Below are 57,429 nucleotides of genomic sequence, written 5' to 3' on the forward strand. Positions count from 1 at the left end.
AAGTTAAGCTCTTTAGCGCCGATGGTAGTTGGGGGTTTCCCCCTGTTAGAGTAGGACGTCGCTAGGCAATGAGGAAGATGGATGAGAATCCATCTTCTTTTTTTGTGTTTTAAAAAAGAAATAAGGTGGTTTGGCAGCCGCCAAACTTTCTATAAGGGGTCATTGGGGGATGAAGAGCTCGGGGTATGGAGCTTAGATCGGGCAGGGAGTACTTGTCGAGATTTAGCGAATGGCCTTTATTTTTGATTTTCGACTTAATTGAGGCTCGTTTCGACTTAATTACTCTCATTTTGACTTAATTTTGTGCATTCCGACTTAATTAGACCACGTAGATACCCCAATCCGTATGTTTTGAAGATCAGTTTCAGCCGCGAAACTCACCTACACCTCTCAAAATAGGAAGAAGATGGCCACAGCCATCTTCCAACACGCGATATTCTTCAGCAAAAGCTTCAAAATCCATCCCACAAGCACCTCAAGCAGCTCTTACACCCAACACATAAGACAAAAATCACAAAAACAACCCTGATCTCCCCTCCAAAACTACAACTCAGCTTTCCCCATCAACACAACCCCCACACAATTACGAGGTAATCTTCTTTTTATACAAGGTAACCCTGAATATATCCGTAAAACTTCGTCATAATTCCGTAGATAAAGATTTTTATCCGATTTTCAACAAAGTTACTTTACCTTACCAGTTAGTACGGCTACCACACATTAAAACATCCTAAAAGCCCACTAAAACCCTCAAATCATCCAAAAATGCAACTAATTTGCCTATCCAGCACATCAATTGGTTTTAAACCCCGTTACAGCGGGGATTATGGACCATGAAGACGCGAACTTGGTTTATTTTCATGAATTGAATGAAGACAAACACAACAAAGCCTTGAGATTCATACATTTTATAGAGTATCCAAAATAATCTGAATTAACGTATATGAATATATTAATCTGGCAACAATGGCAATTATGGAGGTGGAAGAATGAAAGCGACACGACAGTACGGGGAAATTTGTATGGTATGTGAAGAGAAGAAAGATCGAGGGTTACACATTCTTCATCAGTTTATTTGCCAAGAATGTGAACATAAAATCCTAACTGCGAAAACCAATGACGAATATTATAAACATTATTTATCCCAACTAAGAAAATTAAAGTTAGTAAACGCGTCTTCCTAAGAAAACAGGCTATTCAACAGCCTGTTTTTTTGTTGCTGTAAATTCGTAGGATGGGAATCTGTGATAGAATAAAGATAGTAATTGAAGTAAAAAAACGTTTGAAAAACAAAGGGTTTTTGTAATGAAAAAAGCACCGCTATATGAAGCGTTAATCAATCATAGTCGTACAAATAAATGGTCATTTCATGTGCCGGGACATAAGAATGGACATATTTTTGAAGAGAAGGCTAGAGCCTATTTTCAATCTGTATTACCGTTAGATGTTACGGAGCTTTCAGGACTAGATGACCTGCATCACCCAGAAGGTGTGATCTCAGAATCGCAGCAGCTTTTGGCTGACTACTACAAAGTTAAACAAAGCTTTTTTTTAGTAAATGGAAGCACTTGTGGAAATCACGCCATGATCCTTTCATCATTTAACGATGATGATATTGTACTCGTACAACGGAATTGTCATAAATCCGTGTTGAATGGATTAGAGTTGGCTGGTGTTACTCCAGTTTTTCTTCATACCGAAATGGATAAAGAGGGCGGATATCCATTAGGTGTGGATCTGCAAACCATCAAACAAACGGTTGAGGATCATCCCAATGTAAAAGGGATTATACTAACTAACCCTACGTATTATGGAATGCAGCAAGACATTCAAGCAATTGCTGATTTTATTCATAGTGTTGGTGGTGTTGTCTTAGTTGATGAAGCCCATGGAGCACATTTCGGATTAAAGAATATGCCAACCAGCTCGATACATAAAGGGGCAGACATGGTTGTGCAATCTGCGCATAAGACTCTACCGGCTCTAACGATGGGCGCTTATTTACATGTGAACAGTGAACGAGTAGATATCCACCGTCTAAAGCATGCTCTGCAGTTGGTACAGTCTAGCTCTCCATCCTATCTGATCATGGCTTCACTTGATCTTAGCCGACTATACCTTGAAAATTTGCGCAACGATGAAATCAATCTTATCTTGTCTCAAAGTGAAGATATGAGAAAGTATATAGATTCACTTCCTCATCTCAAAGTAATGAAAGCTCCAGATCGATATGAGGTTGATCCATTAAAGATTACTGTTCAGTCTGATAGGGAATTATCCGGGTATGAGCTTCAGGAGCTGTTTGAAAAAGAAGGGCTTTTTACAGAGTTAGCAGACGACCGAAATGTTTTGTTCGTATTGCCGCTCGGTCAATTGAACAATACGAAGGATTTACAAAAGGTGCTTAAAAAAGTAGCCGATCAACTTCCTCGTTATAATAAAAGAGAACGAACAGAACAATCTCTAACGGATGTTATGCAAGTGAGCAGTTTATCACTATCGTATAGAGAAATGAGAGGTTTACAAGCTAAACCTCAGTCGATGATGGATTCAGAAGGACAGATAGCAGCAGAAGCCGTTATTCCTTATCCTCCAGGAATTCCGCTCGTCGCAAAAGGAGAACAAATTACTTCGAAACATATAGATGAGTATTCTTCCTTAAAAAAGAAGGGTGCTCGGTTCCAAGGAATTACCGAGGACCATTTGATATATGTTTTTGATCATAGGTAAGGGGCAGTAATCGTGAAAGGTTTATTTATTACACTAGAAGGGCCGGACGGGTCAGGAAAAACAACACAAATTACGAAGGTTGCTGAGTATTTACGAAAGCACGAGGTGGATTTTATCCAAACGCGTGAACCAGGTGGTACCAATATCAGCGATAAGATACGATCGCTTGTCTTAGATCCAGAGCATAAAGAAATGCATGATCTTACAGAAGTTCTACTCTACGCGGCTTCGCGTGCACAGCATGTACATGAAAAGATTATTCCTGCATTAGAAGAAGGAAAAGTCGTACTCTGTGATCGATTTGTTGATGCGTCGCTTGCCTACCAAGGGTTTGGTCTTGGTGTGGGTGAAGAACGTGTGCTGCAAGTTAACAACATTGCTACGAGTGGACTTGTACCGGATCGCAGCTATTTTGTAGATGTTTCTCCGCAAATTGGAAAAGAGCGAATGAAAGCTCGCTATGGGACAGAGAACTTAGACCGAATCGAACAGAAAGATCTTTCTTATCATGAACGAGTGAGAGAAGGATTTGCTCAAATCTTTTCAAGACAAGCTGAACGGATCGTTCGAATTAATGGTGAACAGAGTCCTGATGCTGTGTTTGAAGAAATCGTAAAGGATTTAGATCAACTTTTATCGAATCATAAGAAAAAGTAGAGAGGGGCATTTGCCATGAAAATGATTATAGCCGTTGTTCAAGATAAAGACAGCAACCGATTGCAAGATGCGCTTGTTGATAAAAACTACCGTGCTACAAAACTCGCGACAACAGGAGGATTTTTGAAAGCAGGGAACACAACGTTTATGATTGGTGTGGAAGATGCTCAAATCAATGATGTTATGGAGATTATTCGGGAGAACTGCAAGAGCCGTAATCAGATGGTGGCACCTGTTTCACCGATGGGAGGCAATGCAGATGCTTATGTGCCATACCCGGTTGAAGTTGAAGTAGGGGGCGCGACAGTATTTGTTCTGCCCGTTGAAAGCTTTCAGCAATTTTAAATAAATTTGAGGGGTTATTATGAAAATTGGCCAAGATATAAGACCCATTCTGGATACGAAGCAGAACGATGGAAAGATCGGTAAAAAACCATCTCTATCATTTGGTGAAGCTGTATCCAAACAAAGTGAGAAATTACATTCCGAACAGTTAACAAGACTGTTAGGTGATATAGAGAATCAAGGCAAGAGACTGCTTCAATCACAAACGGTACGAGATCTGCAGCTGTATAAAAACTTGGTTCAACGCTTCGTAAAAGAAGCTGTTGATTTCGGTATGCAACTTAAGCAGAACAAAAGCTGGAACGAACAAGGGAGATCACGGACCCTCAAACTTGTAAAAGAAGTAGATGAACATTTGATTCAGCTGACCGAAGCTGTTCTTAGCCAAGAGAAAGATTCGATTACTTTGCTTGATAGAATCGGAGAAATTAAAGGTTTGTTAGTTAATTTATATACGTAGTAGGTGAGTAAGATATGGTGAGCTGGGAAGAGTGCAGCAAAACACAGCCCCGTGTTGTGAAATTATTAAAAAACAGTATACGAAAACAGCGCCTTGCTCATGCATATATTTTTGAAGGGGCACATGGAACAGGAAAGATGGCGACTGCAACGGTTCTTGCTAAAACGTTTCTTTGCAGAAACAGTGAGGATGGAAACCCTTGTGAAAGCTGTCCGAACTGCAAGAGGATCACATCTGGCAACCATCCTGATGTACATATCATCACACCAGATGGCCAGAACATTAAGATCGATCAAATAAGAGGACTTCAAAAAGAGTTTGCTTATAGTGGGATGGAGTCATCGAAAAAGGTATACATCATCGAGCATGCCGATAAGATGACCGTTCAGGCGGCAAACAGCCTTTTAAAGTTTTTAGAAGAGCCGGGAAATGATACGATTGCTCTTCTTTTAACAGAACAGGTTCATCGTTTGCTCGATACGATTCGTTCAAGGGCACAGACATTAACCTTTTCACCCCTTCCCCCGCAAGGGATTTTGGAGAAATTACTACATGAAGATATACCAAAACCTGTAGCTATGTTAGCGTCCTCTTTGACTTCGGATTATGCGGAAGCACTCGAAATTTGTAGGGAAGAGTGGTTTGCACAAGCAAGAGCCAAAGTGATACAATTAACGGAGGACTTGAGGCTCCGGCCTGATTACTGTCTTGTTGTACTGCAAGATCAGTATTTAAGTTTTTTTAAAGAAAAAGATCAGTTACGTTTAGCTTTAAACCTACTTTTGATCTGGTATCGAGATCTTTTATCTATACATTTATCAAACTCGGAAAACGTTGTGTTTTTCGATCAGCTTCAAGCATTAAAGCAGCAGGCTCTTCACACTTCGCAAAAAAAGACGGGTGAAGCCCTGCAAGCGATACTGACTGCTCAAGCTAGACTCAGGAGCAACGTCAGCCCCTTGATGGTGATGGAGCAGTTGGTTTTACGATTACGGGAGGGATAAAACCTTGTATGAGGTAGTGGGAATCCGCTTTAAAAAAGCGGGTAAAGTATATTATTTCGACCCCGGCGACCTTGAAGTGAAAAAAGACGCGTTTGTCATTGTGGAAACGGCGCGTGGAATAGAATATGGCAAGGTAGTTATCGATAAGAAACTAGTCGGGGAGAATGATGTTGTTCTTCCTTTAAAAAAGGTCGTTCGGCTCGCGACACAGAAAGACATTTTGTCTGTAGAAGAAAATAAAGCAGCCGCTAAGGAAGCGTTTCAAAGTTGTGAGGAAAAAATCATCGAACATAAGCTGGACATGAAGCTTGTCGATGTCGAATATACGTTTGATCGAAACAAGATTATCTTTTATTTCACAGCAGACGGAAGAATCGATTTCCGGGAGTTGGTCAAAGATCTGGCTTCTATCTTCCGTACTAGAATTGAACTCAGGCAGATTGGTGTTAGGGACGAGGCGAAGATGCTGGGCGGAATTGGTCCGTGTGGACGAATGCTTTGCTGTTCAACATTCCTTGGAGATTTTGAGCCCGTCTCGATCAAGATGGCAAAAGATCAGAACCTTTCATTAAATCCTGCGAAAATTTCAGGGCTTTGCGGCCGTTTGATGTGTTGTTTGAAGTATGAGAACGACTATTATGAAGAAGCTAAAGAAGAAATGCCTGATGTTGGTGAAGAGATTATGACCCCTCATGGTGTTGGTCGCGTTGTCGGCTTGAACTTGCTAGAGAAGGTCATCCAAGTGAACATTCCAGCTATGGAAAGAACGACAGAGTTCACTTTGGACGAGCTCGCTGGTAAGAGAGAGGAATTATTCAGTCAGGCCACAGAGTAAAAAGAGGTGGAATTCGTGGAAAAGAAAACAATATTTTCCCGCGTAGTACAGATGGAAGAGCAAATCACGGTGCTGTCAAAGCAACTGGAAGATTTCAAGACTCATTTGGCTGCACTAATTGAAGAAAACCACCATCTCGTGATGGAAAATGAAAATCTGCGAAACAAGCTGAATGCCGATCAAAAGCGGAGTTCTGTTAAAAAGTCTGTAGCCTCTAAAGCCAAGAAAGAACCTACCGATATCGGTGAAGGTTATGATAACCTGGCGCGTCTCTACCAAGAAGGATTCCACATCTGCAACCTTCATTACGGCAGTGTACGTTCAGAGGGAGATTGTTTGTTTTGTCTTTCATTTTTAAATAAGAAATAAACGCCTTTCCAATTGGGAAGGCTTCTTTTTATATGGCAGTGTTTGTGCGGAAAGCGGCAAGTCCCTGAAAGATGAACATTCATATAGGGGTATACGAGGGGGAGTAGCTTGCGGAATTTGTCGACGATTGTAGACTCGTGGATAAACAGCAAAAACTTTTGGATTGAGAGCCAAATCTCGTGGATAAACGGCTGAAACTTCTGGATTGTGTCCAAAAACTTCTGGATTGAACGAGCTGAATACCCACCTAAGTATACTAATATGACCAGTTTCGGGTTCCGAAACTGTCCTATATCTTGTGAAATAGCATATCCAATGAATAATCAGTAAAAAACCAATAAAAACTCAACCTATTATATAGAAGAAAGAGAGGGAAGAGCTATGAGTGATCTATTGCAAGATGAACGGATTGATTATTTAGTACATGAAGACTTAAAAATCATACAAAGTCCCTCTGTTTTTTCTTTTTCACTAGATGCTGTGTTATTAAGCCGTTTCGCGTGGGTTCCGATTCAAAAGGGTAAGATCATTGATCTGTGCAGCGGTAATGGTGCTGTTGCTCTTTTGTTAAGCAAGCGGTCGAATGCAAAGATTACAGGAGTAGAGATTCAGGAAAGATTACACAGTATGGCAACGAGGAGTGTAGTATTAAACCATCTAGAAGAACAGATCCAGATGGACTTAGCAGATATTAAAGACGCTCCGACTACATATGGTCATGGCTCGTTTGATGCACTTACTTGTAATCCACCGTACTTTGCATCTGTACATGAAGAAGATTTTAACCAGAACGAACACCTTGCTATCGCGCGTCACGAAATTCACTGTTCGTTGGAAGATGTTATCCGTGTCAGCAGTCAGCTTGTGAAGCAAGGCGGCAAGGTTGCAATGGTTCATCGGCCGAACAGGCTTATGGAGATTTTAGCTTATATGAGAGAGTATAAACTTGAGCCAAAAAAACTGCAGCTGATCTATCCGAAAGCAGGCAGTGAAGCGAACATGCTTTTAATAGAAGGAATGAAGAACGGTAAACCTGATCTGCACATTCTGCCTCCTGTTACGGTGTATGGGGAAGACGGTCAATACACGGAACAGTTAAAAAGGATGTTCTATGGCGAAGATGGAAAATAATACGCACTATCTATATATCCTCGAATGTAAGGACGGAAGTTATTATACCGGGTATACGAATGATCTAGAAAAGCGCTTTAAAAAGCATGAAGAAGGAAAAGGCGCCAAGTATACGAGGGGAAGAGGACCTTTAAAGCTTGTCTTTCAACAGGCTTTTCCTACCAAACAAGAAGCGATGCGTATGGAGTTTGCTGTAAAAAAGCTAAACCGTGCTCAAAAAGAAAGAATGATAAAAGAGGGAAGTGTTTCGTATGTGGCAGCAAAAGAGCTACAGCAGTGATACAGACAGCGGCATGCTGTACTTAGTTCCAACACCGATCGGCAACTTGGAAGATATGACATATCGCGCGGTCCGAATACTAAAAGAATCCGATGTGATCGCAGCGGAAGATACAAGACAAACGAAAAAACTATGCAACCATTTTGAAATCAACACACCTCTAACAAGTTATCATGATCATAACAAACAACAGAGTGGCAAGAAGCTTTTAGAAGAATTAAAAGAAGGAAAACAGGTTGCTCTTGTTACAGACGCAGGAATGCCGGGTGTTTCAGATCCGGGATATGAATTAGTCGTTCAATGCGTAGAAGAGCGCATACCCGTTATCCCGTTGCCAGGCGCAAACGCCGCCCTGCCTGCCCTTGTTGCATCAGGACTCAATACCGAATTGTTTACGTTCTACGGTTTTCTGCCACGTGGAAAAAAAGAAAAAAAGCTGGAACTTGAAAATCTGAAACGATTTCCATCCACCCTTCTTTTCTATGAAGCACCACACCGACTAAAAGAAACACTTCAAGCCATGAGCGGCGTACTAGAAAATCGAAACATCGCTGTTGTACGTGAACTCACCAAAAAATACGAAGAGATCACTCGCGGAACCTTACAAGAAGTATCAGAGTTCTTCAGCCAAGGAGAAACAGAAATCCGCGGGGAGTTCTGTTTAGTAGTAGAAGGCAATGGAAATAAAGAATTCGAGGCAGAAGAACAAGAACAATGGTGGGAATCGTTATCTGTCAAAGATCATGTCGAACACTATGTCGAAAAAGGCGAAAAACCAAAAGAAGCCATAAAATTAGCTGCAGTAGACAGAAACGTACCAAAGCGCGAAGTCTACCAAGAATATCACGGGTTGTAGGCTATATGCTCTCTGACAAAAGATCTTAAAAGTGCGCAGCTTACAATATCAATCACACCTTAAAGCCCTTAACTTTTTAAGAATTCTTTCTTCATTGAATAGTTGATTGAAGTGAAAGGTGCGAGAAACTCCTGGGGGACGAGTGGGCCAGGTGAGACACTCAATGGCGCGTAGCGGCGAGGGGCTCACCGCACGCCCCGCGGAATGCGAAGCACCTGAAACGGAAATCAACCACTTCCAAAAGCACCGAAGAATAACTTAAACAAAGGAAAAGAGCCTTCTAAAGCGAAGGCTCTTGTTTATTAGGCTTATTTTGATGTTTGAAGTTGCTTTTGAAGTTCTTCCATTACCTCTTTAGCACCTTCACGGCTAAGGATGATCTTTCCGCCTGCAACTGTGTAGTTATCATCAGAAACTTCACCAGTTACTGCACAAGTCATGTTTGGCTTGTATTTCTTAAGGATGATACGGTCATCATCAACATAAATTTCTAAAGCATCTTTCTCTGCAATTCCTAAAGTACGGCGTAATTCGATTGGAATAACGACACGTCCTAGTTCGTCCACCTTACGTACAATTCCTGTAGATTTCATAATAAAATCTCTCCTCTCAAATATATAAAAGATTTCCCTATCTATTTAAATCGTCAGAATTCGACAAAATCCTACGAGAACATCTTACCAAGATTTCCAATTGTCGTCAATAGTTTTGACTTAAACATTTTATAGTCTTTTACCATTGAATTTACTAGACTATACCCATATTATAATACTTCCAAAACCCTGAATTGGAAGATATATTCATATATTGTCATAAAAAATTCAAGAATGTGTAAAAGATGAAAAATTTTAACTGGAAATATTGCTAAAATAATACGTCAAATTTCGACAAAACTAACAACGAAAAAATACTATCCAATTTTCCTTTTCGTCCATCAGCTAGTATGCCTTGACACGCTTTCCATGCATTAGGTATATTTTGAAGGAAGAAAAGAGAATAATGAAAGTATTTACATAGAAATCTTTCGCTTACTTTTTTACTTTTATGTCCTAATGCAAACAGTTTCTTATAATATTGTAAAAAGATACATTTCCCGTTGCAGTTAGATTTTTCCTAACAGAAACACAAATAGCCCCTAAATGGAGGGGCTTTTTTTCCACTATTAGAAAGTGTAACTTGTTAGCACACGATGTTTTTAGACGTTGCACAAGTTTAAATAGTACAAGCGCAACTAAGGCTGACGCGAAAGATTGGCGTCAGCCAAGTTTTCTTTTACTATAAGGTTATTATTTTGAGGAGGCGGCTAGAATGGCGAAACCAACATTCTATATTACAACACCTATTTACTACCCAAGTGGCAAACTTCACATCGGTCATGCATACACAACGACAGCTGGAGATGCGATGGCCCGATACAAGCGTCTTAAAGGTTTTGACGTTATGTATCTAACAGGAACAGATGAACATGGTGAGAAGATTCAAAAGAAAGCAAACGAACAAGGCCTTCATCCTCTAAAATACGTAGACGGTATCGTTGATGATATTAAGGCGCTGTGGAAAAAGATGGACATCTCTTATGATGATTACATCCGTACAACAGAAGACAGACATAAGAAATCTGTCGAAAAGATATTTCAACAGCTTCTTGATCAAGATGATATCTATTTAAGTGAATATGAAGGCTGGTATTGTACGGATTGTGAATCGTTCTTTACAGAGCGTCAGCTTGAAGATGGAAAATGTCCGGATTGCGGACGTGAAGTGAAGAAAGTAAAAGAAGAAAGTTACTTCTTCCGCATGAGTAAATATGCAGATCGTTTATTAGCTTATTATGAAGAAAACCCTTCATTTATTTTTCCAGAGTCACGTAAGCGTGAGATGATCAACAACTTTATCAAGCCTGGTCTAGAAGATCTTGCTGTATCACGTACTTCTTTTGATTGGGGAGTAAAAGTTCCAGGAAATCCGAAGCATGTGATCTATGTGTGGATAGATGCGTTGTCTAATTATATTACGGCACTTGGATATGGAAGTGAGAACGAAGATAAATTCAAAAAGTATTGGCCAGCTGATGTTCACTTGATGAGTAAAGAGATCGTTCGTTTCCACACGATCTATTGGCCGATCATGTTGATGGCGCTAGACCTGCCTTTACCGAAACAAGTTATTGCACATGGATGGCTCTTGATGAAAGACGGCAAGATGTCTAAGTCCAAAGGAAACGTAGTGGACCCGAACGTTCTGATCGATCGTTACGGATTAGATCCGCTGCGCTACTATTTGCTACGTGAAGTTCCGTTTGGTTCAGATGGTGTGTTTACTCCAGAAAGCTTCGTAGATAGAGTTAATGCTGATCTTGCAAATGATCTTGGTAACTTGCTGAACCGTACGATTGCGATGATCGGCAAATACTTCGATGGAGAGATCCCTTCATATGAAGGAAAAGTAACTGAGTTTGACGGGACACTTCAAGAGTTTGCACTAGAAACAGTAAGAAAAACAGAAGAAGCTATGGAAAAACTAGAGTTCTCCATCGCGCTTTCAACAATCTGGCAGTTAGTCAGCCGTACGAACAAATATATTGATGAGACTCAGCCGTGGGTATTGGCGAAAGATGAAGCTAAAAAAGGTGAGCTCGGAAGTGTTATGTATCATCTAGCAGAGTCGATCCGCATTGTGTCTGTATTGATCCAGCCGTTCATGACAGAAACTCCAGCGAAGATCTGGAGTCAGTTAGGTCTTGCTGACAAGAGTCTTACAGAATGGAATTCATTAAAAGAGTTCGGTGCGATCCCTGCGAAAACGAAGGTTGAAAAGGGTGACCCGATCTTCCCTCGTTTAGAGACAGAGGTAGAAGTAGAATTTATTAAAAATTCTATGGGCGGCTCTTCGGCACCTGTAGCAGAAGAACCAAAGAAAGAAGAAGTACCGGCTAGTGATGAGAAACCAGAAATCACAATTGATGATTTCATGAAGGTGGATCTTCGCGTAGCCACAGTTCTTGAAGCAGAACCAGTAAAGAAAGCAGATAAACTCTTAAAGCTTCAGTTAGACTTAGGCTATGAAAAACGCCAAGTCGTGTCTGGTATTGCGCAGTATTACAAGCCAGAAGACCTTGTCGGTCAAAAAGTGATCTGCGTAACAAACTTGAAACCAGTTAAATTACGCGGCGAACTTTCACAAGGAATGATTCTAGCTGGATCTTCCGATGGCCAGTTAACTTTAGCTACCGTTGACCCGTCACTTCCAAACGGCTCAAAAGTAAAATAAACACAAAAAGCGGGGAGCATTTCCCCGCTTTTTTGTCATTTTTAGTTCATTTGGCAGTGATTTCCTGTAATTTCACTGTCAAAGATAGGTCTTTTAACCTACGTTGTAACTAACTTGTAATGCTACTGTTACCCGAATGAATGGAAAATGTGATAAGATTTGTAAAGTTGAAAGGATGTACACTATGTTTGACACACATGCACATTTAAATGCAACACAGTTTGAAGAAGATCGCGAAGAAGTGATTCAGCGGGCATTAGATGAAGGTGTAACACATATTGTTGTTGTCGGTTTTGATCGTGAAACGATTAAAGGTGCGATGCAGCTGGCAGAGCAATACGACTTTATCTATGCTTGTGTAGGTTGGCATCCAGTGGATGCGATCGACATGACGGATGAAGATCTGGATTGGATTGAGGAACTAGCAGCACACCCAAAAGTTGTTGCCCTTGGCGAGATGGGACTCGATTATCATTGGGACAAGTCGCCTGCCGAAGTTCAGAAAGAAGTTTTCCGACGCCAGATTCGACTTGCTAAAAAGGTAAAGCTTCCGATCGTTATTCATAACCGTGAAGCAACGCAAGATGTTGTAGACATATTGAAAGAGGAAGAAGCCCATGAAGTTGGCGGAATCATGCACTGCTATAGCGGTAGCTTAGAAGTTGCACGTCAATGCATGGATATGAATTTTTACATAAGCTTTGGTGGACCAGTAACGTTCAAGAATGCAAAGAAGGTTAAGGAAGTCGCTGCTGAAATTCCGATGGACCGGCTCTTGATTGAAACAGATTGTCCTTATTTAAGTCCTCATCCGTTAAGAGGAAAAAGAAATGAACCATCTTATGTAAAGTATGTTGCAGAAACACTTTCTGAATTAAAAGATCTTCCACTTGAAGACATCATAGAGAAAACATCCGACAACGCGTTCCGAATTTTTAACATGAACCGATAGGGGATGTTGTCGGAAACTATCAAAGCATAAGAAATATCGCGTTAATCTTTCAAGAATTGACAAAAGAGAAAGGAAATTTGTCAAACGGTTTTCCTTTCTTTTTTTCTTCTTTTCCGTTCATAATGGCCTTGGGTCAATTCATGGCGAAAAGGAGGGTGATTTGACAGAGAGAAAAAAGATATTTATAATGCAGTCCTTGTAGGGGAGGAAATTGAATGAATAGGAATATTACAGCTTTGTTCTCACGTTTCACAAAGAAGAAAGTCTATCTTTCCATCGTTGCTCTTTTCGTTTTAGCCGTAACTTGTGGGTTCGTAGGTTATGAAACTACGAAAGCTAATGTAACGCTAATCCATGACGGAAAGAAAACAGAAGTGAACACGCATGCTAACACAGTTAGAGAGCTATTAAGCGAACAAAACATAAAGATAAATCAACATGATTCAGTTAAACCAGGTCTTGATGCCAAGGTAACTGACAACATGAAGATCGATTATTTACAAGCAAAAGAAATCAACCTTACCGTGAATGGCAAGGAAAAAACGATATGGACGACAGCGAAGACTGTTGAACAATTCGTCCAAGAACAGCAGCTAACGTTAAAAGAGCATGATTCTATTAAGCCAAATCTGACTGCTGATATTAAGGATCAAGGTAAGATCCAGATCGAATCAGCATTCCCGGTTAAGCTTGTTGTAGGCGGAAAAGCTCAGCAAGTTTGGACCACTTCGACTACCGTCGCTGACCTTTTGAAGCAACAAAAGGTATCTTTAGGTGAAATTGATCGAGTATCACCTGCTAAGTCAGATAAAATTACTGGCAAAACACAGGTTGAAGTCATCCGAGTAGAAAAGGTCACCGATGTAGTGGAAGAAGAAACACCGTTTGCTGTTGTTAACCGTAAAGACAGCGGGTTAACTAAAGGTAAAGAGCGTGTCGTGCAAGATGGAACAAAAGGTAAACGTGAAAAGCGCTTTGAAGTAGTCATGGAAAATGGGAAAGAGATTTCCAGAAAACTGATCAGCGAAAAAACGTTATCCGATAGCTCGGATAAAATTGTTGCTGTTGGTACTAAAGCTAAGCCACAGCCAAAACCACAGCCGGTTGTATCTCGTAGCCAATCTGCTTCAAGCAGTTCTGGCGGTCGAGAAATAACGGTAACAAGTACAGCTTATACAGCTAATTGTGCTGGTTGCTCAGGAATTACGGCTACTGGATTTAATCTAAAGTCAAACCCAAATGCGAAAGTTATCGCAGTCGATCCTAGTGTGATTCCACTTGGCTCAAAAGTGTATGTTGAAGGATATGGATATGCCATTGCTTCAGATACTGGGGGAGCAATTAAAGGTAATAAGATTGACGTATTCTTTTCTTCACAGTCACAAGCAGAGTCTTGGGGAAGAAAATCAGTTAAAATTCGCATCATTAATTAATATTAAGAGCATGGGGAAAAAATCCCTGTGCTTTTTTTGTGCGCGGGGACAAGTAGATCGCAAAACGATTCTCATTACTCTGAAGACCTAGACTTTCTTGACGCCTGGGGTATACTAGTAAAAGATGTTTTGTCGTTCAATACATTAGACGTTGCAATACCTAAAAAGGTTTCACCGTTTTGGAGGAAATCATGAAAAAAATCAAAGAAATTATAGTAGTTGAAGGAAAAAGCGATACGCTTGCTATAAAAAGATCTGTACTTGCAGATACGATAGAAACAAATGGTTCAGAAATTAGCATAGATACGTTAAACCGCATCAAAAGAGCACATGAGACTCGAGGGATTATTGTTTTTACCGATCCGGATTTTCCGGGCAAGAGAATTCGTCAAATCATTTCAGAGTACGTACCAGGCTGTAAACACGCTTACTTAGAAAAATCGGATGCGATTGCGAAAGGCGACAAGGGTGTAGGCGTTGAGCATGCGTCACGAGAAGCTATAATCGAAGCCATCGAACATGTTAGAGAAGAACTATTAGAATCAGAGGATGAGTTGATCACATGGGACGATCTGATGGCTGCAGGATTAACTGGCGGCCATGATTCAAAACATAGACGTGAAGTGATCGGAAGAGAGCTGCGTTTAGGATATATGAATGCAAAACAATTACATAAACGTCTTAATATGTTCAGAGTCACACCAGATGAATTTGAGCAGGCGTTAAAGGCGCTTTATAGCAATGAGGAGGAATAAAAGCATATGAGAAAAGATATATCGACTCCACAATCGACAAAAGCCATTCTAGAGAAGCATGGCTTTACGTTTAAAAAGAGTCTGGGTCAAAATTTCCTGATCGATCGTAATATCTTAAACAATATAGTAAATGCGGCAGATTTAACAGAGGATTCAGGCGTCATCGAAATTGGTCCTGGAATCGGAGCGTTAACGGAGTTTATTGCAAGATCATCAAAAAAAGCGGTAGCATTTGAAATTGATCAACGCCTTCTCCCTATATTAGAAGAAACGTTAGCTCCTTATCCCCATGTAGATGTCATCCATAGTGATGTCTTAAAAGCGGATATACACGCTGTCATTAAAGAACACTTTGAAGAAGGGCAAGATCTCATGGTTGTCGCGAACTTGCCATATTACGTCACAACACCGATCATTATGAAACTTCTTCAAGACAAGCTTCCGATCCGAGGCATTGTATGTATGATTCAAAAAGAGGTTGCCGACCGTCTTGCAGCTTCACCTGGTACGAAGGATTACAACTCGCTATCTATAGCGATCCAATATTACGCAACAGCCGAGACGATGATCAAGGTGCCTAAAACAGTTTTTGTTCCAGCTCCAAATGTTGATTCATCTGTCATTAAGCTGACACTTAGAAAAGAACCTGCAGTTTCAGTTAAGGATGAAGACTTCTTCTTTACTGTTGTAAGATCATCATTTGCACAAAGAAGAAAGATACTTTGGAACAACCTAACAAGCCAGCTCGTCCCAAAAGATAAGAAACAAGAGCTTCAAACGATACTAGAATCGATCGATATCGATCCTAAACGTCGAGGAGAAACCCTTTCTATCGAGGAATTCGGAAAATTAGCTGATGCTCTTTTACCTCTTGTAAAATAAACCTCATTTTTCCCCCTTCTCTCACATAACCTTATAAAAGGAACAGAGGGAGCTATGGAGCTTGTTACTCCGAATAGGGGGAGTAAAATGAAACTAGAGATTGGATCAATTGTAAGCAGAAACTCTTACAAGCGAGATTTACTATTTCGGGTTGTAGGATTCAGTGAGGATCGGACCATTGCAGAACTCGCTGGCGAAGAGCTTAGACTCTGGGCAGATGCACCTGTCGATGACTTATTTGTCGTTGATGATAAGCATATGTCTGAACATAGGCAAGTGGAAAAAGAAAAAGAAGAGTCTTCATTAAAATTATTCAGACAGGACTATTATTTATTAAGGCAAAAGCGAGAGTATTTATCGACGAACGGATATCAATATGATCAATCCTACTTTGAGCTTCCTGGCAGAGTGCTTCATATTGACGGAGACCCATTATACTTAAATAAATGCTTGGAACTTTATAAGAAGCTAGGAGTGCCTGTGTATGGTATTCATATGAAGGAATCAGAAATGCCTGAGAAAGTTCCAGCGCTTGTGGACGAGGTAAGACCTGATATTCTTGTTATAACGGGTCACGATGCTTATATGAAGTCAAAAGGCGATGTGACAGATGTGAATGCGTATCGTCATACAAAATATTTCGTTAGAACCGTTCGCGAAGTTAGAAGGAAATATACACATCTCGATCATTTAATGATTTTTGCAGGTGCCTGTCAGTCCCATTTTGAATCTTTAATAAAAGTAGGCTCTAATTTTGCCAGCTCACCTGCTCGTATAAATATCCATGCGCTCGATCCAGTCTATATTGTCTCAAAGATCAGTTTGACGTCTTTTATGGACCGCGTAAACGTCATGGACGTCCTCCGCAACACCTTAACAGGTAAAGAAGGATTAGGCGGTGTTGAGACAAAGGGATTCCTAAGAACAGGAATGCCGATTAAATCAAAACCATAACGCAAAAAAACTCCGGATTTCTCCGGGGTTTTTTTACGTTAGGATCTCATCTGAAAACTCCTATAGTTAACGCGTTTTTTGTCGTACCAAAAAAAGATAAATGAAAGAAATTTATATCAAAAGTGCCCGAATTAAACAATTATTTGTAAGAAATATTCATTTTATACATAATGTACAGGAAATTTGGCATACTAAAAAAAGCAAAAAAAGGATATTTGGTCATTGACATGAAAATGCTTTGCTTGCTATAATGAAAATTTTAATTTGACAAAAAAACACGATTTGTGTTATAATTTGTCTAAGTGAGGTGGAGCCTAAAATGGGTAAAACAATAGTGGACATTAGACGCTCTTTAGAGTCCAACGTGGGTAGAAGACTTTCTTTACGTGCGAACGGCGGTCGACGTAAAACGATCGAACGACTTGGAACACTGGAAGAAACATACCCGGCAGTTTTTATTATCAAATTAGATCAGGACACCAACGCTTTTGAACGTGTTTCTTATAGTTACGCGGATGTACTCACAGAAACAGTAGAACTTACATTCTTAGAAGATACACAAGCAGCAATCGGGCAGTAAGAGTCTTTACTGCTATTTTTTTTACTTGCTGGTTGTGATCGGCATAATAAATACATATAATCAGCACCATCACGTAAGATAAAACCCCTTTTGGAGATACTATGATGTATCGCATATGAAAGGGGTTTTCTTATGGGACGAAGAAAAAATGGCATGATGTCTGAAGGGTTAAAAACAGAGATCGCAAAAGAACTTGGCTTTTATGATACGGTTCAGCGTGAGGGCTGGGGTGGAATTCGCTCTAAAGACGCAGGAAATATGGTAAAACGGGCTCTAGAGATCGCTGAACAACGCTTTAACAGCGAAAACAGATAAATATGCGGTAGTTCTAGCCGGAGGCCAATCGCGTCTCCGGTTTTCCTCTACAGGGAAGGTTTGATTTTTTCTATATTTCACGCCACATACTGTGTTACTATTAAAAATATCAAAATTGTGCAAGATGGTAGGCAGGGATAATGATGACAATTAATAAAGTATCCATTAAAGCTCCAGCAAAAATTAATCTGTCTCTCGATGCGTTGCGTAAAAGAGAAGACGGATTTCATGAAGTGGCTATGGTAATGACAACGGTAGATCTGGCTGATCGGATCGAACTAACTTTATTAGAGGCAGACGAAATTAAAATTGAAAGTTCCGGTGGCTTTGTTCCACTTGATGAACGAAATCTAGCCTTTCAGGCAGCATTGCTTTTAAAGAAAACATTTAACATTACAAAAGGTGTTTATATACATATATCTAAGCACATCCCTGTTGCAGCAGGACTAGCGGGTGGAAGCAGTGATGCGGCAGCTACATTAAAAGGACTTAATAAACTCTGGGGACTTGGCCTGTCATTGGATGAATTGGCTGAGCTGGGTGCAAAGATCGGTTCAGACGTTTCTTTTTGCGTGTATGGAGGAACGGCTTTAGCGACGGGTAGAGGTGAAAAAATCCATCATATCTCGTCGCCGCCTCCTTGTTGGGTCCTCTTAGCTAAGCCGCCGATCGGAGTCTCTACAGGTGAAGTGTATCGAAACTTAAGGCTTCAAGGCATAAAGCATCCTGATGTAGAAGGGATGGTCAAAGCGATCGAAGAAAAAGATTACGATAAGATCTGCAGCCTTCTAGGAAATGTTTTAGAATCGGTTACCCTCAAGATGTATCCGGAAGTAAAACACATTAAAGAGCAGATGATGCGCCTTGGAGCGGACGCTGTGCTTATGAGTGGAAGTGGACCAACTGTTTTCGGTCTGTTTCAGCACGAATCCCGACTTCAAAGAGTGTATAACGGTTTAAGAGGCTTTTGTCATGAAGTTTATGCTGTGCGTTTATTAGGGGAATGATTGATAAAATCCGTATAAAAATGGTATATTATCTTCAAACATTCGGTTTTGGAGGATAATATGAAATTAAAAAGAAGCGGAAGAATGGTAGATTTAACAGGTTACCTTCTTCACCATCCCCATCAACTCATCCCTTTATCTTATTTTGTAGAACGGTACGAATCGGCCAAATCATCGATAAGTGAAGACCTGGCTATTATTAAAGAACATTTTGAACAGCACGGTTTGGGCCATGTTCAAACGGTTCCAGGTGCAGCCGGCGGCGTTAAATATATTCCAGGCATAGATCAAGCAGAAGCGGAAGAAACGGTAAAAGAACTTGTTGAGCTGCTTGAAGACCCTAGCCGTATCTTGCCTGGAGGGTATTTGTACGTCACAGATATCATCGGAAACCCAAGATTAGTGAACCAGATCGGAAGGCTGTTTGCATCTGCTTTCTCATCGCGGAAAATTGATGTAGTGATGACGATCGCAACAAAAGGTATCCCTCTTGCATACGCAGTAGCGACACATCTAAACGTTCCTGTCGTCGTTGTACGAAGCAACAGCAGAGTAACAGAAGGGTCTACCGTAAGTATTAACTATGTGTCGGGTTCAACTAAACGTATTCAGACGATGGCTCTCGCAAGAAGAAGTATCAAACAGGGGTCAAGGGTACTCATCATCGATGACTTTATGAAAGCGGGCGGAACGATTAAGGGAATGATCAGCTTGATCGAAGAGTTTCAAGCACACATTGAAGGTATCGGTGTCCTCGTTGAGGCTCAAGAAGTATCAGAGAGACTTGTAGATGATTATGTTTCCATTGCACGACTTGCACAAGTGAACGAAAAAGAAAATCGCATCGAAGTGGAAAAAGGCAACTACTTTCTAAACGGAGGTCAAGCATGATGAAAAAAATTCATACAGAAGAAGCACCGGCAGCAATCGGCCCTTATTCTCAAGGAATCATAATAGACCAGTTGTTCTTCAGTTCAGGTCAGATTCCTCTTACAAAAGAAGGCGTTATGATCGATGGAGATGTGAAGGAACAGACTCATCAAGTTTTTCAAAATCTGCAAGCGGTCTTAAAAGAAGCAGGATCTTCACTTGATCAAGTCGTAAAAGCAACGGTTTTTATTAGTGACATGAACGAGTTTGCTGATATTAACGAAGTGTATGCTGAATATTTCAGCGAACATAAACCAGCACGCTCTTGTGTAGAAGTTGCAAGACTTCCAAAAGATGCAAAAGTAGAAATCGAAGTTATTGCACTTATAAAATAAGTCCTTATAGGGCTTATTTTTTTTGTTTTGCTCTGGAAATGGTAAAACAATTCGCGGGAATATCTCAAAAATTTCTAGGATTATTGATTAATTATATCGAATCATTGTCATTCATACCCAATTTAGTATAAATTCACTGTCACTCTAATTAAATTCTATAGCAAATTTCTTTGTGGCTTACTTGAACGATGAACTGGTAATAAATTCGATCAAAATGAATCTAAAATACTAGGCGGGGAGAGACGTCACAAATTTTTTAAAAATTTTTATTATTCCAAGAAGGATTTTGTAAAAAGCTGCAGAATTGTAGTATTACGTTCTTATTTTGGAAAAAGGTGGTGTTTGTGAATGGAAGTGACTGACGTAAGACTACGCCGTGTAAATACAGAAGGTCGTATGAAAGCGATTGCCTCCATTACAATCGATCATGAATTTGTTATTCATGATATTAGGGTAATCGATGGCAATAATGGAATGTTCGTAGCTATGCCAAGCAAACGAACACCAGATGGAGAGTTCCGTGATATCGCGCATCCAATCACGTCTAGTACACGTGAGAAGATCCAAAACGCGGTGTTAACAGAATATCACCGTATGGGAGAGATGGAGTCTGCTTTAGAAGAAGCAGGAGCTTCTTAATATCTCAATAAGAATTTAGAGCCTAGTCAGAATGATTGGGTTCTTTTTATTTGCTCTTTTTTCCTCATAAGAGAGAACCTTCCTATATATACCCCTTACATATTAAAAAATCACCTCATTTTTCAATAAAATTTATCAAACCATTGACAATCCCGCGTCACTTCTTGAAATGACTACGTGTTTAAGATATATTCGTAATGGTATGTTAAGAAATATTTAAGATTTAGGAAAATGGATGGAGGTTCACAATGACAAATCGCTATGCGGTCATTCTTGCTGCGGGTCAAGGAACAAGGATGAAATCCAAGTTATATAAAGTGTTGCATCCTGTTTGTGGGAAACCGATGGTTCAACATGTGGTTGATCAGATCAATTCTCTTCAAATGAAACAGTTGGTGGCTGTTGTCGGCCATGGTGCTGAAAAAGTTCAAGATCAATTGGGCTCTGACGTTCAGTACGTGCTTCAAGAAGAGCAGCTTGGTACAGCACATGCTGTTATGCAAGCTGAAAACGCCCTAGCAAATAAAGAAGGAATCACACTTGTTGTTTGTGGTGATACACCTCTTATTACATCGGAAACAATGGAAAAACTCATTGCAGAACATGAGTCTCTCGGTGCAAAAGCAACAATCCTTACAGCTAAAGCTGAGGATCCTACTGGATACGGACGTATTATCCGTAACAGTGAAGGAACGGTTGAGCGCAATGTAGAACACAAAGATGCGTCTGAAGAAGAGCGTAAAGTAACTGAGATCAATACTGGGACTTACTGCTTTGATAATAAGGCGTTGTTTGATGCGCTTAAGCAAGTTAACAATGAAAACGTACAAGGCGAATACTATTTGCCTGATGTTATAGAGATCTTAAAAAATGCTGGCGAAGTAGTAGCTGCTTATCAAACACCTGATTTTAATGAAACATTAGGAGTAAATGACCGAGTGGCATTATCGCAAGCTGAACGTTATATGAAGAAACGAATCAACGAACGCCATATGAGAAATGGTGTTACCTTGATCGATCCTGATCAAACCTATATTTCAGATGATGCAGAAATCGGAAGCGATACGGTCATCTATCCTGGGACAGTAATCTTAGGGCAAACGAAAATAGGAGAAGAAAACATTATCGGTCCTCAATCTGAGATCAAAGATAGTGTTATTGGAAATGGAAACACGATTCGTCAATCTGTTATTCACGACAGTGAAGTTGGAGATCTGACGGCAATCGGTCCATTTGCTCACATCCGTCCGAAGTCCGTTCTTGAGAACAAAGTAAAGATCGGAAACTTTGTAGAAATAAAAAAATCTGTGATGAGTTCAGGAAGTAAAGCGTCTCATCTTAGCTATATTGGTGATGCTGAGATCGGAAAAGATGTTAACCTAGGCTGCGGATCTATCACAGTGAATTACGATGGTAAGAACAAGTTTTTAACAAAGGTTGAAGATGGGGCGTTTATTGGCTGTAACTCTAACTTGGTTGCTCCAGTTACCGTTGGCAAGAATGCTTATGTTGCAGCTGGCTCAACAATAACAGATGATGTTCCTGCTGATTCATTATCTATCGCGAGATCGCGTCAAACTGTTAAAGAAAACTATGTTCAAAAGCTAAACGAAAAACAAAACCAATAATTTTAAGAGTGGGGAAGGATGGAGCCATCAATGAGTACGTATGTAGATCCTACATTGAAAGTTTTCACGTTAAATTCTAACAAGGAATTATCAAAGGAGATTGCTCAGCACATTGGAATTGAGCTTGGAGAAAGTTCAGTTACAAAGTTTAGTGACGGGGAAATTCAGATTAATATTGAAGAAAGTATTCGTGGCTGTGAAGTTTACGTTATTCAATCTACAAGTGATCCCGTTAACCAACACTTAATGGAACTTTTAATCATGATTGATGCATTAAAGCGTGCTTCTGCAAAAACGATTAACGTAGTAATGCCTTACTATGGCTATGCACGTCAAGACCGTAAAGCACGTGCACGTGAGCCGATCACAGCTAAACTTGTAGCTAACCTGCTTGAAACTGCTGGTGCAACTCGTGTTATTGCGATCGATCTTCATGCGACTCAAATTCAAGGCTTCTTCGACATCCCAGTTGACCAATTACTTGGTGTGCCGATCTTAGCAAATTATTTTGCAAACAAAGAATTAGATGATATCGTAATCGTATCGCCAGATCATGGTGGAGTTACGAGAGCAAGAAAGATGGCTGATCGCTTAAAAGCACCAATCGCTATCATTGATAAGCGACGCCCTCGCCCGAACGTATCTGAAGTTATGAACATCGTTGGTAACATTGAAGGAAAAACAGCGATCTTAATCGATGATATTATTGATACGGCTGGAACGATTACTCTAGCAGCTAATGCACTTGTAGAAAACGGCGCGAAAGAAGTTTATGCATGCTGTACGCACCCTGTTCTATCAGGCCCTGCGATGGATCGTATCCAGAACTCTTCTATTAAAGAGCTAGTAGTTACAAACACGATCGTTCTTCCTGAAGAGAAGAAGATTGATAAAGTAACACAGCTTTCTGTAGCTCCTTTATTAGGAGAAGCAATCATTCGCGTTCACGAGCAACTATCTGTATCTAAATTGTTTGATTAAGATTATAAAGCTCTTCTATAGAGATTTTTGCATTTGAGATTTTTTTACTCTCATCTTTGGAAAGTTGATTGAAGTGGAAGGTGCGAGACTCCTGGGGGATCAGCGGGACAGGTGAGACTCTTAACAGCGCAAAGCGCTAAGAGGCTCACCGCACGCCCCCCGGAAAGCGAGCACCTGAAACGGAAATCAACTACTTTCAAGAGCAACAAGGAAAACACTGATTAACTTTCGCTTAAGAAGTGCTTGCTAAATCGATTTCTAACTTCACGTTTTAAAATCTTTCAGTTCGGGTAATGCTTTAAAGAGACTCGAAATAGGAAAGGTGGATCTCATTATGGCAACGAATCTAACAGTCGAAAAAAGAAATACAGACAAACGTTCGATTTTAACGGAATTAAGAAGTAAAGGACATTTCCCGGCAAACCTTTATGGTTATGGGACTAAAGCTGTAGCTTTATCCGTTGATGAGCCTGAATTTATTAAAGCTTACAGAGAAGTAGGCAAGAATGGCGTACTCAAATTAAAAGTAGATGGAAAAGATTATTCTGTCATGGTACAGGATATGCAAGTTCATCCTTTGAAAAATTCTGTTACGCACGTAGATTTTCTAGCAATTGACTTAAATAAAGAAACAGAAGCAGAGGTACCTGTTGTCCTAACTGGTGAATCTGTTGGAGTTAAAGAAGGCGGAGTATTGCAACGTGTACTTGCAACAGTAAACGTTAAAGCATTACCTGCGGACTTCCCAGAACAATTAGAAGCTTCTGTTGAAGAATTAAATATAGGGGATTCCTTATCAGTTAAGGACTTGCCAACAGGTAAAAAATACGAAATTCTTCACGAGGAAGACGAAGTAATTGCGAGTGTAACACCTCCAAAACTTCAAGATGAAGAAACGGACGAAGAAACAGAAGAAGCGGATGCAGAAGGAGATGCTCCAGAATCCTCTGAATCTGTTGCTGATGACAGTCAGGAAGAAGAAAAGTAAGACGAATAGAATGAATGAATATAAAAACGCAGCGACCGCTGCGTTTTTATTCTGTTATCCCAATTGTGTATAATGTTTATAAGACAATTGAAGGTAAGGTGAACATAGAGTGAAATTGTTTATAGGGCTCGGGAATCCAGGATCTCGTTTTGATGGTACCCGACATAATATAGGTTTTGAAGTCATCGATACATTATCGGACTCCTTAAACATCCCCCTGCAGCAAACAAAGTTTAAAGGAATTTACGGAACAGGTGTAGTTAAGGGAGAGAAAGTCTTCTTATTAAAACCGTTAACGTATATGAATTTATCTGGAGAATGTATAGGACCTTTCATGGACTATTTTCAGATTCCATTAGAAGACATGATTGTCGTGTACGATGATCTCGATACGATTCCAGGAAAATTAAGACTTCGTACAAAGGGGAGCGCAGGAGGGCATAACGGAATAAAATCCATGATCGCTCACCTTGGTACGCAAGAATTTAAAAGAATCCGATTTGGTATCGGACGCCCTACGAACCAACAGCCCGTTCCAGATTTCGTATTAAATCGTTTTTCTAAAGAGGAATCCGTAGATATCGAAAATGGTATCGATCGATCTGTGAAAGCGTGTGAAGCTTTTCTAGACACATCATTTGATAAAGTTATGAATAAGTTTAACGGCTAAAGAATAGATTACACATGTTCCGCTCATAATGGTTAGTATAATGCTAACCGAAAGGGGACTGTGCATGGCTATTCATTACCGGTGCAGGCATTGTAAAACACATGTTGGTACGATAGACCATCATACTGTTAATGCGGCACAGCTTGGATTTGAAACATTAAGTAACGAAGAACGGCAGGAATTACTCTCCTATAAAGAGAATGGAGATATAGAGGTTACAACGACATGTGAGGATTGTCAGGATACGCTAGAACGAAATCCGGAGTATCATACACTGAAATCCTTTATTCAATAAGGTAATGCTTTGGCCAAAGCCTATCTAAGCGGGCCAAAGCCTTTTTCTGTTTAAAATAGCTGTTTTTGTATTCCTTTGATGTTTTTGAAAGTAGTTGATTTCCGTTTCAGATGCTCGCTTTCCGCGGGGCAGGCGGTGAGCCCCTTGCCGCGTTGCGCCTTTAAGGGTCTCACCTGACCGCTTGTCCTAGCCGAGAGTCTCGCATCTTACTCTACAATCAACTTATCAATGAAGGGGTTTCTACAGAAATATCCGAAAGCCAAAATTTTAAAGATCACTGTTTATAGAACCAATGACTAGCTCTTGTGAGAGGGGGAGTAAGAAATGCTTGGATTGAAGAAATATTTTAGTCAGGGAGAAGACTTAAAATCGATAATGGATGGCATCAATGGAGGACTGAAAGAACAACTCGTCGCTGGTCTTTCAGGTTCTGCCCGAACGATGCTTATCAGCAGTCTTCACGAGAATACAGGAAAACCTCAACTCGTTGTCACCCATAATCTATTTCAAGCACAAAAACTATATGAAGATCTAACTTCTCTTTTATCTGAAGATGAAGTTTATTTATATCCTGTAAATGACCTGATCTCATCTGAGATGGCTATATCGAGTCCTGAATTAAAAAGCCAAAGAATCGAGGCTTTAAATCAGCTGAGTCGATCTTTTAAAGGTGTCATCATTACGCCTGTTGCTGGGTTAAGACGATACTTGCCACCCGTTGAAGTTTGGGAAAAAGCTGGTCTTTCTTTTCAGGTAGGTGAAGATATCGATTCAGATGAAGTCTTAAAAAAATTAGTTGCGATGGGTTATGAACGTTCATCGATGGTTCAAACACCGGGAGAATTTAGTGTTCGTGGTGGAATTATTGATATTTATCCGCTTACTGAAAAGAACCCTGTTCGAATTGAGCTTTTTGACACAGAGATCGACTCTATTCGATATTTTGAAGCAGAAACACAACGTTCACAGGATAAGGTAAAGACAATTTCCATTGCACCAGCTGAAGAACTTATTCTTTTTGATGAACATTATAACAGCGCTGCAGATCGCATAGATGCCAAGTTAGCTTCTACTTTAAAAAATATCAAAGATGATGCACTTAAAGAAACACTCGTTGAAAATATCAGCTATGAAACAGGAAGGTTGCGTGAAAAGCAGCAGTTTCAAAGCATGTATAAATACGCATCCCTCTTTTACGATGAACCGGCGAGTCTTTTGCAATACATATCACCTAATAGCTTAGTGGTAATGGATGAGATCGGCCGTATTCAAGAAACGAGTCAACAGCTAGATAAAGAAGAAGCAGAATGGCAGACAGCACTTCTTGAGCATGGAGAGCTGGTACAGGACCTTACGATCTCGCCAGATACAAATGGGTTACTTGGTGATAAAAAGGCGTTTCCTATTATCTATCTATCTCTGTTCTTAAGACATGTGCCACACACACAGCCTCAAAATATTCTGAACGTAGAATGCAAGAGCATGCAGAATTTCCACGGTCAGATGAATGTATTAAAAGGTGAGATGGATCGTTGGAAAAAGCTTGGATTTGCGATCGTTTTTATAGCGATGAACAAAGAGCGCGCAACCCGGCTGGAACGGGTACTTGCAGATTATGAGATGGATGCAGGAATCATTGGAGCAGACCAGAACATTCAGCCGAAAACGAGTCAGATCTTACTTGGAGATCTAGGAAGCGGATTTGAATCTGTTAAGCAAAAGCTCGTTGTAATCACAGAAGAAGAAGTATTTACGAAAAAAGCGAAACGTCCTGCAAGAAAACAGAAGATGACGAACGCAGAGCGAATCAAGAGCTACTCTGAATTAAAAGTTGGCGATTATGTCGTTCACGTGAATCATGGGATCGGTAAATACTTAGGAATTGAAACGCTTGAGATCAAAGGGGTCCATAAAGATTATCTGCATATTAAATATTCCGGAAACGATAAGCTTTATGTGCCGGTTGAACAGATCGACCAAGTTCAAAAATATGTAGGCTCTGAAGGCAAAGAACCAAAGATTTACTCTCTTGGCGGTAGTGATTGGAAGAAAGTTAAGAGCAGAGTTAAGTCTTCGGTTCAAGATATTGCGGATGATCTCATCAAGCTTTATGCAGAGCGTGAAGCGAGCAGAGGTTACGCTTTTGCTGAAGATGGTGCCGAACAGAGTGAGTTTGAGGGAAGTTTTCCTTACCAAGAAACGGACGATCAGCTTCGAGCGATCGAAGAGATCAAAAAAGACATGGAGAGCGTTCGTCCGATGGATCGTCTGCTTTGTGGAGATGTAGGTTACGGAAAAACGGAAGTGTCGATACGTGCGGCGTTTAAGGCGATCATGGACGGTAAGCAAGTGGCGTTCCTTGTTCCTACAACTATCTTAGCTCAGCAGCATTTTGAAACGTTTCGTGAGCGGTTTTCTGAGTTTCCGATCACGATTGGAAGCTTAAGTCGTTTTCGATCTAAAAAAGAGCAAAACGAAGTGCTAAAAGGCTTAAAAGCAGGTACGGTCGATATCGCGATCGGCACACACCGCTTGCTTTCTAAAGATGTTCAATATAAGGATCTAGGCTTGCTCATCATTGATGAAGAGCAGCGTTTCGGCGTTACGCACAAAGAAAAGATCAAAACACTAAAATCAAACGTGGATGTACTTACATTAACGGCAACGCCTATTCCGCGTACACTTCACATGTCGATGCTAGGTGTTCGTGATCTATCTGTAATTGAAACACCGCCTGAGAATCGTTTCCCGGTTCAAACATATGTGATGGACTATAATGGTTCTCTTGTTCGAGAAGCGATCGAAAGGGAGATGGGTCGCGGCGGGCAGGTATATTTCTTATATAACCGTGTGGATTCGATAGAACGAATGGCAGAGCAAATCTCGATGCTTGTTCCAGATTGCCGTGTTGCCTATGCTCACGGTCAGATGTCTGAGAATGAGCTGGAAAGTGTCATGCTGGAGTTCTTAGAAGGAAACTATGATGTGTTAGTATCTACGACGATCATCGAGACGGGTGTAGATATTCCTAACGTAAATACATTAATCGTGTACGATGCGGATAAGATGGGACTCTCACAGCTTTATCAGTTAAGAGGGCGTGTTGGTCGTTCCAACCGTGTTGCTTATGCGTATTTTACGTATCAACGAGATAAAGTACTAACAGAAGTTGCGGAAAAACGTCTTCAGGCGATCAAAGAATTTACCGAGTTAGGATCAGGGTTTAAGATCGCGATGCGAGATCTTTCTATTCGTGGTGCGGGTAACCTTCTAGGTGCCCAGCAACATGGATTTATCGACTCGGTAGGTTTCGATCTATACTCGCAGATGCTTGAAGAAGCGATTCAAGAAAGGAAAGGCAACAAGCCGAAAGAAGTGGAAGAAGACGTTGACCTTAACATTGAGGTGGATGCTTACATTCCGACGAATTATATTGGTGACGAAAAGCAAAAGATCGAGATGTACAAACACGTACGTGCAGCAAAAGCTTTAAAAGATATATCCGATTTGCAAGAGGAATTTATCGACCGTTTTGGTGACTACCCAGTAGAAGTCGAATGCTTGCTTTTAGTAGCGGGCATTAAACTCCGTGCAAAACGAGAAGGCGTTAAGCTGATCGAACAGAAGCAGGATACGGTGAACATGATTCTAAATGAGAAGACAACTTCATTGCTTGATGGCGGAAAGATGTTCGAGATTGCCAATAAGATCGGCAGACATGTAAATCTTGGCATGCAGGGTAATCTCATGAAAGTGATTATTAACCGAAAACGAGTAAAAGATTTGGATCTGTTGAAGCAGATTGACCTTTTCCTAAAAGAAATGAAGCATGCTAGGAAAGAAAAGACAACAAATACACCATAAATTATAATAACCCTCTCTTTCGTGAATAGAACAGGAGATGTAACAAATAATAAACCTAGGAAATGGAACATTCTTTCAGTGAAGGAACCATTTTGTTACAACAATGATTCATCATCATCCGAAAGAGAGGGCATTATCTATATGAAAGCAACTGGTATCGTTCGACGTATTGATGACCTCGGGCGCGTTGTCATTCCAAAAGAAATCCGCAGAACACTTCGGATTCGTGAGGGAGACCCGCTTGAGATCTTTGTAGACAGAGATGGAGAGGTCATTTTAAAGAAGTATTCTCCAATCAATGAGCTTGGAGACTTCGCAAAAGAATATGCAGAGAGCCTTGCAGACAGTACAGGTCATGTTGTGTTAATTGCTGACCGTGATACATACATTGCGGTAGCTGGCGGATCCAAGAAAGATTATCACAATAAAAGCATCGGTAAAGTAGTAGAAGCTTCTATGAGTGACAGAAAGACGTTAGTAGAGCCGAACGGAACGGAAGCTGAGCTGATCGATGGGATTAAAGAAAACACTTCTCACGTGATCGCGCCGATTATCGCAGGTGGAGACCCAATCGGAGCTGTTGTTATGATTGGTAAAGAAGGAAAGAAGCTTACAGAACTTGAGCAAAAACTTGCTGAAACTGCAGCTGGATTTCTAGCAAGACAGATGGAGCAATAAGAAAGAGCGGTTTATGCTCTTTCTTTTTTTTGCGCTGTTGGAACGAGTAATCCTCCTTATCGCTCTCTTTATGGTACCGGAGGAGAATCGCATATCGCAGGGCGATATACACGGACTATGGTATAATACCTTGAATTATGTTCATCCAAAAAGTTGTTCATCCAAAAAGAATGTGTCGACAATTGTCGTCCCGGGAAATATAAATGCTATAAATTTTGAGGTACTTCATGAAAACAAAGAACTATTCCGTATGGGAAGGGGCTATGCTGCTGACTGCAGCTGCCATTATCGTTAAATTACTCAGTGTCGTTTATCGGATTCCTTATCAGAACATGACGGGTGATTTTGGATTTTATGTGTTTCAGCAAGCTTATCCGTTTTATGCGATAGCCGTTGCTATAGCCTTTACAGGTTTTCCGATGGCTCTTTCAAAAATGATCGTGTCAGAGAAGAATAAAGATGATCATTTGATCAAAACAGCAGCGTGGACTGCTGTTAGTTTAGGACTAGTATCATTCCTGTTTTTATTTTTAGCGGCACCATTCATGGCACAATGGATGGGAGATTGGCATCTAGAACTGCCGATCAAAGTGATATCTGTTCTTTTTCTGTTTATTCCGCTCTCTGCCTTTTTTAGGGGGACCTATCAAGGGTTTGGCGATATGCAATTGACGGCTGTTTCGCAGTTGATCGAACAGACCATCAGAGTTTCAGGCATCTTACTATTATCTTATTATTTCGTTTTAAAAGGGTATTCCAGTTATGAAACAGGAGCGGCAGCGCTCTTTGGATCGGTTATCGGTGCGCTCGCATCAGGATTGTTTCTTTTGTACTTTTGGAAAAAAGGTGTAGCGGCTCCCTATGGCTCGAAGGCAAGATTTAGTTTTCTATATGCCGCAGAGTTATTAAAAACGAGCATCTATCTGTCATTAAGCGCACTCATCTTAGCGTTGATGCAGCTTGTTGATGCTTTTCTTTTCGTTAACGTTTGGATAGAAAGCGGCATGAAGGCTTATGATGCAAAACTTTTGAAAGGCGTTTTTGACCGCGGTCAACCTCTTCTTCAGTTAGGAACAGTGCTAGCCGCATCTGTAGCACTTGCCGTAGTACCAGAGATGGCGTCACTTGCAGCAGAAAAGAAACAAAAAGAGATCCGAACGCTTGCCAAGCTCTCCGTGAAAATTTCTATCGTTTTTGGCGGGGCAGCGGCAATAGGGCTAATCTTTATAATGAAATACCTCAATGTTATGCTGTTTAAAAATGATGATGGATCGCTTGCTCTTGCTATCCTTTGTATTTCAATTATTTTTGTATCCATCATCTATACGACCACAGGACTTTTACAAGGAATCGGTCAGGGTCGTTTTGCGGCATACACCGTTCTTGTCGCGGTATTGATAAAAATCCTTGGCAACTTGTTGCTCATACCTTCTTTTGGTATGGAAGGGGCAGCTGGATCTACCGTGCTGGCTACAATGGCTGCAGCGCTTGCACAACTATTGAAGCTTCAATTCGTTACGAAGTTTCTAACCCGAAGCAGAAAAACAACACTCCTTACACTATTCATCTCTCTGATATTGATGGGTGCAGGTGTATGGACATGGATTCATATGACGGAAAACTATATATTCATAGCAGATACTCGCTTTGAAGCGATGTTGATCAGTATCAGTGCTTCATTTATTGGTGCAGTGATCTATATTCTCTGTATCTCAGTATTTAAAGTGTTTTCTCAAAATGAATGGAACTCGGTCTTTCATTCTATTGGTTTTATTCAAAAAGTGTTTAAACGTCTTAAAAAAAGGAGACCATGATGACGAAGAACATTACGATTATCGGTTTAGGTGCAGGAGATTTAGACCAGATGACACTTGGCATCTACCGCATGTTAGAATCAGCTGAAAAAGTATACGTACGAACGATTCATCACCCTGCGATTGAAGAATTAATGAAGCAAGGAAAGCACTTTGTTGCATTTGATGAAATCTATGAAAAACATGAAAAGTTTGAACCGGTGTATGAAGAGATTGCTGAAACCTTATTTGCGCAGGCTGAGGTAGAAGGCCATGTCCTTTATGCTGTACCAGGCCACCCGTTAGTTGCGGAGCAAGCGGTACAGATTCTTCTTCATAACAGTAAGAGTAAAGGAATCGAGGTTTCGGTAGCTGGCGGAAAGAGTTTCCTTGATGAAATGTATACGGCTCTAAAGATTGATCCGATTGAAGGGTGCCAGATTCTTGATGGAACTTCATTAAAAAAAGACGAGGTTCAGATCAGGCATCACCTTGTAATCGTACAAGTATACGATAACTTTATCGCTTCAGAAGTAAAGCTAACTTTGATGGATAAGTATCCCGATGATTATGAAGTAACCATCGTTACAGCAGCAGGCAGTGCTGAGGAGTCTATTAAAGTAGTACCGCTATATGAGCTAGATCAGTCTGTTACATTGAATAATTTAACTGCCGTGTATGTTCCTCCGGTAAAAGAAGAAGAACTGTTATACAGAGACTTTGCGTTCTTAAAAAATGTCATTGCTCGACTGCGTGGCCCTGGAGGCTGTCCGTGGGATCAGAAGCAAACACACGTGACGTTAAAGAAGTATTTGATCGAGGAAGCTTATGAAGTGTTAGAGGCGATTGATGAAGAAGACGACGATGCTCTAGCTGAAGAATTAGGTGATGTGCTGCTTCAAGTTCTGCTTCACGCACAAATTGGGGAAGATGAAGGCTTCTTTGTTTTAGAAGACGTGATTGAAACGTTAACTGAAAAGATGATCCGCCGTCATCCTCACGTTTTTAGCGATGTTTCTGCAGAGGACGCAGATCAGGTTGTTGCAAATTGGGATGCGATTAAATCACAAGAAGCAGGAAAAGAAGATCGTGATTCTTTATTAGATGGCGTACCAAAGGGAATTCCAGCTATCCAAAAAGCGTTTCTTTATCAAAAAAAGGCAGCGAAAGTTGGCTTCGACTGGAGAGAAGTTGAACCGGTAGTCGATAAGATCTTAGAAGAATTAAAAGAGTTCCAAGAAGCTGAGGGTGATGAACAGCAAAAAGAATTAGGAGATCTGTTGTTCTCTGTTGTGAATCTAGCTCGCTTTTACAAGATTGACCCGGAAGAAGCTCTAAATGAAACAAACCGTAAATTCAAGAAGCGCTTCAACTACATCGAGCAGGAACTAAAGAAGCAAAGTCTCTCTTTTGACGACGTCACTTTAGAAGAAATGGACCGTCTTTGGAACGAGGCAAAATAATTTTTTTTTCAACAAAGAAGGATTATAGTGAAAAATAGAGAATATTTTCTCGAGAAATAACATGAAACCCTTAATTATAGGGGGTTTCTAGCGAAATCTTTGATAGAAACTTTAGGAGGTAATTAAAATGAACAAAAATGAATTGGTAACAAATATCTCAGAAAAGTCAGGACTTACTAAGAAAGACGTAGAAACAGTCGTTAATGGCGTAATCGATGAAATCACTTCTGCTCTAAAAGACGGAGACAAAGTACAGTTTGTTGGATTCGGAACTTTCGAAACTCGTGAGCGTTCTAGCCGTACTGGCCGCAACCCTCAAACAGGTAAAGAAATTCAAATTCCAGCAGCAACTGTTCCGGCATTTAAAGCAGGAAACAAGCTGAAAGAAGCTGTTAAGTAAGCATGCGCTTAGATAAGTTTCTGAAAGTCTCACGCCTGATCAAACGGAGAACCGTGGCGAAAGAGATTTCAGATCAAGGGCGTATCTCCATTAATGGATTGCAGGCGAAGGCTTCCTCTGATGTAAAAGTAGGGGACGAGCTTGCGATACGTTTTGGCCAAAAGCTCGTAAAAGTTAAGATCAACGAGCTTAAAGATACGACAAAAAAAGAGGACGCGGATAACATGTATACCGTCCTCGAAGAAAACCGCATCGAAACGACTGAGTGAAGAACCTGATTTTTTCAGGTTCTTTTCTTTTTTTTTTGCGAAAAATTCGGATCACTGACGAATCATTGTCATTTAACGAGCAGATTTGAAGGGGCTGTTTTTAAGCATAGCTTTTCACACAGCTTGTTCTATTCTCTTTTGATGTTTCATACATTTGTATGGAATAGAGGAGGGGAATGTATGGACCAACGATATGATCTGAATGGATATAATCAAAAAGTGAGCACACCCAACCACGATGTAAGAATGATAGGAAGAAAGAATCTAGAGATTACAGGTGTTAAGCAAGTAGAAAGTTTTGATAATGAAGAGTTCTTGCTTGAGACAACAATGGGCTTTTTAGCGATCCGCGGGACAAACTTGAAGATGAAGAATCTTGATGTGGAATCAGGTGTTGTGAATATTGAAGGAAAAGTATTCGATCTTGTTTACCTGGACCAGCAGACCGGTGAAAAGACTAAAGGCTTCTTCGGCAAACTGTTCAAATGACCTTAACCGTACAGTTTGAAACGATGCTTTCTATGGTTTTCATGGGAATCTGGATCGGGATGGCTGTCGATACGTACAGCCGATTCATCCATGAAAAACGAAAGTGGCATTGGCTACATTTTTTTAATGATCTGATGTTTTGGCTGGTACAGGCTTTGCTGGTCTTTTATGTCCTTCTACACGTAAATCACGCGGAGATTCGATTTTACATTTTTATTGCTCTCATTTGCGGTTATGCGGCGTACCGAGCACTTTTTGAACGAATCTATAAAAAGATACTTGAGTGGATGGTATCGGCGGTCGCCTCACTTTTTCGTTTTTTATACCGTTTACTTAACTCTTTAATCGTTATGCCGATAAAATGGTTAATTATGCTCATATCCGCTATTCTTTTATATGTACTTAACATCTTGCGGAAAATTATTATGGTACTATTCATGATTCTTTTTTCTCCTTTTAAGTGGGTTGGAAGACTCATATGGCGTTTCATACCAAAGCAAAAATGGTATAATTTAAAAGAGAAATATTCAAAATTAAAAGGGTTTTTCATTTCTGCGAAGAATAAAGTCAGCAATTGGAAGGGAAAAAAGAAGTAAAGGAGGGGAACAGCGAACAAATGCGCCAGAAAAAAATAACAGAGATTCACTCACAATACATCCAGAATAAAGAGCGTCATGAGCAAGTGATCGCTAAACGTAAGCGTGGTTTATACAGGCGCTTAACGGGGGCTTTTATCGTATTTTCCTTTTTTGCTTTTTTAATTATTACGGGTATTGCAGAACAGCTCTCCCTTTTAAATGAAAAACAGATGGAACAAAAAGAATTAAGCGACGAATACAAAGCTCTTTTAGAAGAAAAGGCACAACTTAAAGATGAAGTGAATAAACTAAAAGACGAAGAATACATTGGAGAAATCGCCAGACGCGACTTTTTTATGTCAAAACCTGGTGAAACAATCTTTAAACTTCCAGAATAAAGCATTAAGCGTAGATTGACACGCAGATTTTTTCGATTGTATAATAAGTAATGATATCTTAGGAGATTTTTTAAGGAGGAGCATTTTTTGCATGTCAATTGAAGTAGGCAGCAAGTTGCAAGGTAAAGTTACTGGGATTACTCATTTTGGAGCGTTTGTAGAGCTGCCAGGGGGTACAACAGGACTCGTGCATATTAGCGAAGTTGCGGATAATTACGTAAAGGACATCAACGAATTTCTTAAAGTTGGTGATCAAGTCGAAGTTAAGGTTATGAGCGTCGAAAAGGACGGGAAGATCGGTTTATCTATCAAGAAAGCAAAAGAAAATGTTGCATCTGCTAGTAGACCAGCTCCTGCAAGAGGCGGATTTAACAAATCTCGCAAAGGTCCTAACCGAGGCGGTAACAACCATTCAACGGCATTATCTTTTGAGGATAAGATGAACAAATTCCTTAAAGATAGTGAAGATCGACTCACTACTTTAAAGCGTAGTACTGAATCAAAAAGAGGTGGCCGCGGCGGCCGAAGAGGATAATTGTTGCATTTTTAATGCTCATTCATCTATATATGGCTAGCACTCTATTCTTGAAGAATAGAGTGCTTTTTTGTTTTCGAGTACGTTACTTCAAGAAGGTGAAAGTGGTTGATTTCCGTTCCAGGTTTCTTCGCTTTCCGCGGGGCGACCGGTGAGCCCCTTGCCGCTTTGCGCCCTTAAGGGTCTCACCTGACCGCTCGTCCCGCAGGAGTCTCGAACCTTGCACTCCAACCAACCTTCAGAGAAGAAAGAGAATTGATAGAAAACAACCATTACAAGGATGATTATCCTGATCAACAAATCTCCACTCATAATGTATTAAAAGAGGATAACAAAAAACTTTTTCGACAAATTTCAAAAGAACCGTTGACAGAGTACCCGGATAGATGTAATATACTACTTGTGTCTTTTACAAATGGCGGTGTAGCTCAGCTGGCTAGAGCGTACGGTTCATACCCGTGAGGTCGTGGGTTCGACTCCCTCCGCCGCTACCATTTTTAATTTTGACATCTACATAAAAACGTACAAGAGTATCCGTCAGCGGGTGCTCTTTTTTTGTATCAATCCCCATCAAAATTATTTTAAACATCTATCCCTTTATATTTTTCTTCATAATTCTCCTTAATAACTTCAAAAATGAAAATTCCTTTTCTCTTTTTGCAAGAATGTTGTCCGCTTTTGCTCTTCTTTCGTGAAATAGTGGAGAAGTCCGTCGATAAGTTTTTAAAACCTTAACTGCTCTTTTGACAAAATCTTTGTTCTAAACCTGTTTATAATGGTTACACAAATTGGAAACGGGTGGTGTATGGGATGTGGCAGAAGGTGGAACAAGAAGTACTCGAACCGATTAGAGGAATGGTCTGGGTAGAAAAAGGTCAGCAGGCAGTAACGAAGACGAGTAAGAGATGGCTTCAGATTTTGAACCAGAGCATTTTTAACTGGAGAATGCTGTTGTTTGGAATTGGTTTTTTGTTAGGACGAGCTATGATTCTAGCTGAGATGTCTCCCTTTGCTTTACCATTTGCGGCTAGTGTGTTCGTTTTGAGAAAAGAACGGACAGGCATTGCTGTCTTTGCGATCTTGGCAGGAGCGATGTCGCATCAACCGATGAACGCTTTGTTCTTTATAAGTGCTCTACTTGTCTATGCAAGCCTGCAAAAAGGAGCAGACCTGTTCATAAAAAATCGGATGCAAAGTCTTCCGCTATTGGTCTTTGGTTCTTCCTTAATCACGCGAACTGTGTTCTCTTTGTTTGGGGAAGGAGGATTAGAGCGGGTCGATACGATGCTTGCGCTAGTTGAAGGAGGATTGAGCTTAGTCCTTACGTTAATCTTTTTACAAAGCATACCGCTATTAACGAATAAAAAGATACCTCAATCGTTAAAAAACGAAGAGATTGTTTGCTTGATGATTCTTCTTGCTTCTGTCATGACCGGAACGATCGGCTGGCAGATCAATGATGTTGCCGTAGAACATGTTGTTTCACGTTACTTAGTATTGTTGTTTGCTTTTGTGGGAGGCGCTGCGATCGGTTCTACTGTTGGTGTTGTTACAGGTCTGATCCTAAGCCTCGCGCAAGTGGCAAGTCTTTCTCAAATGAGCTTATTAGCTTTCTCTGGACTGCTCGGCGGTCTTTTAAAAGAAGGTAAACGGTTCGGTGTAAGTCTTGGGCTTATCATCGGAACCGTCATGATCGGTTTATATGGTGAGGGGAGATCTGAAATCACATCCACATTGATGGAATCAGGGTTTGCTGTTCTGCTCTTCCTACTAACACCTAAGACTGCGATCAGCAACATTTCAAAATATGTACCAGGCACAAGAGAACATTCGATGCATCAGCAACAATATTTGAAGAAGATTCGCGACGTGACCGCGAGTCGCGTTGAGCGATTCTCAAGCCTTTTCCAAGCTCTATCCCATTCGTTTCAATCGGTAGGTTCATCGTTAAATGAGGAAGAGAGCACACGTGAAGTGGATCTTTTCTTAAGCAACATTACAGAAAAAACGTGCCAGACTTGTTTTAAGAAGGAACAGTGCTGGGCACAGAATTTTACAACGACTTACGACTTGATGACCAGGCTGATGGTCGAGCAAGAAGATTATAGTGATATTAAGGATCGAAAATTAAAGCGAGATTGGGAAAAACATTGCATCAAGCCTGAAAAGATAACAGATCTCATGAAAAAAGAACTAACGCAATATCGAGCTTCTCAAAAATTGAAGATTCAAGTGCAGGAAAGCCGTCGTTTAGTTGCTGATCAGCTGATGGGCGTTTCACAAGTGATGGGCGATTTCGCAAAAGAGATACAGCGAGAGCAAGAGAACCACCAAATTCAAGAAGAGCAGATCAAAGACTCTTTGGCTCAAGCGGGAATTGATGTTGGTCATGTGGATATCTACAGTCTGGAAACGTCTAATGTCGATATTGAAATGACGATTCCTTCCTGCAACGGATCAGGAATCGCTGAGAAGCTGATCGCACCGATCTTATCCGACATATTGGAAGAGACGATTCTTGTGACGCATGAAGATTGCGCAAACTATCCGACTGGCTTCTGTCATCTATCCTTTCATTCAGCGCGAGAATATGTAGTTGAAACAGGAATTGCTTCAGCAGCCAAAGGGGGAGCGTGGCTTTCGGGGGATAGCCATTCGACGATAGAGATCGGCGCTGGGAAGTTCGCTGTTGCGATTGCAGATGGGATGGGTAACGGAGAACGAGCGTTCATTGAAAGCAATGAAACACTGCAGCTTCTGCAAAAAATTCTTCAGTCCGGAATTGAAGAAGAAGTTGCCATTAAGTCAGTCAACTCTGTGCTCTCGTTACGTACAACAGATGAGATTTTCTCTACGCTGGATCTTGCGATGATCGATCTGCAAGATGCTTCTGCTAAATTCTTAAAGATTGGTTCAACGCCGAGTTTTATTAAACGCGGAGACCAGATCAAAACAGTGGAAGCGAGCAACCTGCCGATGGGCATCATCCGAGATTTTGATGTCGACGTTGTTGATGAACAGCTTAAAGCAGGAGACATCCTCATCATGATGAGTGATGGAATCTATGAGGCTCCACGTCATATCGAAAATATTGATGCGTGGCTGAAGCGAAAGATCAGAGAGATTGATACCGAAGATCCGCAAGAGATAGCAGATCTGATCATGGAAGAAGTGATTCGTTCAGGAAATAACGGAATCGAGGATGATATGACGGTCGCTGTAACAAAGATCGAAAAGAACATTCCAAAGTGGGCAACTGTTCCACAATATCCGAAAGTAGCGATCAATCGAAAGAAAGCTCAATAGTTTATGAGAATAAGAGGCCGTTCTTTTCTTTGGAAAAGAGCGGTCTTTTTTTATGTGTAGTCTTTTTGTGGTGCGAGCTCGCATTTGTAAGTGGACAGTATTTTGGCAGAAGTGGACAGTAAAATTTAAAAAGTGGACAGTAAATAATGAAAACTGGACAGTATTTATGTATAAGTGGACAGTATTCCCGCTCCGACTTCATTTAGCGATTATGTATTGCGGTCTTTTCTCTGTATAAACCACCGCTTTCTTGACGAAGATGGTAATAGTTAAAATTCGTACTTGAGAGGGGTTAGCGTTATGCGAAACAAAGGAACGCTGCGTCAAATTTTGCTGATTACAGATGGGTGCTCGAACCAAGGTGAAGATCCGATCGCAATGGCGGCACTTGCTAACGAACAAGGAATAGCTGTAAACGTTATTGGTGTACTGAATGAGAATGCACCAGAGTATCATAGACAGGGTTTAAAAGAAGTAGAAGAGATCGCGATGGCCGGCGGCGGCATAAGTCAGGTTGTTTATACGAAACAACTCGCACAAACGGTGAAAATGGTCACTCAAAAAGCAATGGCCCAAACGATAAAAGGTGTTGTTAACGCAGAGCTGCAACAGATACTTGGAAGTCAGTCTACCATGGAAGATCTTCCGCCAGACAAACGAGGAGAAGTTATTGAAGTTGTCGATGAGATGGGAGAGACCATGAACCTTGAGATCTTAGTTTTGATTGATGCCTCTGGATCCATGGAAGACAAGATGCTAACGGTTCAAGAGTCTCTGCTTGATCTCTCTATATCGTTGAATTCGAGAATTGGAGATAACGAGTTTGCACTCTATGTTTTTCCGGGCAAAAGAACAGAGGCAGAAGAACTTTTAAACTGGTCGTCAAAACTAGAATCGATCGGCAAAACATTTTCAAAGATTTCACTTGGCGGGATCACACCGACAGGTCCTGCGATAAAAGAGGCTATAGCGGCTTTTGGCCGTAAACGATCGTCAAAAAGGAGATTCTTGTCCGATGATGCCCCAGGATATACGAACGAGTCCGGTATGTAACTTAGCAGTTGGTGATGAAATACGCGGTAAGTGGAATCATTCCAGATATCGGATTCGGCGCCGTTTAGGGTATGGAGCAACCGGTGCCGTCTACTTAGCTGATTCGGATCGAGGGGTGGTCGCACTTAAGATCGGGCATGATCAGATGTCGATTACATCTGAAGTCAATGTGCTGAAGCGTTTTTCTAAGGTCCAGGGGAAAGTCCTTGGACCTTCTTTAATCGATGTCGATGACTGGGTGACAAAAACTGCCACGTACCCCTTTTATGCGATGGAATATTTAAAAGGAGAGACACTCTTTGATTTTATGAAGACAAAGTCTCCCGAATGGGCAGGAATCTTGCTCGTACAGTTACTAACAGATCTTCATACCCTCCATCAGGCGGGATGGGCGTTCGGTGATTTGAAACCTGACAACCTGCTTGTCACGGGCCCACCTTACCGAATCCGCTGGATTGATGTTGGAGGAACGACTGTGATGGACAGGTCGATCAAAGAATACACAGAGTTCTATGATCGAGGATATTGGGGGAAAGGAACGAGAAAAGCCGAGCCATCGTATGATTTATTTTCAGCAGGCATGGTGATGGTGAATTTAGCTTATCCTTCCCGATTTACGAAAAATGGAGATGCTGATAAACAGTTTCAAGCCAAAATTGCAGGCAGTCCAATGCTTAAACCGTATGCACCTATCTTACAAAAAGCATGGAACGGAAAATATCGCAATGCAGAAGAGATGAGAAACGAGCTTGTTCTTTTATTGAACGCTAATGATAAAGCAAAAGCTCCTCAAACACAGAGGAATTCAACACAAAAACCAACATCAAGACAAGCGCAAAAGAAAAAGAAAAGCAGCTTTATCGTAGAAACATGTTTAGTCTTCACGTTTGTTTTCGTTGTGTACTTTTTTTACATGCTCGGTCAAACGATGTAAATAGTGTTCGTTCCTGCAATTCTTTGTTATGATTTTAAAAGGCGTTTTCGTAAAACTTCGTTGCTCTTGAAAGTGGTCGCTTTCGGGGGACGTGCGGTGAACCAAAAGAAAGATCTAACAGAGAAAGAGTATTTATATTCAGCCTAGTCTTTTGGATTAACAAGTCAACGAAACAGGCCTTGATAAAAAACGGAAAATGAAGGAGCGGTTCACGTTGCAGGAAGTGGAGAATTTTATTAAAAGACACCAGCTTCTTTCAGCTCCTCAAACTGTAGTGATCGGTGTTTCCGGAGGACCAGATTCTTTGGCATTGCTGCATTTTTTATGGAGAAGGTCTTCGTATTATAAAATTAAGATCGTCGCTGCCTCATTCGATCATCGCTTAAGGGGTGACGAGTCGGCATCAGAAATCGCGTATGTTAAGAGCTTTTGTGACGAGCGGAATATTACTTTTGAAGGTGATAGCGTAGATGTTGCAAGCTATCAAGCAGAACATAACTTGTCATTACAAATTGCTGCTAGGATCTGCAGGTACAATTTTTTTGAGAACGTGATGAAAAAACACCGTGCAGAGGCGCTGGCGCTCGCGCATCATGGCGACGATCAAGTAGAAACGATGCTCATGAGGATGACGAGGGGCAGCGAAGGATTAAGTTCCGCTGGCATCCCGGTGAAACGTCCTTTTGCTACAGGGAAAATAATTCGTCCTTTTTTAGGAATAACAAAAGACCAAATCGAGCATTATTGTAAAGTAGAAAACCTGTTTCCCGTTTACGATTCAAGCAATGAAAGTGATAAATATGTTCGGAATCGCTTCAGAAAAAAAATTCTGCCTTTTTTAAAACAGGAAAACCCTAACGTACATGAAAGATTTCAGTATTTAAGTGAAACTATTTCCGAAGATGAAGCGTATATATTGAAACTGGCTGAAATAGAGTTAGAAAAGGTTTTAATCAGGCGAACAGAGGGGAAAATAGAGTTATCTGTATCTGCTTTTAACAAGATGCCTATTCCTTTACAAAAAAGAGGGATTACACTAATATTGAACTATCTGTATAAAATTAATCCTTCATCTCTTTCCTCTGTACATAAGGAAAACTTTCTTAGTTTGCTCGGAAGTGAGCATCCGTCCGGAATGTTGCATTTTCCGTCAGGTTTAGTAGTCAGCCGAACTTATGACAGATGTTTGTTAAGTTTTGAGCATATCGTCAAAAATAACGAAGAGTCTTATGACTTTTCACTAGAGCTGCCCGGTTTTGTAGAATTGCCGAATGGACGTATAACTGCTGAAATAACAGATTGTGAACCCGCTTTACAAAGAGGAAAAGATGTTTTTGTGTTTTCAATGAAAGAGGTTGATCTCCCGTTACGAGTTCGCACCCGAAAACCAGGTGACCGGATGGCGATTGCCGGCGTCGGTTCTCGGAAATTAAAAGATATATTTATTGATGCTAAAGTGCCGCAGGAAGAAAGAAACGTTTGGCCGATTGTTGTTGATGCAACCGGTAAGATTATTTGGCTTCCAGGGCTAAAACACATTAGACGTCATCAAATAAATCCATCAGAACTTTGGGTTATCCTACGCTTTCATAAAAAATCGCCATGACGTCTAGGAGGCTTGTTGAACATGCATGATGAAATTTTAGAAACACTTATTTCCGAAGAAGCTATTCAAAACAAGATTAAAGAACTTGGTAAAGAGCTTTCTGTGGAATATAAGGAACGCTTTCCATTGGTGGTCGGGGTTTTAAAAGGTGCTCTACCTTTTATGGCAGACTTGATCAAACGTATGGATATCCATCTTGAGATCGATTTAATGGCAGTTTCCAGCTATGGTGCATCTACCGTTTCTTCTGGTCAAGTTAAAATTGTTAAAGATTTAGATACTTCCTTAGAAGGTCGAGACGTTATCATTGTAGAAGATATTATTGACAGTGGTTTAACGCTCAGCTATCTCGTTCAACTGTTTAAGGCACGCAAAGCAAAATCGGTTAAGATCGTTACTTTGCTTGATAAGCCTACAGGACGTAAGGTTGATATCGCTCCAGATCTTGCTGGCTTCATCGTTCCTGATGCTTTTGTTGTTGGTTATGGATTGGACTACATCGAGAGATACCGTAACTTGCCTTACATTGGCGTTTTAAAGCCAGAGATTTACGAAAAGAAAGAATAGAACACCGCATAAGATTTGATTGTTCGCCTAAGGAGGTAAGGAATGAATCGCATCTTCCGTAATACTATATTTTATTTATTAATCTTTTTAGTTGTGGTTGGAGTTGTCAGCTTTTTTAACGGCAACAACAACGAAGTCAAAGAAATTCGTTATGATCAGCTGACTAAGTACATCGAATCAGGCAAAGTGGAAAGCATCGTTTACCAGCCTGAGGGTGGCGTATATGTTGTCCGCGGTCAGCTTGAAGGCGCAAAAGAAGGAGAAGTATTCCAAACGAATGCTCCTCTAACTGGCAACACATTGGCTGAGATTGAAAAGCTTGCTGATTCATCAAATGTTGAGTTTAAACAGCAAGAACAAACGAGTGGCTGGGTGACGTTCTTCACCTCAATAATTCCGTTTGTCATTATCTTTATCTTATTCTTCTTCTTGCTTAACCAAGCGCAAGGCGGCGGAAGCCGAGTAATGAACTTTGGTAAGAGTAAAGCTAAGCTTTATAACGAAGAAAAGAAAAAGGTTACCTTTAAAGACGTAGCTGGTGCTGATGAAGAGAAACAAGAGCTTGTTGAAGTTGTTGAATTCTTAAAAGATCCGCGTAAATTCTCTGCGCTAGGTGCGCGTATTCCAAAAGGTGTTCTTTTAGTAGGACCTCCGGGTACTGGTAAAACACTTCTTGCACGTGCAGTAGCAGGAGAAGCAGGCGTTCCGTTCTTCTCGATCTCAGGTTCTGATTTCGTAGAGATGTTCGTCGGTGTCGGTGCATCACGTGTTCGTGACTTGTTTGAAAATGCTAAGAAAAACGCACCATGTATCATCTTCATCGATGAGATTGATGCGGTAGGTCGTCAGCGTGGAGCTGGTCTTGGCGGAGGTCATGACGAGCGTGAGCAGACACTTAACCAATTGCTAGTTGAAATGGATGGTTTCGGTGCTAATGAAGGAATTATCATTATCGCAGCTACCAACCGTGCTGATATTCTAGATCCAGCCCTTCTTCGTCCGGGACGTTTTGACCGTCAGATTCCGGTTAACCGCCCAGATGTAAAAGGACGTGAAGAAGTACTTCAAGTGCATGCGCGCAATAAGCCGCTTGCAGAAGACGTTAACTTGAAAACGATCGCGATGCGCACTCCAGGTTTCTCTGGTGCGGATTTAGAAAACTTATTGAATGAAGCAGCTTTAGTTGCTGCCCGTACGAATAAGAAAAAGATCGATATGGATGACGTTGATGAAGCGATCGACCGCGTTATTGCAGGACCTGCGAAAAAGAGCCGTGTGATTTCCGAAAAAGAAAAGAACATTGTTGCTTATCATGAAGCTGGTCACACTGTTATCGGTTTAGTTCTTGAAGGAGCTGACACTGTTCATAAAGTTACCGTTGTCCCTCGTGGTCAAGCAGGTGGTTACACAGTAATGCTTCCGAAAGAAGATCGTTACTTTATGACAAAACCTGAATTAGAAGATAAGATCGTTGGACTTCTTGGAGGCCGTGTGGCTGAAGAGATTACGTTCCAAGAAGTAAGTACGGGAGCTCATAATGACTTCCAGCGTGCGACTGGAATTGCTCGCCGCATGGTAACCGAGTTTGGTATGAGTGAACGCCTAGGGCCGATGCAATTCGGTTCATCACAAGGCGGTCAAGTCTTCTTAGGAAGAGACTTCAATAACGAGCAAAACTATAGTGATGCAATCGCGCATGAGATCGATTTAGAAGTTCAGCGTATCATCAAAGAATCTTACGAGCGTTGCCGTCAGATCCTTACTGAGCATAATTCTAAGTTAGAAATCATTGCTCAAACATTGTTAACTGTAGAAACGCTGGATGAAGAACAAATCAAAGAACTCGTTAAAACAGGTAAACTACCTGACAGAAAAACGATTTCTAACCCATCTGATGATGTTAAAGTAACACTTAACAAAAAAGATGAAGAACCAAAACAAGATTAATTTTTAAAAGGACACCTCAGAGATGAGGTGTCCTTTTTTGTATTACTTTTTGCTTTTGAAAGTAGTTGATTTCCGCTCCAGGTTGCTCGCTTTCCATGGGGCGACCGGTGAGCCTCCTGCCGCTTTGCGCCATTAGGAGTCTCCACCTGTCTAGTTGCAGTGGCTAGCCCCTCGAGGTCAAAAGTTGAACAGTCAAGAAGGCAAACTGCGCCTTCCTAGCCCATTCAACTTTTGCTTGTCGGGGCTGAACGAGCCACTTCCACATTTCGGACTGACCGCTCGTCCTATAGGAGTCGGCAACCTTACGCTACAATCAACTTGTCAATGAAGATAATAATAAAACATCCAAAAGCAACAACCCTTTAGAAAAACAGCATCTTTAAAAGGTCTAGCTCTTATGATTTTCGTTTTTTGTTCTTCATCTTCAAGGATATGCTAATAGGAGTGAAAGATTTGATACTACTAGTGAGGCAGCGGGTAATCTGATTGTTCTTTTTCCTTCACCGACCAGTTGATTGGAGTGTAAGGTGCGAGACTCTCGGCTAGGACAGGTGGGCGGGTGAGACACTTATACGTGAAACGTACGAATGTGGCTCACCGCCTGCCCCGCGGAAAGCGAGTACCTGTAACGGAAATCAACCACATCCAAGAGCACCATAGGGTTACTAAAATATCTGAATAAGCCGCCATGCTTTACTCCTATACGTTTTATGTTATAACTATTATAGAAACTTAAGATAAGAAGCGGGGACAAATTCCATGATTTTTGTGTTTGATGTCGGAAATACGAATATTGTTTTAGGACTCTACGAGAATGATGAACTGAAACATCATTGGAGAATTCATACATCACGTGAAAAAACAGAAGATGAGTATGGCATGCTGATACTCGATCTGTTCCGCCACGTTAATATTCATAAAGAGCAGATAGAAGGTATCATTATATCTTCGGTTGTTCCACCAATCATGTTCGCCTTAGAGCGTATGTGTGTGAAATATTTTAACCAGCGTCCATTAGTAGTGGGACCTGGTATTAAGACAGGGTTGAATATTAAATATGAAAACCCAAGAGAAGTAGGAGCAGACCGAATTGTTAACGCAGTTGCTGCTATTCACGAATATGATGCACCGCTTATCATCGTTGATTTTGGTACAGCTACTACGTATTGTTATATCAATGAAAACAAACAGTATATGGGTGGAGCGATCGCGCCGGGTATCAACATTTCTACAGAGGCTCTTTATACGAAAGCTGCCAAGCTGCCGCGTATTGAGATTGCTAAGCCTGAAGGTGTGATCGGAAAGAATACGGTGAACGCGATGCAAGCGGGTATTCTCTATGGATATGTAGGACAAGTAGAGGGTATTGTAAAAAGGATGAAAGAACAGTCTGACGTTGAACCAAAAGTAATTGCAACCGGCGGACTTGCGAATTTAATTGCAGCGGAAAGCAACGTGATCGATCACGTTGATCCATTTTTAACATTAAAAGGTCTATTGCTGATATACGATAAAAATAAGAATGGTTAAAGGGTGAGTTTCAATGAATGATTATTTAATTAAAGCCCTTGCTTATGATGGGCAGATCCGTGCTTATGCGATCTCTTCTACTGAGATGGTAAGTGAAGGACAAAGAAGACACGATACATGGCCGACAGCTTCGGCTGCTTTAGGAAGAGCTATGACTGCATCGACCATGATGGGTATGATGCTAAAAGGTGAAAACAACAGCATAACGGTGAAGATTGAAGGCGGCGGTCCAATCGGAGTGATCATCGTAGATAGCAATACAAAAGGTGAGACACGTGGTTATGTAACGAATCCTCATACTCACTTTGAACTGAACAGCAAAGGAAAGCTGGATGTAGCAAGGGCGGTAGGGAAAGACGGATATCTATCAGTTCTAAAAGATATCGGAATGCGCGAAAAGTTCACAGGACAAGTGCCGATGGTTTCTGGTGAACTAGGAGAGGACTTTACGTATTACTTTGCTTCTTCTGAACAGGTGCCTTCTGCAGTAGGTGTTGGCGTTCTTGTGAATCCGGACAATTCGATCAAAGCATCAGGTGGTTTTATCGTACAAGTGATGCCGAATGCTTCGGATGCAATCGTTGATTTACTCGAAGAAAGAATCAACGCGATTCCTCCGATTTCTCGATTGATCGAAAAAGGGATGACACCGGAAGAAATTTTATTTGAACTTTTAGGAGAAGACCAAGTCCAAATTCTTGAGAAGTCTCCTGTGCGTTTTCAGTGTACATGCTCACATGAGCGTTTTGGACAGGCGATCGTAAGTCTGGGTGAACAAGAAATCTCAGATATTATAGAAGAAGACGGCCAAGCCGAAACAAACTGTCAATTCTGTAACGCCACTTATATCTTTACAAAAGAAGAACTTCAAACCTTGCTGGATCAAGCAAAAGCGTAAACCCGGACTTTTCTCCGGGTTTTGTTTTATACATGAAATAAAAAATTCTGCGTACCATTGTAAGAGATGATTTTCGTATGCAATAAAATTGACAGAGTATTTCCAGGGTTGCTACAATTAATCCAATAAAAATACTCGGTTTTAGGAGTGATGGCAAATGGCAAGAGTGGCACAATCAATCACAGATCTGATCGGTCAAACGCCGGTAGTGAAATTGAATCGCATCACATCAGAGGATATGGCAGATGTTTACCTGAAGTTAGAGTTCATGAATCCGGGAAGCAGTGTAAAAGACCGTATCGCATTAGCGATGATTGAAGATGCAGAGAAAAGCGGAAAATTAAAAGCAGAAGATACGATTGTTGAACCGACAAGTGGTAACACAGGAATTGGTTTAGCGATGGTTGCTGCAGCAAAAGGATACAAAACGGTTCTTGTCATGCCTGAAACGATGAGTTTAGAAAGAAGAAATCTTTTGAGAGCTTATGGAGCGGACCTTGTCCTAACCCCTGGACCTGAAGGAATGGGCGGAGCGATTAGAAAAGCTGAAGAACTAGCAAAAGAAAAAGGTTACTTCATGCCACAGCAGTTTAAGAATGAAGCAAACCCTGCCATCCATCGAAATACGACAGGTCAAGAGATCGTTTCACAATTCCCAGACGGTCTAGACGCATTCGTATCTGGAATCGGCACAGGCGGAACAATAACAGGTGCAGGTCAGGTCTTAAAAGAAAAATATCCAGAGATTAAGATCTATGCGGTTGAACCGACTGATTCTCCTGTATTATCTGGTGGAAAACCGGGACCGCACAAGATACAAGGAATCGGCGCAGGTTTTGTGCCGGATATTTTAAAAACAGACATCTACGATGAAGTTTTAACCATCTCAAACGATGAAGCTTTCGAATGGGCGAGAAAAGCGGCGCGTGAAGAAGGGCTTTTAGGCGGTATTTCTTCTGGTGCAGCCATATCAGCAGCATTAAAAGTTGCTAAGAAGCTTGGCAAAGGCAAAAAAGTTTTAGCCATCATTCCAAGTAACGGGGAACGTTACTTAAGTACCCCACTGTACCAATTTGAAGATTAATTCTTTTAGTGAGCTCCCTTTCTGGGGGCTTTTTTTGTTAAGGGTGGGGGTATTTGACGGGTTGGGATCGTCGAACTTTGTCAACTCGCCGGAATAAATCTAAAATTTCCTGAATTATAGCTGAGATTTCATGAATTATCGACGTGTATACCCCACTCCGTATTACCTAAAATCTGTTATAGGTCCAGAAAGTCTATTAAATTTGGTGTCTTAATTCCTCAGAACCATTCCTTTAGTTAATTTTGTTCTTTTATAAGAGCTTTTTTCTAAAACAATCGTCGCTTTTTCAACACTACACAAGGTCATCATCTCTTAAGACTATTAAAGTGGAGAAAATACCCATGTAAATGCAGGAAATTAGGAGAAAGGTGTGCCAAAGTGAAACACCTCATGTACAATGTAAGCAGAAGATTTTTGGGAGAGTGACCGTATGGGGATGAACAAAAAATGGCATGTCATGCATTCATGTATACCTCTAACTAAAGAAGAGTGGTTCTACAAATACAAATCATTAGCAGCAACTGAACCTCGCCACGTTTTGCTGGAGAGCGGAAGAACTGGAAAGTATAGCATTATCGGTCTGTCACCGTTTGCTGAAGTCACTGGCAAACATGACGTTCTAACAATCAAAACAGATGAGGGCTCAACTACACGTAAAGGCCCGATATATGAGCAGTTTCAGAACTGGTTTAAAGACTTTGATGTGGAGCAAGTAGAAGGATTGCCAGACTTTACGGGTGGAGCTATCGGTTATTTGAGCTATGATCTGACGCGCGAGTTTGAAAAACTGCCTGTAACTTCAGAAGATGATCTTGGTCTTCCGGATTTATACTTTTTGCTGTTTAAAGATGTGTTTGTTTATGAACATGAAACAAGTATGTTGTGGATTATAACGTTGACTGAAGATAAGGATGACTCTTATAGCATAGACAAGCTGCGAGCTTACAAAGAAATGTGGGAAGCGCCTCTATCTGCTACTACAGAAGTGGATCAAGAGATTCAGAACTATTCCATTGAAGATTTTAAACACGTTTCTATGACTGAGGATGTTTTTGTAGAAGCGGTTAAAAAGATTCAAAGATATATTTCTGATGGTGATGTATTTCAAGTGAATCTTTCTGTTCGTCAGTCAAAGGCTCTACGAACAACTCCTTTAAACGTTTATGAAGAATTAAGAAGAATCAACCCATCTCCATATATGAATTACTTAGAAACACCAGACTTTCAGCTTGTTAGTGCATCACCTGAACTTTTGGTGAAGAAGAAAGGTGACCTGATCAGCACGCGTCCGATCGCGGGAACACGACCGCGAGGCAGAACAGAGGAAGAAGATATCGAGCTTGCAAACACGCTGATCGAAAATGAGAAAGAACGAGCAGAGCATGTGATGCTCGTCGATCTTGAACGAAACGACCTTGGTAAAGTTTCGGTTTATGGCAGTGTGAATGTCGATGAGTTCATGGTGATCGAAAGGTATTCACACGTGATGCACATTGTCTCGAATGTGGTTGGAACATTAAGGCCGGAGTTTGATGCGTTCGATTGCATTAAAGCGACATTCCCGGGCGGTACGATCACGGGCGCTCCAAAAGTTAGAACGATGGAGATCATCGAAGAGTTAGAGCCTGTTCGTAGAGGTGTGTACACTGGAAGTATCGGCTGGATCGGTTTTAACGGCGATACGGAAATGAATATCGCAATTCGGACGATGGTATGTCAAAATGAAACTGCACACGTTCAAGCGGGTGCGGGTATCGTTATTGACTCTATACCTGAAAGTGAGTACAAGGAAAGTCTAAAAAAAGCAGAGGCGCTGTGGCGTGCCAAAGAGCAAAGTGAGCTCGGGTCAATTTTGGTATAAGACAGCACATGAGAGGAGATGAGACGAGATGATTTTAATGATTGATAACTACGATTCTTTTACGTACAACCTCGTTCAGTATTTAGGTGAGATGGGTGAGGAGTTAGTCGTAAAACGAAATGATGAGATAACGATTCAAGAGATTGAACAACTAAATCCCGATTTCTTAATGATTTCTCCGGGACCGTGTTCTCCGAATGAAGCAGGTATCTCCCTAGAAGCGATCTCGCATTTTGCAGGAAAGATACCGATTTTCGGAGTTTGCTTAGGTCATCAGTCGATCGCGCAAGTGTTCGGCGGAGACGTGGTACGTGCAGAGCGATTGATGCATGGTAAAGTGTCCCCTGTTCTTCATGACGGGAAGACGGTTTATAACGGACTTCCGCAAGAATTTCCTGCAACACGCTATCATTCATTGATCGTAAAAAGAGAAACACTGCCTGAATGCTTTGAGATTTCTTCTTGGACAGATGAAGGAGAGATCATGGGCATTCGCCACAAAGAGCTTCCGATCGAAGGGGTTCAATATCATCCGGAGTCCATACTAACGGAAGATGGAAAGAAATTGTTAAGAAATTTTATTGATTTTTATAAAGGCAAGGAAGTTACATGTACATCTATTTAAACGGAAAAGTAGTTTCCAAAGATGAAGCTATGATCTCACCTTATGATCATGGCTTCATGTATGGTTTAGGGGCGTTTGAAACATTCAGAACGTATGATGGTTTTCCTTTTTTAATACAGGAACACTTGAACCGTCTCAGTGAAGCGTTGGATGAATTAAATATTAATCTTGTTCTTGATGCAGATACAGTTATAGAGATGGTGAATACCCTTCTATCTAAGAATAAGATGACTGATGCTTATTTTAGACTTAATGTATCTGCTGGCGTAGGTGATATCGGATTACAGACAGATTCATATGAGGAACCTGTCGTTATTTTGTACACAAAGCCGCTCGTTGAAACAAGTTCAGTTTCTGAAAAAGAGCTGGTTCTACTCAAAACAAGACGCAATACGCCAGAAGGTGAGAAACGGCTGAAATCCCACCACTATTTAAACAGCATATTGGGCAAAAGAGAGCTTTCTAACATGAATCAAGAAGGTATTTTCCTGACTCAAGAAGGCTATATCTGTGAAGGAACCGTATCAAACCTCTTTTGGTACAAAGATAACAAGCTCTATACTCCTCACACGTCCACTGGAATTTTAGAGGGGATTACAAGAAATTGGGTCATGCATGCATCAAAACGGTTGAACATTCCTCTAGAAACGGGGAACTATACTATTGAGACTTTAACGGAAGCGGATGAAGTTTTCCTTACGAACTCAATACAAGAGCTCGTTCCAGTCAGTCATTTTCAAGATACAACGTTTCTTGGAGCTGAAGGTGAAGCGTATCAGAAGTTTAGAGAGCTCTACATGAAACATACGAAGAAACAATATCGAAGTATTTGATGTTTTTTGAAAGGATAGATTCTCCATGCACGAGATGATGCTAAGGCAGCAAAAAATGAACTGCGGTGAGTACGTACTTGATTTTTCAAAAAAAACATATGTGATGGGCATTCTTAATGTGACACCAGATTCGTTTTCCGATGGCGGACATCACAACCGGATCGAACAGGCGATCTCTCATGCGAAGCAGATGGTGAAGGACGGCGCTGATATGATTGACATCGGCGGAGAGTCCACTAGACCTGGTGCAGAGAAAGTGCCGCTCGAACAAGAGCTCGAACGTGTGATTCCTGTAATAGAAGCTTTAAGAAAGGAAGTAAACGTTCCTTTATCGATTGATACGTATAAAGCAGAAACTGCTTATCAAGCGATAAAAGCAGGTGCTCATATCATTAATGATGTATGGGGAGCTAAATTTGATCCAGATATGCCGAGGGTGATGGCGGAAACGAATGTGCCGGTCATTCTCATGCATAACCGATTTGATACGAACTACCAAGAATTCATGCCAGATGTAATCGCTGATCTAGAGCATAGTATTGCGATTACGGTTAAGGCAGGCGTTAACCCTGATAACATCATTTTAGATCCAGGTGTTGGTTTTGTTAAGACGTTCGAACAAAACCTTGAAACGATTCGGCGACTGAATGAAATTGTGCAGATGGGCTATCCTGTCTTATTAGGAACTTCACGTAAATCGATGATCGGAAAAGCACTCGATCTGCCAGTTGAAGAGCGAGTAGAAGGAACAGGTGCTACAGTTTGCCTTGGGATTGAACGCGGTTGTTCGATCGTTCGCGTTCATGATGTAAAAGAAATGAGCAGAATGACGAAGATGATGGACATCATGCTCAAAAAAGGAGCGGTGTCTCATGGATAAAATGTATGTGAACGGTATGAGGTTCTATGGCTATCATGGTGTGTTTAATGAAGAGCAAAAGCTTGGACAGCGTTTTAATGTGGACGTAGTATTATCAATGGACCTTTCCCAAGCTGGACTGTCCGATGAACTAAACAATACAGTTAATTATGGAGAAGTATACGGAGCGGTTAAAGAAATCGTAGAAGGTGAGCCGGTCAAGCTTTTAGAAACATTGGCTGAAGCGATTTCAGGCTCCATCCTTAGCAAGTTTATGCTGGTGGATGAAGTGGTGGTCAAAGTAATCAAACCAGATCCTCCGATTCCTGGACATTATGAATCGGTAGCTGTGGAGATCACAAGGGGACGGGTATAGATGGACGGTAACAATATTGTATATCTTTCTGTAGGCTCTAATATGGGAGATAGAGAGGGACTGCTTAACCAAGCCATTTCTTTATTAGAAGAGTTTGATGACATTAGTATCGAATCCGTCTCTTCGATTTATGAGACAGATCCTGTAGGTGTGACGGATCAGCCATTATTCTTAAATTTAGCATTAAAACTCAAAACCACCCTTTCTCCACAGGCGCTTTTGAGTAAACTGCAAGACGTAGAGTTGAAACTAGACCGGAAAAGGGTTCAAAAATGGGGACCGCGAACAATAGACCTTGACATTTTATTGTATAATAGTGTAAGTATACAGACGGAAGAGTTAACGATTCCGCACCCACGTATGCTTGAAAGGGCGTTTGTTCTCATACCTCTATGTGAAATTGCTCCAGATGATATTTACCCGGAGAATTCAATTTCGTTACATCAAGTCCTTTGCGAACAAAGAGATAAAGAAGGTGTACGCATATGGAAGAAGACCGACTGGGAAGACGCATCCGTGCGTTCAGAAAGTTAAAAGGCTACACCCAAGAACAGCTTGCTAAAGACATCGGAATCTCAGTTTCGGTTCTAGGTGAGGTGGAAAGGGGCAGCCGAAAGCCTAAAGGGGATCTGATTAAAAGAATAGCAGATCAATTCAGCATTAACGTAGAAGAATTACAATAAGTAATCGATATATAAAGCCTGTAAGAGGAACGAGGTGATAGTTAACTTGAAGATCGGTGATATTCATTTAAAGAACCCGGTAGTTCTAGCGCCAATGGCCGGTGTGTGTAACCCTGCATTTCGATTGATCGCAAAAGAGTTCGGTGCCGGGCTCGTCTGCGCAGAGATGGTAAGTGATAAAGGGATTCTGCATGAGAACGAAAGGTCATTAAAGATGCTTTATGTAGATGAACGCGAAAAACCACTTAGCCTTCAGATCTTTGGAGGCGAGCGTGAATCATTAGTGGCTGCAGCTAAATACGTCGATAAAAATACGAACGCAGACATTATAGATATTAATATGGGTTGCCCGGTTCCTAAAATCACAAAATGTGATGCAGGAGCAAAGTGGTTGCTTGACCCAGACAAGATTTATGAGATGGTAGCAGCTACGGTTGATGCGGTCCAAAAACCGGTAACTGTAAAAATGCGTATTGGTTGGGATGAAGATCACATCTATGCTGTTAAGAATGCACAAGCGGTTGAACGTGCTGGCGGAGCCGCTGTTGCTGTTCACGGCCGTACGCGTGTTCAGATGTATGAAGGAGTAGCGGATTGGGACATCATTGGTGAAGTGAAGAAGAACGTATCTATTCCGGTTATCGGTAATGGTGATATCTCTTCTCCTCAAGAAGCGAAAGATCGCATGGATCAATACGGTGTTGACGGAGTTATGATCGGAAGAGCTGCACTTGGCAACCCATGGATGCTTTATCGAACTGTTCAATATCTAGAGAACGGAATCATTGCGCCTGAACCTACTGCGCGTGAAAAGATGAACATCTGCATGCTTCATATGGATCGTTTAATCGATCTTAAAGGTGAAGATGTTGCTGCAAGAGAGATGAGGAAGCATGCTGCTTGGTACCTTAAAGGCTTGCCTCAAACTGGTTCTGTTCGAAACGAGATTAACCAGATGACTACTCGTGAAGAGATGAGTAAACTATTGTTTGGGTATGTTGATCAATTAGAAGAAGTACAAAAAATCAGCTAACACCAGCAACATACAGCCAGATCATCAGATGACTGGCTGTTGTTTGCTTAATAACAACAGATTCAGCATCCGGTGTTTTTCTTTATTATAATGGAGGAGGAATAGCTTATGGCTATGCTCAAACTCACCCAAGAAGGCACCAGGAATCTTGAAAAAGAACTACAATACCTATCAAAACGTAAAAAGGAATGCCGAAACACAGCAGAAAAGGAATTCATTCATACGCGGGTGTCTGAGATAAAAGATATTTTAGCTCAATCTATCACATGGCCGATGGTTAGAGAAGCGGGCTGCTATGTAGAACCCGGCTCTACTATTACAATTGAAGATACCTTTCATAAAGAACGGTACACATATACGATTGTCCATCCATTTGAAGCAGATCCCCGTGAAAACATGATCTCGGTGCAATCCCCCATCGCAAAAGCTGCGATTGGAAAAACGATTCACTCAACTTTAACTGTACGTGTTCCTTTCGGCGAAGATTTAACTATACCATACTTGATATTCAAAACTGCTAAAAGCTAGGAGTGTTCCCATGAGCCAAGAAGTAGAATTAAATGACTTGCTTCGTGTTAGAAGAGAAAAGTTAACTGCATTAACGGAAAAAGGAGTAGATCCTTTCGGTACAAAGTTCGACCGTACACATACTGCAGCAGATCTTGTTGCAGAATACGGAGAAAAAGAAAAAGAAGAACTTGATAATGAAGAGATCTCAGTTACTCTCGCTGGTCGCATTATGACAAAACGCGGAAAAGGGAAAGCTGGATTTGCTCATATTCAAGATTTATCTGGAAAGATCCAGATCTATGTAAGATTAGATGCTGTTGGTGATGAGCAATACGAACTATTCAATACGATTGATATCGGTGACTGGGTAGGGGTAACAGGACTTGTCTTTAAAACGAAAGTAGGAGAACTTTCTATTAAAGCGAAGGATTTTCAGTTACTAACCAAATCCCTGCGTCCACTTCCTGATAAGTTTCATGGACTAAAAGATGTTGAACAGCGCTACCGTCAACGTTATGTGGACCTGATCATGAACCCGGAAGTAAAAGATACGTTTATTTCTCGTTCTAAGATCATTCGTTCTATGCGCCGCTATTTAGATGACAATGGATATTTAGAAGTAGAAACGCCTACTATGCATTCCATTCCTGGTGGAGCATCTGCTCGTCCGTTCATCACGCATCATAATGCACTTGATATGGAGCTTTACATGCGGATTGCTATCGAGCTTCACCTTAAGCGTCTAATCGTAGGTGGACTTGAGAAGGTATACGAGATCGGTCGCGTATTCCGTAATGAAGGAGTATCAACTCGTCATAATCCGGAATTTACGATGATCGAGCTGTATGAAGCATACGCTGATTACCTCGATATCATGGAATTAACTGAGAACTTGGTCGCGCACATCGCAGAAGATGTATTAGGCACAACAACAGTTCCGTACGGAGACTATGAAGTAGATCTTAAGCCGCGTTGGAAAAGAGTACACATGGTCGACGCGATTAAAGAAGCAGCTGGCGTAGACTTCTGGCCTGAAATGACAGACGAAGAAGCTCGTGCTCTAGCTAAAGAACATAATGTACCTGTAAAAGACAACATGTCATATGGTCATGTTGTAAATGAATTCTTTGAACACTTTGTAGAAGAAAAACTAATTCAGCCTACATTCGTGTATGGTCATCCAGTTGCGATCTCACCTTTAGCGAAGAAGAATCCTGAGGATCCTCGCTTTACTGATCGTTTTGAGCTATTTATTGTTGGTCGTGAGCATGCCAACGCATTCTCTGAGCTGAATGACCCAATCGATCAGCGTGAACGTTTTGAAGAGCAACTGAAAGAACGTGCTGAAGGTAATGACGAAGCGCATATGATGGATGAAGATTTTGTAGAGGCACTTGAATATGGTATGCCTCCTACAGGTGGACTAGGAATCGGAATCGATCGTCTAGTGATGCTGTTAACAAACTCACCATCTATCCGAGACGTTCTCCTTTTCCCACAAATGCGTCACTCTGAAAAATAATTAAGTCTAAAAAGCCAGCTTCGTGCTGGCTTTTTAATTTTATGGAGATGTAAGTATAGGAATTAACAAAAAGAGTATCATAATGAAGGTGCTATTTATTGATTACCATTTCACTATATCTTGTATAAAATAGGACGCGCGATCGCTGTATCTTGTATAAGCTTTAAACACTGGATAAAAGCGTAAATAAAAGTTATCTTTTTTTCGTAAAAACTATTGTACAAGAGCGAAAATGATGGTATATTATTCTTCGTCGCAAGGAATACTGACATGTTGATGAGCTTCACATAAACGATTAAAAGTTTTTGAAAAAAGCTGTTGACAACGAGGGTTGCGACATGGTAATCTAATAAAGTCGCCAAAACGAGCGGCTAACAAAAACGAAACAAAAAGTTCTTTGAAAACTGAACAAAAGAAATAGGTAAGGAATTAAGAATTAATTCCGTCAGTTTTA

58 protein-coding genes and 1 tRNA gene are annotated in these 57,429 nt (G+C 40.9%); 58 read left to right on the forward strand and 1 reads right to left on the reverse strand.

The genetic code is table 11. The features are described from left to right. Window positions 1–989: 989 nt before the first annotated feature. The 11 genes from FS458_RS19740 to rsmI all read left to right on the forward strand — a co-directional run bounded on the left by FS458_RS19740 (window position 990) and on the right by rsmI (window position 8,667). On the forward strand, window positions 990–1,184 hold the full coding sequence (locus FS458_RS19740) for a sigma factor G inhibitor Gin (RefSeq protein WP_066390463.1): 195 nt from the start codon (window positions 990–992) through the stop codon (window positions 1,182–1,184). Between the two features lie 121 nt (window positions 1,185–1,305). After that, complete coding sequence (locus FS458_RS19745) at window positions 1,306–2,730, forward strand: aminotransferase class I/II-fold pyridoxal phosphate-dependent enzyme (protein WP_144704778.1); 1,425 nt, start codon at window positions 1,306–1,308, stop codon at window positions 2,728–2,730. 12 nt (window positions 2,731–2,742) lie between these two features. Beyond that, window positions 2,743–3,387 carry a dTMP kinase gene (gene tmk, locus FS458_RS19750; protein WP_144704780.1) on the forward strand — a complete coding sequence of 215 codons (645 nt, stop codon included), beginning with the start codon at window positions 2,743–2,745 and terminating at the stop codon, window positions 3,385–3,387. Between the two features lie 15 nt (window positions 3,388–3,402). Beyond that, on the forward strand, window positions 3,403–3,732 hold the full coding sequence (locus tag FS458_RS19755) for a cyclic-di-AMP receptor (RefSeq protein WP_144704782.1): 330 nt from the start codon (window positions 3,403–3,405) through the stop codon (window positions 3,730–3,732). Window positions 3,733–3,751: 19 nt separating this feature from the next. Continuing rightward, entirely contained in the window at window positions 3,752–4,192 is a 441-nt protein-coding gene (locus FS458_RS19760; protein WP_144704784.1) for a YaaR family protein, read from the forward strand. Window positions 4,193–4,206: 14 nt separating this feature from the next. Next, complete coding sequence (holB, locus tag FS458_RS19765) at window positions 4,207–5,196, forward strand: DNA polymerase III subunit delta' (RefSeq protein WP_186320667.1); 990 nt, start codon at window positions 4,207–4,209, stop codon at window positions 5,194–5,196. 4 nt (window positions 5,197–5,200) lie between these two features. Continuing rightward, complete coding sequence (locus tag FS458_RS19770; RefSeq protein WP_144704786.1) at window positions 5,201–6,031, forward strand: PSP1 domain-containing protein; 831 nt, start codon at window positions 5,201–5,203, stop codon at window positions 6,029–6,031. Window positions 6,032–6,046: 15 nt separating this feature from the next. After that, complete coding sequence (gene yabA, locus FS458_RS19775; RefSeq protein WP_144704788.1) at window positions 6,047–6,400, forward strand: DNA replication initiation control protein YabA; 354 nt, start codon at window positions 6,047–6,049, stop codon at window positions 6,398–6,400. Window positions 6,401–6,781: 381 nt separating this feature from the next. After that, on the forward strand, window positions 6,782–7,531 hold the full coding sequence (locus tag FS458_RS19780) for a tRNA1(Val) (adenine(37)-N6)-methyltransferase (protein WP_144704790.1): 750 nt from the start codon (window positions 6,782–6,784) through the stop codon (window positions 7,529–7,531). Beyond that, on the forward strand, window positions 7,521–7,811 hold the full coding sequence (locus tag FS458_RS19785) for a GIY-YIG nuclease family protein (protein ID WP_144704880.1): 291 nt from the start codon (window positions 7,521–7,523) through the stop codon (window positions 7,809–7,811). The genes FS458_RS19780 and FS458_RS19785 overlap by 11 nt, the downstream gene beginning before the upstream one ends. Beyond that, window positions 7,783–8,667: a 16S rRNA (cytidine(1402)-2'-O)-methyltransferase gene (gene rsmI / locus FS458_RS19790; protein WP_144704792.1), complete on the forward strand. Its 885-nt coding sequence runs from the start codon at window positions 7,783–7,785 to the stop codon at window positions 8,665–8,667. The genes FS458_RS19785 and rsmI overlap by 29 nt, the downstream gene beginning before the upstream one ends. Window positions 8,668–8,975: 308 nt before the next feature. On the opposite strand, the gene FS458_RS19795 is transcribed toward rsmI, so the two are convergent. Beyond that, window positions 8,976–9,260: an AbrB/MazE/SpoVT family DNA-binding domain-containing protein gene (locus FS458_RS19795; protein ID WP_066238107.1), complete on the reverse strand. Its 285-nt coding sequence runs from the start codon at window positions 9,258–9,260 to the stop codon at window positions 8,976–8,978. A gap of 715 nt (window positions 9,261–9,975) precedes the next feature. Between FS458_RS19795 and metG the strand changes: the two genes are divergently transcribed. The 47 genes from metG (at window position 9,976) to lysS (ending at window position 56,975) form a co-directional block, all read left to right on the forward strand. Next, window positions 9,976–11,937 (forward strand): methionine--tRNA ligase, encoded by a 1,962-nt coding sequence (gene metG / locus FS458_RS19800; protein WP_144704794.1) that lies wholly within the window; start codon window positions 9,976–9,978, stop codon window positions 11,935–11,937. 184 nt (window positions 11,938–12,121) lie between these two features. Continuing rightward, window positions 12,122–12,889: a TatD family hydrolase gene (locus FS458_RS19805; protein ID WP_144704796.1), complete on the forward strand. Its 768-nt coding sequence runs from the start codon at window positions 12,122–12,124 to the stop codon at window positions 12,887–12,889. Window positions 12,890–13,104: 215 nt separating this feature from the next. Next, window positions 13,105–14,322 (forward strand): G5 and 3D domain-containing protein, encoded by a 1,218-nt coding sequence (locus FS458_RS19810; protein WP_144704798.1) that lies wholly within the window; start codon window positions 13,105–13,107, stop codon window positions 14,320–14,322. 191 nt (window positions 14,323–14,513) lie between these two features. Beyond that, window positions 14,514–15,077: a ribonuclease M5 gene (gene rnmV / locus FS458_RS19815; RefSeq protein ID WP_144704800.1), complete on the forward strand. Its 564-nt coding sequence runs from the start codon at window positions 14,514–14,516 to the stop codon at window positions 15,075–15,077. A 6-nt stretch (window positions 15,078–15,083) separates the two neighbouring features. After that, the gene (gene rsmA, locus FS458_RS19820) at window positions 15,084–15,959 is read left to right on the forward strand and encodes a 16S rRNA (adenine(1518)-N(6)/adenine(1519)-N(6))-dimethyltransferase RsmA (RefSeq protein ID WP_144704802.1); all 876 of its coding nucleotides are present in this window, start codon (window positions 15,084–15,086) and stop codon (window positions 15,957–15,959) included. Between the two features lie 87 nt (window positions 15,960–16,046). After that, window positions 16,047–16,913, forward strand: a complete 867-nt coding sequence (gene yabG, locus FS458_RS19825; protein ID WP_144704804.1) for a sporulation peptidase YabG — start codon at window positions 16,047–16,049, stop codon at window positions 16,911–16,913. A gap of 319 nt (window positions 16,914–17,232) precedes the next feature. After that, window positions 17,233–17,493 carry a biofilm formation stimulator Veg gene (gene veg, locus FS458_RS19830; RefSeq protein ID WP_066238125.1) on the forward strand — a complete coding sequence of 87 codons (261 nt, stop codon included), beginning with the start codon at window positions 17,233–17,235 and terminating at the stop codon, window positions 17,491–17,493. A gap of 132 nt (window positions 17,494–17,625) precedes the next feature. Next, window positions 17,626–17,808 (forward strand): small, acid-soluble spore protein, alpha/beta type, encoded by a 183-nt coding sequence (locus tag FS458_RS19835; RefSeq protein WP_144704807.1) that lies wholly within the window; start codon window positions 17,626–17,628, stop codon window positions 17,806–17,808. Window positions 17,809–17,951: 143 nt separating this feature from the next. Beyond that, window positions 17,952–18,815: a 4-(cytidine 5'-diphospho)-2-C-methyl-D-erythritol kinase gene (ispE, locus tag FS458_RS19840; protein ID WP_144704882.1), complete on the forward strand. Its 864-nt coding sequence runs from the start codon at window positions 17,952–17,954 to the stop codon at window positions 18,813–18,815. Between the two features lie 60 nt (window positions 18,816–18,875). Then, window positions 18,876–19,706: a pur operon repressor gene (gene purR, locus FS458_RS19845; protein WP_144704810.1), complete on the forward strand. Its 831-nt coding sequence runs from the start codon at window positions 18,876–18,878 to the stop codon at window positions 19,704–19,706. Beyond that, window positions 19,703–20,080, forward strand: coding sequence for a RidA family protein (locus tag FS458_RS19850; protein WP_186320668.1), 378 nt, complete (start codon window positions 19,703–19,705; stop codon window positions 20,078–20,080). Before purR ends, FS458_RS19850 begins: the two co-directional genes overlap by 4 nt. 348 nt (window positions 20,081–20,428) lie before the next feature. After that, window positions 20,429–20,719 carry a septation regulator SpoVG gene (gene spoVG, locus FS458_RS19855; RefSeq protein WP_066238133.1) on the forward strand — a complete coding sequence of 97 codons (291 nt, stop codon included), beginning with the start codon at window positions 20,429–20,431 and terminating at the stop codon, window positions 20,717–20,719. A gap of 248 nt (window positions 20,720–20,967) precedes the next feature. Then, window positions 20,968–22,347: a bifunctional UDP-N-acetylglucosamine diphosphorylase/glucosamine-1-phosphate N-acetyltransferase GlmU gene (gene glmU / locus FS458_RS19860; RefSeq protein ID WP_144704813.1), complete on the forward strand. Its 1,380-nt coding sequence runs from the start codon at window positions 20,968–20,970 to the stop codon at window positions 22,345–22,347. Window positions 22,348–22,377: 30 nt separating this feature from the next. Beyond that, complete coding sequence (locus tag FS458_RS19865) at window positions 22,378–23,328, forward strand: ribose-phosphate diphosphokinase (RefSeq protein WP_066390512.1); 951 nt, start codon at window positions 22,378–22,380, stop codon at window positions 23,326–23,328. A 334-nt stretch (window positions 23,329–23,662) separates the two neighbouring features. Next, window positions 23,663–24,316 carry a 50S ribosomal protein L25/general stress protein Ctc gene (locus FS458_RS19870; RefSeq protein ID WP_144704816.1) on the forward strand — a complete coding sequence of 218 codons (654 nt, stop codon included), beginning with the start codon at window positions 23,663–23,665 and terminating at the stop codon, window positions 24,314–24,316. Between the two features lie 109 nt (window positions 24,317–24,425). After that, window positions 24,426–24,986: an aminoacyl-tRNA hydrolase gene (gene pth / locus FS458_RS19875; RefSeq protein WP_144704819.1), complete on the forward strand. Its 561-nt coding sequence runs from the start codon at window positions 24,426–24,428 to the stop codon at window positions 24,984–24,986. A gap of 64 nt (window positions 24,987–25,050) precedes the next feature. Then, window positions 25,051–25,281 (forward strand): anti-sigma-F factor Fin family protein, encoded by a 231-nt coding sequence (locus FS458_RS19880; protein ID WP_066390519.1) that lies wholly within the window; start codon window positions 25,051–25,053, stop codon window positions 25,279–25,281. Window positions 25,282–25,605: 324 nt separating this feature from the next. Then, complete coding sequence (gene mfd, locus FS458_RS19885; RefSeq protein WP_144704822.1) at window positions 25,606–29,145, forward strand: transcription-repair coupling factor; 3,540 nt, start codon at window positions 25,606–25,608, stop codon at window positions 29,143–29,145. 141 nt (window positions 29,146–29,286) lie between these two features. Further along, window positions 29,287–29,823, forward strand: a complete 537-nt coding sequence (gene spoVT / locus FS458_RS19890; protein ID WP_137792166.1) for a stage V sporulation protein T — start codon at window positions 29,287–29,289, stop codon at window positions 29,821–29,823. A 227-nt stretch (window positions 29,824–30,050) separates the two neighbouring features. Beyond that, window positions 30,051–31,637: a putative polysaccharide biosynthesis protein gene (locus FS458_RS19895; RefSeq protein WP_144704825.1), complete on the forward strand. Its 1,587-nt coding sequence runs from the start codon at window positions 30,051–30,053 to the stop codon at window positions 31,635–31,637. Next, entirely contained in the window at window positions 31,637–33,079 is a 1,443-nt protein-coding gene (gene mazG, locus FS458_RS19900) for a nucleoside triphosphate pyrophosphohydrolase (protein WP_144704828.1), read from the forward strand. Before FS458_RS19895 ends, mazG begins: the two co-directional genes overlap by 1 nt. 127 nt (window positions 33,080–33,206) lie before the next feature. After that, on the forward strand, window positions 33,207–33,479 hold the full coding sequence (locus FS458_RS19905) for an HU family DNA-binding protein (RefSeq protein ID WP_066238167.1): 273 nt from the start codon (window positions 33,207–33,209) through the stop codon (window positions 33,477–33,479). Between the two features lie 2 nt (window positions 33,480–33,481). Further along, window positions 33,482–33,748, forward strand: coding sequence for an RNA-binding S4 domain-containing protein (locus FS458_RS19910; RefSeq protein WP_066390530.1), 267 nt, complete (start codon window positions 33,482–33,484; stop codon window positions 33,746–33,748). 180 nt (window positions 33,749–33,928) lie between these two features. Next, window positions 33,929–34,237, forward strand: a complete 309-nt coding sequence (yabP, locus tag FS458_RS19915) for a sporulation protein YabP (RefSeq protein ID WP_066390532.1) — start codon at window positions 33,929–33,931, stop codon at window positions 34,235–34,237. Then, window positions 34,234–34,833, forward strand: a complete 600-nt coding sequence (gene yabQ, locus FS458_RS19920) for a spore cortex biosynthesis protein YabQ (RefSeq protein WP_144704831.1) — start codon at window positions 34,234–34,236, stop codon at window positions 34,831–34,833. The genes yabP and yabQ overlap by 4 nt, the downstream gene beginning before the upstream one ends. Window positions 34,834–34,853: 20 nt before the next feature. After that, the gene (locus FS458_RS19925) at window positions 34,854–35,213 is read left to right on the forward strand and encodes an FtsB family cell division protein (protein ID WP_137792161.1); all 360 of its coding nucleotides are present in this window, start codon (window positions 34,854–34,856) and stop codon (window positions 35,211–35,213) included. Window positions 35,214–35,304: 91 nt separating this feature from the next. Further along, window positions 35,305–35,748 (forward strand): S1 domain-containing RNA-binding protein, encoded by a 444-nt coding sequence (locus tag FS458_RS19930; protein ID WP_066390538.1) that lies wholly within the window; start codon window positions 35,305–35,307, stop codon window positions 35,746–35,748. A gap of 417 nt (window positions 35,749–36,165) precedes the next feature. Next, window positions 36,166–36,242, forward strand: a tRNA-Met gene (locus FS458_RS19935). Window positions 36,243–36,558: 316 nt separating this feature from the next. Further along, the gene (gene spoIIE, locus FS458_RS19940; protein WP_144704834.1) at window positions 36,559–39,054 is read left to right on the forward strand and encodes a stage II sporulation protein E; all 2,496 of its coding nucleotides are present in this window, start codon (window positions 36,559–36,561) and stop codon (window positions 39,052–39,054) included. A gap of 300 nt (window positions 39,055–39,354) precedes the next feature. After that, a complete protein-coding gene (locus FS458_RS19945; protein ID WP_144704837.1) occupies window positions 39,355–40,107 on the forward strand; it encodes a vWA domain-containing protein in 753 nt (250 codons plus the stop codon). Next, the gene (locus FS458_RS19950) at window positions 40,070–41,041 is read left to right on the forward strand and encodes a serine/threonine protein kinase (RefSeq protein ID WP_144704839.1); all 972 of its coding nucleotides are present in this window, start codon (window positions 40,070–40,072) and stop codon (window positions 41,039–41,041) included. The genes FS458_RS19945 and FS458_RS19950 overlap by 38 nt, the downstream gene beginning before the upstream one ends. Before the next feature lie 223 nt (window positions 41,042–41,264). Further along, window positions 41,265–42,647, forward strand: coding sequence for a tRNA lysidine(34) synthetase TilS (gene tilS, locus FS458_RS19955; protein ID WP_260858856.1), 1,383 nt, complete (start codon window positions 41,265–41,267; stop codon window positions 42,645–42,647). Window positions 42,648–42,668: 21 nt separating this feature from the next. Continuing rightward, complete coding sequence (gene hpt / locus FS458_RS19960) at window positions 42,669–43,214, forward strand: hypoxanthine phosphoribosyltransferase (protein ID WP_066390553.1); 546 nt, start codon at window positions 42,669–42,671, stop codon at window positions 43,212–43,214. A 42-nt stretch (window positions 43,215–43,256) separates the two neighbouring features. Further along, a complete protein-coding gene (gene ftsH / locus FS458_RS19965; protein WP_144704845.1) occupies window positions 43,257–45,161 on the forward strand; it encodes an ATP-dependent zinc metalloprotease FtsH in 1,905 nt (634 codons plus the stop codon). A 759-nt stretch (window positions 45,162–45,920) separates the two neighbouring features. Continuing rightward, window positions 45,921–46,691 carry a type III pantothenate kinase gene (locus FS458_RS19970; protein WP_144704848.1) on the forward strand — a complete coding sequence of 257 codons (771 nt, stop codon included), beginning with the start codon at window positions 45,921–45,923 and terminating at the stop codon, window positions 46,689–46,691. A gap of 13 nt (window positions 46,692–46,704) precedes the next feature. Then, window positions 46,705–47,589: an Hsp33 family molecular chaperone HslO gene (hslO, locus tag FS458_RS19975; protein WP_144704850.1), complete on the forward strand. Its 885-nt coding sequence runs from the start codon at window positions 46,705–46,707 to the stop codon at window positions 47,587–47,589. Window positions 47,590–47,746: 157 nt separating this feature from the next. Further along, window positions 47,747–48,673, forward strand: a complete 927-nt coding sequence (gene cysK, locus FS458_RS19980) for a cysteine synthase A (protein ID WP_066390567.1) — start codon at window positions 47,747–47,749, stop codon at window positions 48,671–48,673. A 436-nt stretch (window positions 48,674–49,109) separates the two neighbouring features. Continuing rightward, entirely contained in the window at window positions 49,110–50,534 is a 1,425-nt protein-coding gene (locus FS458_RS19985) for an anthranilate synthase component I family protein (RefSeq protein WP_144704889.1), read from the forward strand. Window positions 50,535–50,562: 28 nt separating this feature from the next. Continuing rightward, on the forward strand, window positions 50,563–51,159 hold the full coding sequence (pabA, locus tag FS458_RS19990) for an aminodeoxychorismate/anthranilate synthase component II (protein WP_144704853.1): 597 nt from the start codon (window positions 50,563–50,565) through the stop codon (window positions 51,157–51,159). Then, window positions 51,144–51,992: an aminodeoxychorismate lyase gene (gene pabC / locus FS458_RS19995; protein ID WP_144704856.1), complete on the forward strand. Its 849-nt coding sequence runs from the start codon at window positions 51,144–51,146 to the stop codon at window positions 51,990–51,992. The genes pabA and pabC overlap by 16 nt, the downstream gene beginning before the upstream one ends. A 34-nt stretch (window positions 51,993–52,026) precedes the next feature. Next, window positions 52,027–52,872: a dihydropteroate synthase gene (gene folP, locus FS458_RS20000; RefSeq protein WP_391503414.1), complete on the forward strand. Its 846-nt coding sequence runs from the start codon at window positions 52,027–52,029 to the stop codon at window positions 52,870–52,872. Beyond that, window positions 52,865–53,227: a dihydroneopterin aldolase gene (gene folB, locus FS458_RS20005; protein WP_144704862.1), complete on the forward strand. Its 363-nt coding sequence runs from the start codon at window positions 52,865–52,867 to the stop codon at window positions 53,225–53,227. Before folP ends, folB begins: the two co-directional genes overlap by 8 nt. Continuing rightward, on the forward strand, window positions 53,228–53,761 hold the full coding sequence (gene folK / locus FS458_RS20010) for a 2-amino-4-hydroxy-6-hydroxymethyldihydropteridine diphosphokinase (protein WP_144704865.1): 534 nt from the start codon (window positions 53,228–53,230) through the stop codon (window positions 53,759–53,761). Then, window positions 53,713–53,910: a helix-turn-helix domain-containing protein gene (locus FS458_RS20015; protein WP_144704868.1), complete on the forward strand. Its 198-nt coding sequence runs from the start codon at window positions 53,713–53,715 to the stop codon at window positions 53,908–53,910. Before folK ends, FS458_RS20015 begins: the two co-directional genes overlap by 49 nt. A 46-nt stretch (window positions 53,911–53,956) precedes the next feature. Beyond that, a complete protein-coding gene (dusB, locus tag FS458_RS20020; RefSeq protein WP_255548993.1) occupies window positions 53,957–54,943 on the forward strand; it encodes a tRNA dihydrouridine synthase DusB in 987 nt (328 codons plus the stop codon). Between the two features lie 108 nt (window positions 54,944–55,051). Next, window positions 55,052–55,471, forward strand: a complete 420-nt coding sequence (locus FS458_RS20025) for a GreA/GreB family elongation factor (RefSeq protein ID WP_144704871.1) — start codon at window positions 55,052–55,054, stop codon at window positions 55,469–55,471. Between the two features lie 10 nt (window positions 55,472–55,481). Then, on the forward strand, window positions 55,482–56,975 hold the full coding sequence (gene lysS, locus FS458_RS20030) for a lysine--tRNA ligase (protein ID WP_144704874.1): 1,494 nt from the start codon (window positions 55,482–55,484) through the stop codon (window positions 56,973–56,975). The last annotated feature ends 454 nt before the right edge of the window (window positions 56,976–57,429 follow it).

This window comes from Fictibacillus phosphorivorans (assembly GCF_007673525.1).
GTDB classification, from domain to species: Bacteria; Bacillota; Bacilli; order Bacillales; family Fictibacillaceae; genus Fictibacillus; species Fictibacillus phosphorivorans_C.

Excerpts from the sequence above, each read along its gene's own strand:
- FS458_RS19740 (WP_066390463.1), top strand. The coding sequence starts at position 990 with ATGAAAGCGACACGACAGTACGGGGAAATTTGTATGGTATGTGAAGAG.
- FS458_RS19745 (WP_144704778.1), top strand. The coding sequence starts at position 1,306 with ATGAAAAAAGCACCGCTATATGAAGCGTTAATCAATCATAGTCGTACA.
- FS458_RS19755 (WP_144704782.1), top strand. The coding sequence starts at position 3,403 with ATGAAAATGATTATAGCCGTTGTTCAAGATAAAGACAGCAACCGATTG.
- FS458_RS19760 (WP_144704784.1), top strand. The coding sequence starts at position 3,752 with ATGAAAATTGGCCAAGATATAAGACCCATTCTGGATACGAAGCAGAAC.
- holB (WP_186320667.1), top strand. The coding sequence starts at position 4,207 with ATGGTGAGCTGGGAAGAGTGCAGCAAAACACAGCCCCGTGTTGTGAAA.
- FS458_RS19780 (WP_144704790.1), top strand. The coding sequence starts at position 6,782 with ATGAGTGATCTATTGCAAGATGAACGGATTGATTATTTAGTACATGAA.
- FS458_RS19785 (WP_144704880.1), top strand. The coding sequence starts at position 7,521 with ATGGAAAATAATACGCACTATCTATATATCCTCGAATGTAAGGACGGA.
- rsmI (WP_144704792.1), top strand. The coding sequence starts at position 7,783 with ATGTGGCAGCAAAAGAGCTACAGCAGTGATACAGACAGCGGCATGCTG.
- FS458_RS19795 (WP_066238107.1), bottom strand. The coding sequence starts at position 9,260 with ATGAAATCTACAGGAATTGTACGTAAGGTGGACGAACTAGGACGTGTC.
- metG (WP_144704794.1), top strand. The coding sequence starts at position 9,976 with ATGGCGAAACCAACATTCTATATTACAACACCTATTTACTACCCAAGT.
- FS458_RS19805 (WP_144704796.1), top strand. The coding sequence starts at position 12,122 with ATGTTTGACACACATGCACATTTAAATGCAACACAGTTTGAAGAAGAT.
- FS458_RS19810 (WP_144704798.1), top strand. The coding sequence starts at position 13,105 with ATGAATAGGAATATTACAGCTTTGTTCTCACGTTTCACAAAGAAGAAA.
- rnmV (WP_144704800.1), top strand. The coding sequence starts at position 14,514 with ATGAAAAAAATCAAAGAAATTATAGTAGTTGAAGGAAAAAGCGATACG.
- rsmA (WP_144704802.1), top strand. The coding sequence starts at position 15,084 with ATGAGAAAAGATATATCGACTCCACAATCGACAAAAGCCATTCTAGAG.
- yabG (WP_144704804.1), top strand. The coding sequence starts at position 16,047 with ATGAAACTAGAGATTGGATCAATTGTAAGCAGAAACTCTTACAAGCGA.
- veg (WP_066238125.1), top strand. The coding sequence starts at position 17,233 with ATGGGTAAAACAATAGTGGACATTAGACGCTCTTTAGAGTCCAACGTG.
- FS458_RS19835 (WP_144704807.1), top strand. The coding sequence starts at position 17,626 with ATGGGACGAAGAAAAAATGGCATGATGTCTGAAGGGTTAAAAACAGAG.
- ispE (WP_144704882.1), top strand. The coding sequence starts at position 17,952 with ATGACAATTAATAAAGTATCCATTAAAGCTCCAGCAAAAATTAATCTG.
- purR (WP_144704810.1), top strand. The coding sequence starts at position 18,876 with ATGAAATTAAAAAGAAGCGGAAGAATGGTAGATTTAACAGGTTACCTT.
- FS458_RS19850 (WP_186320668.1), top strand. The coding sequence starts at position 19,703 with ATGATGAAAAAAATTCATACAGAAGAAGCACCGGCAGCAATCGGCCCT.
- spoVG (WP_066238133.1), top strand. The coding sequence starts at position 20,429 with ATGGAAGTGACTGACGTAAGACTACGCCGTGTAAATACAGAAGGTCGT.
- glmU (WP_144704813.1), top strand. The coding sequence starts at position 20,968 with ATGACAAATCGCTATGCGGTCATTCTTGCTGCGGGTCAAGGAACAAGG.
- FS458_RS19865 (WP_066390512.1), top strand. The coding sequence starts at position 22,378 with ATGAGTACGTATGTAGATCCTACATTGAAAGTTTTCACGTTAAATTCT.
- FS458_RS19870 (WP_144704816.1), top strand. The coding sequence starts at position 23,663 with ATGGCAACGAATCTAACAGTCGAAAAAAGAAATACAGACAAACGTTCG.
- FS458_RS19880 (WP_066390519.1), top strand. The coding sequence starts at position 25,051 with ATGGCTATTCATTACCGGTGCAGGCATTGTAAAACACATGTTGGTACG.
- mfd (WP_144704822.1), top strand. The coding sequence starts at position 25,606 with ATGCTTGGATTGAAGAAATATTTTAGTCAGGGAGAAGACTTAAAATCG.
- spoVT (WP_137792166.1), top strand. The coding sequence starts at position 29,287 with ATGAAAGCAACTGGTATCGTTCGACGTATTGATGACCTCGGGCGCGTT.
- FS458_RS19895 (WP_144704825.1), top strand. The coding sequence starts at position 30,051 with ATGAAAACAAAGAACTATTCCGTATGGGAAGGGGCTATGCTGCTGACT.
- mazG (WP_144704828.1), top strand. The coding sequence starts at position 31,637 with ATGACGAAGAACATTACGATTATCGGTTTAGGTGCAGGAGATTTAGAC.
- FS458_RS19905 (WP_066238167.1), top strand. The coding sequence starts at position 33,207 with ATGAACAAAAATGAATTGGTAACAAATATCTCAGAAAAGTCAGGACTT.
- FS458_RS19910 (WP_066390530.1), top strand. The coding sequence starts at position 33,482 with ATGCGCTTAGATAAGTTTCTGAAAGTCTCACGCCTGATCAAACGGAGA.
- yabP (WP_066390532.1), top strand. The coding sequence starts at position 33,929 with ATGGACCAACGATATGATCTGAATGGATATAATCAAAAAGTGAGCACA.
- yabQ (WP_144704831.1), top strand. The coding sequence starts at position 34,234 with ATGACCTTAACCGTACAGTTTGAAACGATGCTTTCTATGGTTTTCATG.
- FS458_RS19925 (WP_137792161.1), top strand. The coding sequence starts at position 34,854 with ATGCGCCAGAAAAAAATAACAGAGATTCACTCACAATACATCCAGAAT.
- FS458_RS19930 (WP_066390538.1), top strand. The coding sequence starts at position 35,305 with ATGTCAATTGAAGTAGGCAGCAAGTTGCAAGGTAAAGTTACTGGGATT.
- spoIIE (WP_144704834.1), top strand. The coding sequence starts at position 36,559 with ATGTGGCAGAAGGTGGAACAAGAAGTACTCGAACCGATTAGAGGAATG.
- FS458_RS19945 (WP_144704837.1), top strand. The coding sequence starts at position 39,355 with ATGCGAAACAAAGGAACGCTGCGTCAAATTTTGCTGATTACAGATGGG.
- FS458_RS19950 (WP_144704839.1), top strand. The coding sequence starts at position 40,070 with ATGATGCCCCAGGATATACGAACGAGTCCGGTATGTAACTTAGCAGTT.
- hpt (WP_066390553.1), top strand. The coding sequence starts at position 42,669 with ATGCATGATGAAATTTTAGAAACACTTATTTCCGAAGAAGCTATTCAA.
- ftsH (WP_144704845.1), top strand. The coding sequence starts at position 43,257 with ATGAATCGCATCTTCCGTAATACTATATTTTATTTATTAATCTTTTTA.
- FS458_RS19970 (WP_144704848.1), top strand. The coding sequence starts at position 45,921 with ATGATTTTTGTGTTTGATGTCGGAAATACGAATATTGTTTTAGGACTC.
- hslO (WP_144704850.1), top strand. The coding sequence starts at position 46,705 with ATGAATGATTATTTAATTAAAGCCCTTGCTTATGATGGGCAGATCCGT.
- cysK (WP_066390567.1), top strand. The coding sequence starts at position 47,747 with ATGGCAAGAGTGGCACAATCAATCACAGATCTGATCGGTCAAACGCCG.
- FS458_RS19985 (WP_144704889.1), top strand. The coding sequence starts at position 49,110 with ATGAACAAAAAATGGCATGTCATGCATTCATGTATACCTCTAACTAAA.
- pabA (WP_144704853.1), top strand. The coding sequence starts at position 50,563 with ATGATTTTAATGATTGATAACTACGATTCTTTTACGTACAACCTCGTT.
- pabC (WP_144704856.1), top strand. The coding sequence starts at position 51,144 with ATGTACATCTATTTAAACGGAAAAGTAGTTTCCAAAGATGAAGCTATG.
- folP (WP_391503414.1), top strand. The coding sequence starts at position 52,027 with ATGATGCTAAGGCAGCAAAAAATGAACTGCGGTGAGTACGTACTTGAT.
- folB (WP_144704862.1), top strand. The coding sequence starts at position 52,865 with ATGGATAAAATGTATGTGAACGGTATGAGGTTCTATGGCTATCATGGT.
- folK (WP_144704865.1), top strand. The coding sequence starts at position 53,228 with ATGGACGGTAACAATATTGTATATCTTTCTGTAGGCTCTAATATGGGA.
- FS458_RS20015 (WP_144704868.1), top strand. The coding sequence starts at position 53,713 with ATGGAAGAAGACCGACTGGGAAGACGCATCCGTGCGTTCAGAAAGTTA.
- FS458_RS20025 (WP_144704871.1), top strand. The coding sequence starts at position 55,052 with ATGGCTATGCTCAAACTCACCCAAGAAGGCACCAGGAATCTTGAAAAA.
- lysS (WP_144704874.1), top strand. The coding sequence starts at position 55,482 with ATGAGCCAAGAAGTAGAATTAAATGACTTGCTTCGTGTTAGAAGAGAA.